This is a genomic window from Angelakisella massiliensis, assembly GCF_900104675.1.
GTDB lineage: Bacteria > Bacillota > Clostridia > Oscillospirales > Ruminococcaceae > Angelakisella > Angelakisella massiliensis.
In genome coordinates, this window is record NZ_LT629944.1 from 1 (window position 1) to 55,156 (window position 55,156).

General features: G+C 48.2%; 61 protein-coding genes and 1 tRNA gene (1 of these 62 cut by a window edge). 8 read left to right on the top strand and 54 right to left on the bottom strand.

Annotation, left to right across the window (positions count from 1 at the left end; translation table 11 throughout):
• Window positions 1-15: 15 nt before the first annotated feature.
• The 10 genes from BQ5383_RS00360 to BQ5383_RS00400 all read right to left on the bottom strand — a co-directional run bounded on the left by BQ5383_RS00360 (window position 16) and on the right by BQ5383_RS00400 (window position 13,622).
• A complete protein-coding gene (locus BQ5383_RS00360) occupies window positions 16-204 on the bottom strand; it encodes a transposon-encoded TnpW family protein (RefSeq protein ID WP_004452856.1) in 189 nt (62 codons plus the stop codon).
• 124 nt (window positions 205-328) lie between these two features.
• Window positions 329-1,594, bottom strand: a complete 1,266-nt coding sequence (locus tag BQ5383_RS00365) for a plasmid recombination protein (protein WP_071428837.1) — start codon at window positions 1,592-1,594, stop codon at window positions 329-331.
• A 181-nt stretch (window positions 1,595-1,775) separates the two neighbouring features.
• Window positions 1,776-2,798 (bottom strand): AAA family ATPase, encoded by a 1,023-nt coding sequence (locus BQ5383_RS00370; protein WP_207646796.1) that lies wholly within the window; start codon window positions 2,796-2,798, stop codon window positions 1,776-1,778.
• Window positions 2,779-2,970, bottom strand: a complete 192-nt coding sequence (locus BQ5383_RS21385) for a hypothetical protein (protein WP_054325471.1) — start codon at window positions 2,968-2,970, stop codon at window positions 2,779-2,781. The genes BQ5383_RS00370 and BQ5383_RS21385 overlap by 20 nt, the downstream gene beginning before the upstream one ends.
• A 388-nt stretch (window positions 2,971-3,358) precedes the next feature.
• Window positions 3,359-4,051 (bottom strand): hypothetical protein, encoded by a 693-nt coding sequence (locus BQ5383_RS00375; RefSeq protein WP_054690455.1) that lies wholly within the window; start codon window positions 4,049-4,051, stop codon window positions 3,359-3,361.
• Window positions 4,048-4,608, bottom strand: coding sequence for an RNA polymerase sigma factor (locus tag BQ5383_RS00380; protein WP_071428839.1), 561 nt, complete (start codon window positions 4,606-4,608; stop codon window positions 4,048-4,050). The genes BQ5383_RS00375 and BQ5383_RS00380 overlap by 4 nt, the downstream gene beginning before the upstream one ends.
• A gap of 340 nt (window positions 4,609-4,948) precedes the next feature.
• On the bottom strand, window positions 4,949-5,326 hold the full coding sequence (locus tag BQ5383_RS00385) for a TnpV protein (protein ID WP_054325472.1): 378 nt from the start codon (window positions 5,324-5,326) through the stop codon (window positions 4,949-4,951).
• On the bottom strand, window positions 5,251-7,371 hold the full coding sequence (locus BQ5383_RS00390; RefSeq protein ID WP_071428840.1) for a recombinase family protein: 2,121 nt from the start codon (window positions 7,369-7,371) through the stop codon (window positions 5,251-5,253). Before BQ5383_RS00390 ends, BQ5383_RS00385 begins: the two co-directional genes overlap by 76 nt.
• A gap of 174 nt (window positions 7,372-7,545) precedes the next feature.
• Entirely contained in the window at window positions 7,546-13,209 is a 5,664-nt protein-coding gene (locus BQ5383_RS00395) for a GNAT family N-acetyltransferase (RefSeq protein ID WP_235821903.1), read from the bottom strand.
• Window positions 13,210-13,253: 44 nt separating this feature from the next.
• Window positions 13,254-13,622, bottom strand: a complete 369-nt coding sequence (locus tag BQ5383_RS00400; RefSeq protein ID WP_025544199.1) for a TnpV protein — start codon at window positions 13,620-13,622, stop codon at window positions 13,254-13,256.
• 118 nt (window positions 13,623-13,740) lie between these two features.
• Between BQ5383_RS00400 and BQ5383_RS00405 the strand changes: the two genes are divergently transcribed.
• Together BQ5383_RS00405 and BQ5383_RS00410 are read left to right on the top strand one after the other, a co-directional pair.
• Window positions 13,741-14,400, top strand: coding sequence for a hypothetical protein (locus tag BQ5383_RS00405; RefSeq protein WP_071428854.1), 660 nt, complete (start codon window positions 13,741-13,743; stop codon window positions 14,398-14,400).
• A 285-nt stretch (window positions 14,401-14,685) separates the two neighbouring features.
• Window positions 14,686-15,861: an IS110 family RNA-guided transposase gene (locus BQ5383_RS00410; RefSeq protein WP_071429843.1), complete on the top strand. Its 1,176-nt coding sequence runs from the start codon at window positions 14,686-14,688 to the stop codon at window positions 15,859-15,861.
• 116 nt (window positions 15,862-15,977) lie between these two features.
• Here the strand turns inward: BQ5383_RS00410 and BQ5383_RS00415 are convergent, their stop codons facing one another.
• Genes BQ5383_RS00415 through BQ5383_RS00430 form a run of 4 tightly spaced genes read right to left on the bottom strand, consistent with a single transcriptional unit; the run spans window position 15,978 to window position 18,858 of the window.
• The gene (locus BQ5383_RS00415; RefSeq protein ID WP_071428855.1) at window positions 15,978-16,994 is read right to left on the bottom strand and encodes a ParB N-terminal domain-containing protein; all 1,017 of its coding nucleotides are present in this window, start codon (window positions 16,992-16,994) and stop codon (window positions 15,978-15,980) included.
• Window positions 16,987-17,769: a ParA family protein gene (locus tag BQ5383_RS00420; RefSeq protein ID WP_055180661.1), complete on the bottom strand. Its 783-nt coding sequence runs from the start codon at window positions 17,767-17,769 to the stop codon at window positions 16,987-16,989. The genes BQ5383_RS00415 and BQ5383_RS00420 overlap by 8 nt, the downstream gene beginning before the upstream one ends.
• Window positions 17,751-18,326, bottom strand: coding sequence for a helix-turn-helix domain-containing protein (locus BQ5383_RS00425; RefSeq protein WP_006354099.1), 576 nt, complete (start codon window positions 18,324-18,326; stop codon window positions 17,751-17,753). Before BQ5383_RS00425 ends, BQ5383_RS00420 begins: the two co-directional genes overlap by 19 nt.
• A 1-nt stretch (window position 18,327) precedes the next feature.
• Entirely contained in the window at window positions 18,328-18,858 is a 531-nt protein-coding gene (locus tag BQ5383_RS00430; protein WP_025544194.1) for a helix-turn-helix domain-containing protein, read from the bottom strand.
• Between the two features lie 350 nt (window positions 18,859-19,208).
• On the opposite strand from BQ5383_RS00430, the gene BQ5383_RS20935 reads away from it, so the two are divergent.
• Window positions 19,209-19,278 (top strand) — tRNA-Ser (locus BQ5383_RS20935).
• 40 nt (window positions 19,279-19,318) lie between these two features.
• Here the strand turns inward: BQ5383_RS20935 and BQ5383_RS00435 are convergent.
• The 12 genes from BQ5383_RS00435 to BQ5383_RS00500 all read right to left on the bottom strand — a co-directional run bounded on the left by BQ5383_RS00435 (window position 19,319) and on the right by BQ5383_RS00500 (window position 29,689).
• Window positions 19,319-20,605, bottom strand: coding sequence for a tyrosine-type recombinase/integrase (locus BQ5383_RS00435; protein WP_071428856.1), 1,287 nt, complete (start codon window positions 20,603-20,605; stop codon window positions 19,319-19,321).
• Window positions 20,606-20,752: 147 nt separating this feature from the next.
• The gene (locus BQ5383_RS00440) at window positions 20,753-20,995 is read right to left on the bottom strand and encodes a helix-turn-helix domain-containing protein (RefSeq protein WP_071428857.1); all 243 of its coding nucleotides are present in this window, start codon (window positions 20,993-20,995) and stop codon (window positions 20,753-20,755) included.
• Window positions 20,988-21,365: a type II toxin-antitoxin system PemK/MazF family toxin gene (locus BQ5383_RS00445; protein ID WP_071428858.1), complete on the bottom strand. Its 378-nt coding sequence runs from the start codon at window positions 21,363-21,365 to the stop codon at window positions 20,988-20,990. The genes BQ5383_RS00440 and BQ5383_RS00445 overlap by 8 nt, the downstream gene beginning before the upstream one ends.
• A gap of 526 nt (window positions 21,366-21,891) precedes the next feature.
• Window positions 21,892-22,716 carry a hypothetical protein gene (locus BQ5383_RS21390; RefSeq protein WP_235821904.1) on the bottom strand — a complete coding sequence of 275 codons (825 nt, stop codon included), beginning with the start codon at window positions 22,714-22,716 and terminating at the stop codon, window positions 21,892-21,894.
• 459 nt (window positions 22,717-23,175) lie between these two features.
• A complete protein-coding gene (locus tag BQ5383_RS19765; RefSeq protein ID WP_076944417.1) occupies window positions 23,176-24,747 on the bottom strand; it encodes a M56 family metallopeptidase in 1,572 nt (523 codons plus the stop codon).
• Between the two features lie 15 nt (window positions 24,748-24,762).
• Window positions 24,763-25,143, bottom strand: coding sequence for a BlaI/MecI/CopY family transcriptional regulator (locus BQ5383_RS00465; RefSeq protein ID WP_071428861.1), 381 nt, complete (start codon window positions 25,141-25,143; stop codon window positions 24,763-24,765).
• Window positions 25,144-25,256: 113 nt separating this feature from the next.
• Window positions 25,257-25,682 carry a winged helix-turn-helix domain-containing protein gene (locus tag BQ5383_RS00470; RefSeq protein WP_071428862.1) on the bottom strand — a complete coding sequence of 142 codons (426 nt, stop codon included), beginning with the start codon at window positions 25,680-25,682 and terminating at the stop codon, window positions 25,257-25,259.
• 154 nt (window positions 25,683-25,836) lie between these two features.
• Window positions 25,837-26,484, bottom strand: a complete 648-nt coding sequence (locus tag BQ5383_RS22045) for a plasmid recombination protein (RefSeq protein WP_076944442.1) — start codon at window positions 26,482-26,484, stop codon at window positions 25,837-25,839.
• A 456-nt stretch (window positions 26,485-26,940) separates the two neighbouring features.
• The gene (locus tag BQ5383_RS00485; RefSeq protein ID WP_071429847.1) at window positions 26,941-28,095 is read right to left on the bottom strand and encodes a helicase RepA family protein; all 1,155 of its coding nucleotides are present in this window, start codon (window positions 28,093-28,095) and stop codon (window positions 26,941-26,943) included.
• A 7-nt stretch (window positions 28,096-28,102) separates the two neighbouring features.
• On the bottom strand, window positions 28,103-28,423 hold the full coding sequence (locus BQ5383_RS00490) for a plasmid mobilization protein (RefSeq protein WP_071428864.1): 321 nt from the start codon (window positions 28,421-28,423) through the stop codon (window positions 28,103-28,105).
• Complete coding sequence (locus tag BQ5383_RS00495; RefSeq protein ID WP_071428865.1) at window positions 28,423-29,499, bottom strand: site-specific integrase; 1,077 nt, start codon at window positions 29,497-29,499, stop codon at window positions 28,423-28,425. The genes BQ5383_RS00490 and BQ5383_RS00495 overlap by 1 nt, the downstream gene beginning before the upstream one ends.
• Complete coding sequence (locus BQ5383_RS00500) at window positions 29,486-29,689, bottom strand: helix-turn-helix transcriptional regulator (protein WP_006571498.1); 204 nt, start codon at window positions 29,687-29,689, stop codon at window positions 29,486-29,488. Before BQ5383_RS00500 ends, BQ5383_RS00495 begins: the two co-directional genes overlap by 14 nt.
• A 190-nt stretch (window positions 29,690-29,879) precedes the next feature.
• Here BQ5383_RS00500 and BQ5383_RS00505 point away from each other — a divergent pair, with 190 nt between their 5' ends.
• The gene (locus BQ5383_RS00505) at window positions 29,880-30,410 is read left to right on the top strand and encodes a helix-turn-helix domain-containing protein (RefSeq protein WP_071428866.1); all 531 of its coding nucleotides are present in this window, start codon (window positions 29,880-29,882) and stop codon (window positions 30,408-30,410) included.
• Between the two features lie 206 nt (window positions 30,411-30,616).
• Here the strand turns inward: BQ5383_RS00505 and BQ5383_RS00510 are convergent, their stop codons facing one another.
• The 7 genes from BQ5383_RS00510 to BQ5383_RS00540 form a co-directional block, all read right to left on the bottom strand.
• Window positions 30,617-31,162 (bottom strand): DUF998 domain-containing protein, encoded by a 546-nt coding sequence (locus BQ5383_RS00510; RefSeq protein WP_235821905.1) that lies wholly within the window; start codon window positions 31,160-31,162, stop codon window positions 30,617-30,619.
• On the bottom strand, window positions 31,149-31,388 hold the full coding sequence (locus tag BQ5383_RS00515; RefSeq protein ID WP_071428867.1) for an AbrB/MazE/SpoVT family DNA-binding domain-containing protein: 240 nt from the start codon (window positions 31,386-31,388) through the stop codon (window positions 31,149-31,151). The genes BQ5383_RS00510 and BQ5383_RS00515 overlap by 14 nt, the downstream gene beginning before the upstream one ends.
• Before the next feature lie 105 nt (window positions 31,389-31,493).
• The gene (locus tag BQ5383_RS00520) at window positions 31,494-31,952 is read right to left on the bottom strand and encodes a GyrI-like domain-containing protein (protein ID WP_071428868.1); all 459 of its coding nucleotides are present in this window, start codon (window positions 31,950-31,952) and stop codon (window positions 31,494-31,496) included.
• A 521-nt stretch (window positions 31,953-32,473) separates the two neighbouring features.
• On the bottom strand, window positions 32,474-32,890 hold the full coding sequence (locus BQ5383_RS00525; protein WP_071428869.1) for a winged helix-turn-helix domain-containing protein: 417 nt from the start codon (window positions 32,888-32,890) through the stop codon (window positions 32,474-32,476).
• A 194-nt stretch (window positions 32,891-33,084) separates the two neighbouring features.
• A complete protein-coding gene (locus tag BQ5383_RS00530) occupies window positions 33,085-35,052 on the bottom strand; it encodes a M56 family metallopeptidase (RefSeq protein WP_071428870.1) in 1,968 nt (655 codons plus the stop codon).
• Between the two features lie 10 nt (window positions 35,053-35,062).
• Window positions 35,063-35,422, bottom strand: a complete 360-nt coding sequence (locus tag BQ5383_RS00535; protein WP_071428871.1) for a BlaI/MecI/CopY family transcriptional regulator — start codon at window positions 35,420-35,422, stop codon at window positions 35,063-35,065.
• 495 nt (window positions 35,423-35,917) lie between these two features.
• Entirely contained in the window at window positions 35,918-36,274 is a 357-nt protein-coding gene (locus BQ5383_RS00540; protein WP_071428872.1) for a helix-turn-helix domain-containing protein, read from the bottom strand.
• 171 nt (window positions 36,275-36,445) lie between these two features.
• Here BQ5383_RS00540 and BQ5383_RS00545 point away from each other — a divergent pair, with 171 nt between their 5' ends.
• Window positions 36,446-36,892 (top strand): hypothetical protein, encoded by a 447-nt coding sequence (locus BQ5383_RS00545; protein WP_071428873.1) that lies wholly within the window; start codon window positions 36,446-36,448, stop codon window positions 36,890-36,892.
• A 182-nt stretch (window positions 36,893-37,074) separates the two neighbouring features.
• Here BQ5383_RS00545 and BQ5383_RS00550 read toward each other — a convergent pair whose 3' ends face one another.
• From BQ5383_RS00550 to BQ5383_RS00570, 5 genes are all read right to left on the bottom strand, one after another.
• A complete protein-coding gene (locus BQ5383_RS00550; RefSeq protein ID WP_071429849.1) occupies window positions 37,075-37,584 on the bottom strand; it encodes an RNA polymerase sigma factor in 510 nt (169 codons plus the stop codon).
• Window positions 37,585-38,210: 626 nt separating this feature from the next.
• Window positions 38,211-39,620: a M56 family metallopeptidase gene (locus BQ5383_RS00555; protein WP_071428874.1), complete on the bottom strand. Its 1,410-nt coding sequence runs from the start codon at window positions 39,618-39,620 to the stop codon at window positions 38,211-38,213.
• 3 nt (window positions 39,621-39,623) lie between these two features.
• Entirely contained in the window at window positions 39,624-39,992 is a 369-nt protein-coding gene (locus BQ5383_RS00560) for a BlaI/MecI/CopY family transcriptional regulator (RefSeq protein WP_071428875.1), read from the bottom strand.
• A gap of 124 nt (window positions 39,993-40,116) precedes the next feature.
• Window positions 40,117-40,788: a M56 family metallopeptidase gene (locus BQ5383_RS00565; RefSeq protein WP_172724565.1), complete on the bottom strand. Its 672-nt coding sequence runs from the start codon at window positions 40,786-40,788 to the stop codon at window positions 40,117-40,119.
• 5 nt (window positions 40,789-40,793) lie between these two features.
• Entirely contained in the window at window positions 40,794-41,333 is a 540-nt protein-coding gene (locus tag BQ5383_RS00570) for an SLOG family protein (RefSeq protein WP_071428877.1), read from the bottom strand.
• A 156-nt stretch (window positions 41,334-41,489) separates the two neighbouring features.
• Between BQ5383_RS00570 and BQ5383_RS00575 the strand changes: the two genes are divergently transcribed.
• On the top strand, window positions 41,490-41,804 hold the full coding sequence (locus BQ5383_RS00575; protein ID WP_021632301.1) for a helix-turn-helix transcriptional regulator: 315 nt from the start codon (window positions 41,490-41,492) through the stop codon (window positions 41,802-41,804).
• A 150-nt stretch (window positions 41,805-41,954) separates the two neighbouring features.
• On the opposite strand, the gene BQ5383_RS00580 is transcribed toward BQ5383_RS00575, so the two are convergent.
• Genes BQ5383_RS00580 through BQ5383_RS21400 form a run of 8 tightly spaced genes read right to left on the bottom strand, consistent with a single transcriptional unit; the run spans window position 41,955 to window position 45,776 of the window.
• The gene (locus BQ5383_RS00580) at window positions 41,955-42,485 is read right to left on the bottom strand and encodes a helix-turn-helix domain-containing protein (protein WP_071428878.1); all 531 of its coding nucleotides are present in this window, start codon (window positions 42,483-42,485) and stop codon (window positions 41,955-41,957) included.
• Between the two features lie 29 nt (window positions 42,486-42,514).
• Window positions 42,515-43,546, bottom strand: a complete 1,032-nt coding sequence (locus BQ5383_RS00585; protein WP_071428879.1) for a hypothetical protein — start codon at window positions 43,544-43,546, stop codon at window positions 42,515-42,517.
• Window positions 43,524-43,673 (bottom strand): hypothetical protein, encoded by a 150-nt coding sequence (locus BQ5383_RS20940; protein ID WP_006354152.1) that lies wholly within the window; start codon window positions 43,671-43,673, stop codon window positions 43,524-43,526. Before BQ5383_RS20940 ends, BQ5383_RS00585 begins: the two co-directional genes overlap by 23 nt.
• 11 nt (window positions 43,674-43,684) lie before the next feature.
• Entirely contained in the window at window positions 43,685-44,221 is a 537-nt protein-coding gene (locus BQ5383_RS00590; protein ID WP_420835658.1) for a C39 family peptidase, read from the bottom strand.
• A complete protein-coding gene (locus tag BQ5383_RS00595; protein ID WP_235821907.1) occupies window positions 44,127-44,759 on the bottom strand; it encodes a hypothetical protein in 633 nt (210 codons plus the stop codon). The genes BQ5383_RS00590 and BQ5383_RS00595 overlap by 95 nt, the downstream gene beginning before the upstream one ends.
• Window positions 44,760-44,819: 60 nt before the next feature.
• Window positions 44,820-45,191: a hypothetical protein gene (locus BQ5383_RS00600; RefSeq protein WP_071428881.1), complete on the bottom strand. Its 372-nt coding sequence runs from the start codon at window positions 45,189-45,191 to the stop codon at window positions 44,820-44,822.
• Window positions 45,188-45,625 (bottom strand): DUF3846 domain-containing protein, encoded by a 438-nt coding sequence (locus BQ5383_RS00605; RefSeq protein ID WP_235821908.1) that lies wholly within the window; start codon window positions 45,623-45,625, stop codon window positions 45,188-45,190. Before BQ5383_RS00605 ends, BQ5383_RS00600 begins: the two co-directional genes overlap by 4 nt.
• The gene (locus tag BQ5383_RS21400; protein ID WP_071428883.1) at window positions 45,588-45,776 is read right to left on the bottom strand and encodes a hypothetical protein; all 189 of its coding nucleotides are present in this window, start codon (window positions 45,774-45,776) and stop codon (window positions 45,588-45,590) included. The genes BQ5383_RS00605 and BQ5383_RS21400 overlap by 38 nt, the downstream gene beginning before the upstream one ends.
• 102 nt (window positions 45,777-45,878) lie before the next feature.
• Between BQ5383_RS21400 and BQ5383_RS20950 the strand changes: the two genes are divergently transcribed.
• Window positions 45,879-46,667 carry an ankyrin repeat domain-containing protein gene (locus tag BQ5383_RS20950; RefSeq protein ID WP_235821942.1) on the top strand — a complete coding sequence of 263 codons (789 nt, stop codon included), beginning with the start codon at window positions 45,879-45,881 and terminating at the stop codon, window positions 46,665-46,667.
• Between the two features lie 545 nt (window positions 46,668-47,212).
• On the opposite strand, the gene murC is transcribed toward BQ5383_RS20950, so the two are convergent.
• Complete coding sequence (gene murC, locus BQ5383_RS00620; RefSeq protein ID WP_071428885.1) at window positions 47,213-48,613, bottom strand: UDP-N-acetylmuramate--L-alanine ligase; 1,401 nt, start codon at window positions 48,611-48,613, stop codon at window positions 47,213-47,215.
• A gap of 258 nt (window positions 48,614-48,871) precedes the next feature.
• On the opposite strand from murC, the gene spoVG reads away from it, so the two are divergent.
• Window positions 48,872-49,168, top strand: a complete 297-nt coding sequence (spoVG, locus tag BQ5383_RS00625) for a septation regulator SpoVG (RefSeq protein ID WP_071428886.1) — start codon at window positions 48,872-48,874, stop codon at window positions 49,166-49,168.
• A gap of 162 nt (window positions 49,169-49,330) precedes the next feature.
• On the opposite strand, the gene tnpA is transcribed toward spoVG, so the two are convergent.
• The 7 genes from tnpA to BQ5383_RS00660 form a co-directional block, all read right to left on the bottom strand.
• Entirely contained in the window at window positions 49,331-49,801 is a 471-nt protein-coding gene (gene tnpA, locus BQ5383_RS00630) for an IS200/IS605 family transposase (RefSeq protein WP_071428887.1), read from the bottom strand.
• Window positions 49,802-50,027: 226 nt separating this feature from the next.
• The gene (locus tag BQ5383_RS00635; protein WP_071428888.1) at window positions 50,028-50,705 is read right to left on the bottom strand and encodes a hypothetical protein; all 678 of its coding nucleotides are present in this window, start codon (window positions 50,703-50,705) and stop codon (window positions 50,028-50,030) included.
• Window positions 50,702-51,307, bottom strand: a complete 606-nt coding sequence (locus BQ5383_RS00640; protein WP_071428889.1) for a DUF3267 domain-containing protein — start codon at window positions 51,305-51,307, stop codon at window positions 50,702-50,704. The genes BQ5383_RS00635 and BQ5383_RS00640 overlap by 4 nt, the downstream gene beginning before the upstream one ends.
• Before the next feature lie 93 nt (window positions 51,308-51,400).
• Window positions 51,401-52,672: a chloride channel protein gene (locus BQ5383_RS00645; protein WP_071428890.1), complete on the bottom strand. Its 1,272-nt coding sequence runs from the start codon at window positions 52,670-52,672 to the stop codon at window positions 51,401-51,403.
• Between the two features lie 576 nt (window positions 52,673-53,248).
• Window positions 53,249-53,971, bottom strand: coding sequence for a 16S rRNA (uracil(1498)-N(3))-methyltransferase (locus BQ5383_RS00650; RefSeq protein WP_071428891.1), 723 nt, complete (start codon window positions 53,969-53,971; stop codon window positions 53,249-53,251).
• A gap of 13 nt (window positions 53,972-53,984) precedes the next feature.
• Entirely contained in the window at window positions 53,985-54,923 is a 939-nt protein-coding gene (gene prmA / locus BQ5383_RS00655) for a 50S ribosomal protein L11 methyltransferase (RefSeq protein ID WP_071428892.1), read from the bottom strand.
• 99 nt (window positions 54,924-55,022) lie between these two features.
• Window positions 55,023-55,156 carry the end of a methylated-DNA--[protein]-cysteine S-methyltransferase gene (locus BQ5383_RS00660; protein WP_235821909.1) on the bottom strand. It continues 421 nt past the right edge of the window, so the window shows 134 of its 555 coding nt (coding positions 422-555); the start codon falls outside the window, past its right edge; its stop codon occupies window positions 55,023-55,025.

Here is a 55,156-nt window from a genome sequence, read left to right on the forward strand (position 1 = left end):
TCGGGAACGAGTTTGTCAAGATGATTTTTGCAAGTTTTCTAAATTCAAATATTTATCCGCTGAAAAATCTCCCAACATCTCGTGTCTGCATATTTCTTGAAACACCGTATTCAAAGGCTTCTTCGCACTTTCCGATTGCTTCACATTGACAATAAAAGTTGTTTTGCCTATTCGTGTTGTATAAGATAAAGTGTTTTCTTTCATATAGTCCGTTTCTCCTTTTCATAAATTGACTGGTGGGGCATTCCGTTTGGAACACCCCACAAATACAGCCTGTTTCATCGGAACATATCAAGAAGTCATTAAGTCGTGAGTATAATGGAAATGGTTATCTCTCCATATCCCGCTTGTTTCTTCGTGCCTTGGTACGCTCTTGTCTTTCTTTTTCCCTTGCTTCTTTTTCGGCTCGTTCCTGTGCTTCCTTAAAAGAAAAAAGTTGCTTCACTTTTTCGGTAAAAAGTTTAGCAACTTCGGGGAAATGTTCCAACGCTTCAAGAAAAGGTCTGCACTTTTCTTTCAGTTCGTTGTATTTGGTTTTCATTCGTTCCAATGCGTTTGCACTGTCCATATACTTCTGTCGGTAAAAATTTGCACTCTGCTCAAATTTTTTGATTTCCGCACGACTGGTAATACCCTCTTTGGCAAGGGCTGTCAGTTGAGAATAATCCTCTTTGGAGATTGCCATTTTACCTGTGATTGTTTTCTGCCCCATACTGTCAATCTCGTTTAAGGTTTTGGAGATATGACGGGCAGGCTCATACTTGACCTGTTCCTTTTGAATACGCTTCTGCAACTTCTCCAATCGCTCTTTGTCCTGTTGGATTTGATATTGCAGGGAAGTCAAATGCTCTGCTGTACTTCCGTATTCGCCACGCTGAAAGCCTTTGAACCCTTGCTCCGTCATATAGTGAAACAATTCATCTTGCAGTATGCTGTACGAAGCTCTAAACATCGGCTTTCCGTTCTTCCTAAGAAGCGGCTTTCCTTTTTCATCGGTCAGCGGAATATCCGATTTCCATTTCTTTGAATGGCTTATCTGATTAACAACTTCCTTGACCGTTCCTCGCAGTTTTTCGTCTTTGCAACGCTTACTCCATAGGATTTCTTTCTCCACCACTGGCAGAACCATAGCGTGAAGATGATAATGGTAAACCTCTTTTCCCAGTTCCTCGGTTGCGGCTACATTGATTTCATCAGCGTGCATTACTGCCGATATAACATTGTCAGCACCGAATTTTTCCACGATGAAACGATAGGCTTCTTCATAAAACTGCTTTGCGTATTCATAGCCACCATTACGCTCGAAGTACATCGTATTCACATCAATCACTATCTCATTAAAGAGTGTTGCGTCTCTCCTCAACCCACGAAGCGACACCTGACCGTCTGCTTCCATCTGTTTTAACTGTTCCATATAGGTAGGGGCAGTCGGCTTTTTGAAATGCACATTAAAGGGTATTCGTTCCTCAATCACATTCATATTTTCGTAGGTTTCATTCTTGCGTTCGTTGTGCCTTTCCGCCTTGCTCACATCAGAAGCGGTGTACTGTTTTACCCTTGCACAACTCATATCCGCCTTGTCGATTTTTGCCATTTTGCTCTCCTTTCTCGGCAGGGGCGAAGCCATTACACAACATTCTTTGAATGTGTGTAACCCACTATGACACTTTCAGACTTCGTCTGCAAAGATGTCGTGGGCAAGGGAGTTCCCCCTTGACCTCCTTTTGATACCTCAATCATAAAAACAGACTGTCCTCCCATCAGACAGCCTGCTTTTATTCTCTCGGTATATCGCCCATCGGCAAAGACCAGTACCACAGAAAGCCTTTCTTTTGGGAGATAACTTCTGCTTTCTTCTTTGCCTTTTTGATGGTCGATTTTTTGAACCCAGCGGCTTCAAGTCTTTCTTCGCAATCCGAAGAAAGCATTTCTCCGTCTTTCAGCATTTCCAAAAGAAATTCTTTCGCCTTGGTTTCCTTTTCGTTCGGTCTGCCCATTTTAGGGGCAAGGGACTGGAACGCTTCTTCTGCTGTCATTTCCATTTCAGAAATAAAGTCCACTCCCTTTTCTGCAACCTCAAAGAGAATTGCAGAGCCTGTCGGGGCAAGGTTGGATTTCACTTGAACCATATATCTTTCCGCCGGTGCTTCTTTGTTCGGTGTGCGTGTGATTGCAAAAATACTTCTTGCAGCACCCGCAATATCAATCGAACCGTTGGTACGATAAAGAGGGTTGGTATCTCTCATCTTGTTCATATGAGCGATAATCACGATGGCACAGCCAGTATTTTTTGCAACTGCAATCAAGTGATTAAACTCTGCCCTTGTTTCGTTGGCATTGTTCATTGAACAGTTCTCTCCGATATAGGAACTCATCGGGTCAAGAATTAAAAGTTTTGCGTGATACTTTTCGATTGCTTCAGCAATACGGTTATCTCCAAAGGATAAAGACTTTTCATCTTCCTTGATGAAGATAAGGTTTTCTCCGTTCCCACCGGCAGAGTTAAATCGGGGTACTACCGTATCGTCTGCATCATCTTCCGTTGTCTGATAGATGATAGTCATAGGCTCATTTTCTTCCGTTTCAGTAAAAGGCAGAGGTTCGCCCTTAGAGAGCAGTGCGGCGATTGACAGCATTAACTTGCTTTTTCCATCGCCCGGATCGCCCTGCAACAGCGTAACCTTGCCGTACGGAATATACGGATACCACAGCCATTTCACTTCCTTCGGCTCAATCTCACTTGCCTTAATAACTTCGAGAGGGACATTTACATTCATTTCATTTTCCATTTGCTTCATTTTTCTTCGTTCTCCTTTTCGATAAATACTTAGGGCAAAGCACCACGATACAACGGAAACTCTGCTTGCAGTCATTACTGCATTTTCTGCAAAGTTCGTTGTAGGTAATGCGATTTCTTTCGTTCAGAAACAATGCCCAATCTTGTTTCCGTTTCTTACTCATTCTCGGCATATCAATCCTCCTTTCCGTCTGAAAATAAAAAAACCACAGGAAAGATACTCAGAGCCTTGTTTCTGTCATTTTTCGGGGCGAAAATCGGGCAAAATTGCCTTTCTAAGCCTTTCAAAAAAATCACGCAAGGTATTTGTACTAACCTGTGGTTATGTATGAAATTGTAGGGTTTGGGGCAACAAAAAACACCGTATTTCTACGATGTTTTCTGTCATTCAAGTAGCAAAAAACGTGACCACTAAAATTATAATCATAAGAACAGGCAAAAAGCGAAGATACCGTTCTAATAGAGCTTTTTAGACTTGTTTTTTGGGGCTTTATATTACTTTCCCTATTTTTTAAGGGTATAGGGTGTTACATCAAGTTCTTAGTATATGAAATTTGCAGATTATTCTTGGATTTGGCTCAAATCAAATGCACCGTTCTCAATCAACTTCAAAATTGTGTCTGCCAAGTTGTTTTTTACAGTTTCACTTTCATTTTCAACGCCAGAATACTCTACATAAATAGTGTTCTCTCCCATATCAAAGGTTGCATAATATATTACGGTTTTGACACCTTGACTATTTGACTTTGTTACGAAATATCCTGCGTTGATATCAACGCCGTCTACACTTGAAGTGATTGTATTTCCATCAATGATAGTATCTAATAGATTTACACCCTGTTTAGAAACTACCATTCTTGTATCATCAATTTTTCCCTCAAAACCCAGAATATTATGATTGTCAGCATCAAAATAAGCATCTGCGGTAACAGGCAAGTCTGCAAAAAGCATTTCAATTTCAGCATCGCTCAAAGGTCTTGTTGTTACATTTAAGTTAATTGAAGATTGTGATAAGTCATTTTTAACAAAAGTAATTGTTTCTCCATCATTCAGCGTGGCAATATCGTTTTTTGTACCAAACAGATTGCTTTGAAAAACTCCCACTCCAATCACAGCAACGAGTACGAAGCAAGCTGCAACAGACACCCATTTTTGCCGATTAGTTATTTTACTTGTTTTTTTCATAGGTTCAGCCTCCTTAATATACTGATTATCGACATTTCCCAATGCCCTTAAAAGTTTCTTTTCTTTCATACAGAGATACCTTCTTTCTCTAACAATTTTTTGAGTTCGTTCCTTGAACGAAATAATGACATCTTGATTTTGCTCTCGCTCATACCATATTCCGTTGCAATTTCTTTAATGGGCGATAAATACCAATATCTTCTCATAAAGATTTTTCGCTGTTCTAATGACAGGGAAGAAAGAAAGCGGTTGAGAATATCCGTTAGAGCGATTTCTTCAACAATGTTTTCTGTACTATCCAACGATGGTATGCACTCTTGTATTTCATCAAAAACCAATGGCATTTGCCCACCATTACGTTTCTTTGCATTAAGCAGTTCGTACCTGTCCAAAGATAGGTTGCGAGTAATCTTCCCTAAAAAAGTTTTTAGGACAGATGGACGGTTAGGCGGTATGCTGTTCCAAGCTCTTAAATAAGTATCATTTACACATTCCTCGCTATCTTCGTCATTGTGAAGAATATTAAAGGCTATGTATCTGCAATACTTTCCGTATTTTTTTGAAGTTTCGGATATAGCAGCTTCGGAGCGCTCCCAATATAAATCTAATATCTGCTTATCATCCATAGGCTTCTCCTCCTTTCCCTTGTATTAAGGCCTTTCACCCTAATAAACGGGAAAAATGTGTCAAGCGTCACTTAAATTCAAAAAATATTTATTCAAAGATTAGCTTTCATTTTTTGAAAGAATATAATAAAACAGCAAAAGGCTTACACCTACAAGTCTCTTAATATTCAATGCGGAAAATTACAATTCATCACTCTCATTTTAACACATCATACCATCTTTATGAACTTTCAATTTAACCACTTCCATTACACTCACGACTTAATGACTTCTTGAATACTTCCCGAAAAAGAAAACTGCCATCAGTAAAGACAGCAGTTCCTTTTCGGCTGGTATGCTATTAGGAATACACAATATCGTTCAATACAATCTCATCTGCACAGGCTCGGATATTATTCATCAATCCGACCCATCTCATCATATCCTCCGCTTTCAGTTGTTCCGTCACACCTTGTTTTCTTGCCATTTCCTTTATCAGATACTCCGCCATATTACACGCCGAAGTATCAATTTCAGCAAGGTGTTCATATAACTTTCCGCTTGTAAGCAGATTGCAATATAAGACTTTCCTATGCTCCCTCAAATATCTTTCCCTCATTCTTCCGTATTTTGTGAGCGTAGGCGGTTCTTCGTTTTCTATCGTCAAGCAGGGATAGTAATAATCTCCGATGAGTTCGTACTGGATACCAGTTCTTTCGTCTGTAATAAATCTTTGCATTCTGATTTCTCCTTTCGCTTCTTGTGATAAAATTCCAAAGATTTCTCGTTGTGATTTTGCTTTTGACATTCTTCGGAACAGAATTTCTGCTGACTGTGTGCAGGCCAGTAGGTACTGCCACACACAGCACATACACGCTGACGATAATAATGATTTCCTTTTTCTGCTTCTCTGTCGGCTTTTGTCTTATCCTGCCTTGCCTGATAGCAACAATCCTTTGAACAGAATATCTGTCGGTTACTTGTAGGCACAAACTCTTTTTGACAGTGAGGACATATCTTTGTCTTGACGATTTCTCCACCGTTTTCAGCGAGTTTTTTCGCCTTTCGCTTCTCTCGGTAGGCTTTTTCACGCTCACGCTGTTTTGCCAAGCGTTCCATCTCAATCTGTTCTTCCTGTGCCTTTATTTCAGCAAGTTCTTCTTCTGTATAGGCAATATCGACCTGCCCGACATAGTTGAAGTAAATATCAACCTTTTGTGTCCTTGCTTTTCCCACACCCTCTGCTTCATAAACCACAATCTTGTCAATGAGTTCAGCAAACATCAAATCGGAAATTTCTGTCGGCTCTTTGCACTTGCGAATTAAAGAAATGAAATGCTTAATATCAACAGCATTTACTTTTTCTTCGGTAAGTTCCTTTTCCATTTCCTCAATCTTCGTTTCCAGTTCAGCCTGTTCGTCATCGTACTGCTTCATCAGTTGCTTATACTGTCTTTCGGGCAGTAATCCCGAAACAAGATTTTCATACAAGCCACGAATAAGTTTAGACAATTCATCGTATCGCTTCTGAAAACGGTGCAATTCCGATTTATTGTGCTTTGGCTTTTCTGTCTGCTTTTCATTCCAAAGTGCTTGAAGTTCCTTTGCAAAGGCTTCTTCGTCATTCAGAACAAATCTTGATAATCGTTTGACAGCCGATAATATCAAGGCTTCAACATTATCAGCACTAATTGAATGGGCAGAGCAGGAGTTTACTCTGCTTGCATACCCACCGCAACGGTAAGAATACTGCACCGAACGGTCTTTTTTACTGTAATGCGTTTGCAGGGTCATTCTTCTGCCACAATCCGCACAGTACAGATAACCGCTTAAACGGTTGCTATGCGTACCTTTGGCTGCTGTCCTGTTCGCTCGTTTCTTTCGCTTCTGAACGCTGTCCCAAAGTTCCTGCGAGATGATAGGCTCGTGCGTATTATAAAATACATACTGTTCATCTTCATCGGTATTCTTTCTTTTGTGCAGTTTGAAATTGGTGCTGACCGATTTACGCAAAACAGTATGACCGAGATATTCCTGTCTGCTTAAAATCGCTCTTATGGTTGACATTCCCCAAAGATACGGGTCTGTAAACTTTATTCCATTATACTGTTCGGGGTGATATTCCTTTGCGTGTGCAGCCGGAATTAAAACCTTTTCTTCGGTAAGCAATTCAGCGATTGCTCTCGGACTTTTGCCCTCGTTGGCAAGCAGAAAGATACGCTTTACCACCTCAGAAGCCACAGGGTCAACGACAAGCGTTTGTTTGTCGGTTGCTAATCGGTTATATCCATAGGGAATTGAACCGCTACAACGCTTTCCGTCTTTCATACGAGCATCAAACACAGCCTTAATTTTATTGCTTGTGTCTTTGGCGTACCATTCGTTCATTATATTCAAAAATGGGGCAAAGTCATTATCAGAAGCATTATTACTGTCAATGCTGTTGTTTATTGCAAGAAAACGGACATCTTTCTGTGGGAACAGAACTTCCGTATAAAAGCCGACTTGCAGATAGTTTCGTCCTAATCGGCTCATATCCTTAACAATAATCGTTGCGACATTTCCTGCTTCTACTTCCTTAATCAACTCCTGAAAACTCGGACGATTGAAATTCACACCCGAAAAACCATCGTCAGTAAAATGACGGATATTCGTAAAGCCATTTCTTCGGGCGTAATCTTCCAAGTATTGCTTTTGGTTGGTGATTGAATTTGACTCACCATTGAGGTCATCATCTCTTGATAAACGCTCATAAATTGCTGTAATCTTTGAAGTCCTTGACATTCTCTTATCCTCCTTTCTTTATGTAATCTGATTTAGCATTACAGGGATTACTCCCTCTGCTAATAGGAGAAAATAGGGGTGCAAAGCGGAACTGTTTTTCAAGAAAATTAAAAGATTTTTTTGAAGTTCCAAAACCGATTTTGATAGCCTATTTTCAATTTAGGAACGCATTATTTATCGTCCTACTAAATTATATCCTTCCGGCTTCAATTCCAGCACAGAGGCTTTCTTTGCAAAATGGGCGATCCAGGTATCGAAGTAGGACCAGCCGAAGCGTTCCAACTCCTGCGGCTGCAAATACCGCTGCATGACGAACAGTTCGGAAATCGAGTTACTGATTGGCGTTCCGGTCGCAAATACTACACCGCGCCCCTGATTCGTTTCCTGTAAATACTGGCATTTGAGCAGCATATCAAAAGCGCGTTGACTGCTTGAGGTTGTAATACCAGCCACATTCCGCAGCTTCGTAAAGACAAAGCAGTTTTTGAAAAAGTGCGCCTCGTCCACCATCATCATATCTACGCCGAGCTGCTCAAAGGTCAGCAGATCGTCTTTCTTTTCCTCGGCAGACAGCTTTTTCAGCCGCTCATCCAGATTTTTGCGGAAAATGACCATCTGCTTGACAGACCAATTCTCGCCGTTTTCGCTCTTGATTTCATGGATTGCATTTTCAATATCGTTGATCTGCCGTTCCAGCATAGCAATCTGCCGCTCTGTGGAGATTGGGATTTTCTCAAATTGGCTGTGCGCCAGAATCACTGCGTCATATTCTCCGGTGGCGATTTTAGAAATGTAGCGGTTGCGGTTTTTGGGAGTAAAATCCTCTGCGGTGGATACCAAAAGGTTCGCATTGGGGAAAAAGCGGTAGAACTCTGTTGCCCACTGGCCCACCAGGGGATTGGGAACCACAAACACCGCCTTGTGGATCGCTCCCAGGTTCTTGAGGTACATCCCGGCGGCAATTAAAGCAGCGGTCTTTCCGGCGCCTACCTCATGTGCGGCAAGCCCCGTCCCGGTATAGATGACACGGGCAGCAAAATCAAGCTGGTGCTTCCGCAGTTTCATCTCCGTGTTCATGCCGGGAAATACGAGATGGCTCCCATCAAACTCACGGGGGCGAACTGTGTTGAAGGTTTCATTGTAGATACGCAGAAGCCTATCCCGGCGCTCCGGTTCTTTCCAAACCCAGGACGCAAATGCTTCCTGAATCTGTTGCTGCTTGGCACGGGCAATCATGGTTTCCTGTGCGTTGACTACATATTTAACCGACTTGTTGCCCTTTTCATTGATGTATTCCTGCCGGTCACGGACAGTAGTGGACTGCATATTAAGGCAATCCTCAAAAATCTCATAAGCATTTTTCCGCTTGGTTCCGAAAGTCTGGTTGACCATTACGGAATCCGGTTCCGCATTTTTATTGGTGACACGCCAGGTCGTGGTATAGGAGAAATACTCAATGTCAATGCGGTGCCGGTTGTCGCCGCCCTCGATGACCTTTTCATATCCGCTGGTCTGGAAGGTTTCATACATGAATTGGCGGTAATACTCAATGGGAACCCAGATGGCACCCATATTCACTTCGATGTCGGCAGGAGTCAGTGGCTCCGGCTGTACTTCCTCCAAAGCCTCTACATTCCGGGCAAAGAGTTCCGGTTCTTCCGCTGCCTTCTGACGTGCGTAGAGCAGTTTATCCCGCACATGACCACTGAGATATTCTTCTGCAAGTTCCCATCCTTCCAGCGGATTACCGTAGTATTTCTGGGGATTGAGATAGATGCGAGTATCCAGCTCTTGCACCAACTCCTGTGGGGCTTTTCCTGTCAGGAAGGACATATAGGGCAGATCCACCCGCAGCTTGTGATTCAGGCAGATTTGAAGGGCGTCCTCGGCGGTGTCTGCATGGTTGACCTGACGGAAAGGACGGATGGTGGCTTTGGTGAAGATCGCTGATTTATCCCAACCGGTCTTGTCTTTCCGCTCATCCTCGATAGAGCGCAGCAAGGGGAATTGGTCATCATCAGAAAAAGCGAGGATGTTTCCTTTGCTGTTGATGGCTCCATACTTTGCAACGAAGCGGTCATATACCTGATTGAGTGTGTCCTGTACTTTCTGGAGATCAACCGGGTCATACTCATGGGACTGGATGTTGATAACCTCCAGCAGCGCAGTACGGATTTCGCACAATCCCTTGATTCTTTCGGCCTTCATGCCGGTGTAAGGTTGCGGGATCAGCTTATCTTTTTCACAGAAGAAGATCTCGCCATTCCGCACAACATAGGTGAAGTTTTTGGTTCCGGCCGGAGCGTCCTCATACTCTGTATTGCTTTCTTCCGGTTCGTCTGCCTCAATTTCTTCATCTGGCTCTGCTGTGAAACGGGCGTACAGGGAGTCAACCGCTTGGGTAAGATGCTGGTTCAGGTCAAAATCTTCCGGGGCAACACAGGCCGTCCCATCTTCGTTGCCGTACATATTCCGGCTGCTCACCATCTCGCCCATGAGCATTTCGGGATTATCTTTGAAATAGCGGTTATAGGCGATCCATTTACTGCGGTCCAGGTCAGTTTCAATCCAGGACGGAAGATTCGCGCGATCAAGTTCTATGGGCTGCGTTCTCTTTTTCAAGAAAACAACATCCGCTGTTACATCGGTTCCCGCCAAAGCCTTGAACGCTGTGTTGGGTAGGCGAATGGCGCCGATGAACTCTGCCCGCCGTGCGATATATTCCCGAAGGCTCTCGTCCTTGCGATCCATAATTCCTTTGCTGGTGATAAAGGCAATGATACCGCCCGGTTTTGCAAGGTCCAGGGACTTGATGAAGAAATAGTCATGGATGTACGGGTTCAGGTCATTGTAGCGCCGGTCATAGATTTTCACGGAGTTGAACGGGATATTGCCCAGAATCACATCAAAGCTGTTGTCCTCAAATTTGGTGGCTTCATATCCCATGATGGAAATATCCGCATCAGGATAAAGCTGCTTTGCGATTCTGCCGGTGATGGAATCCAACTCTACGCCAAACAGCTTGCTCCCTTGAAACTGCTCCGGCAGCACAGAATAGAAGTTGCCGGTTCCCATACCGGGGTCCAGGATTTTTCGGTCAGGGCCGCCCTCGAAGCCAAACCGTTCCAGGGCGCGGTAAATGTGCCGGATCAGGTCAGGCTCGGTGTAGTAGGCTGTGATGGTGGAGTTCATGGCCGCTTTGTATTCCACATCAGTCAGCAGGGATTTCAATTCCTGATATTCGTTCTCCCAACCAGAGGCCGTACTGGAGAAAGCGTTGGCAAGCCCGCCCCATCCGACATAGCGGGCAAGGATGATTTGTTCTTCTGGTGTCGCTGTCCGCTTTTCCAGTTCAATCTGCTTGAGCAGCTTGATCGCCATGACATTGTTTTTATATTTGGTCTTTGCTCCACTTGGATACAGGTCATAGTCCTCGGAAAAACGGAAGTTGTGTGCGGCGACCTGCGGCGCCGCAGGCGGCTCACGAAGGGGCGCCAGATCAGTGGGGGTGGCTTCATCCATAACAGCGGGCGCCTCTGCTGCTGTACCATCGCCCATTCGTACAAAGGCGCGAATGGGGCGCAGTTCTTCCAGCTCTTTTTCCAGCCGGTATTGCGTGTCCTCCAGATCGTCCATGTCGGCAGCTTCTTGGGGGGAGAGAATAGCCCCACCGTCCAGGCGCCGCACATAAGCGTCAAATTCCCGCGTAATATCTTCAAGGTCATTTTGTACCCGGAGATAGTCGGGATTGGGCTGTTCATCCACCACGGCTTGGTACAGGGCCGAGCCATCCTCGGTCAAATACCCCCATACAATTTCCTCATTGGGATATTGCCCTTGCAGATAGCGGAGCATCTGGGTTGCGATACCTTGACGGCGGTAGTCCTCCAGAACTTCAATCATGCTGATATGGGGCCGCCCCTCAAAAATACTGTACCGGATGGTTCCAACCGTCAGCTCACCTCGGACCGCCTGCATCAGCATATCAATCTGCCCATGATGGGCGTCCAGGGCTTCGTCCAAAATCTGCGTTTCCTCCGGCAAGGCTTCCGCAGTATTTTCTACCGGCTCCGGGGCTGCCATGCGGCGGGCGTAGGCGTTGATTATATCCAGGGAAATCCAATCAGGTTTTTCCGGTAGTTGGGCATACAGTTCCCGCATTTTCTCAATCTGTGCATCCACGCTGCCTGCCCACAAATGCTTTTCTGCCCGCTGTCCCGCCCCCAGAAAATACTCGCAGTCAGCACACAGACGGTCTAACAGACGGTATTGGTCACTGAAAGGCTGCACTTCATCCTGCTGCTCCGGCTGGCTGACAACAGGGGTTTCCAGATAGCGGCCTTCATCCACCAGGCGTTGCACGACACCGGCAGCCCGTGCCCAGGACAGCTTTGTTTCCTGTGTTTCGCCCTGCTCATCCTGCCATTCGATAGTGACACCTTCACTATTGAACATGGCGTATTTCACGCCCATTTCATCACCGGAGAACCCTTCATATCCATATAGCTTTTTTAGGAAAGTAGTAAATTCTGATCCGGTGGGGTGGGTCTGAGCAAACTCGTAGATTTGTTCTTTTTTTCCTGCGGTAAGGGGACCTCTCTGCATGACACGCTCAACAAGCAGATCTTCCGTACTCTTTTCCAGGGATAGAAGGGAGAGCTGCTCCGGTTGTTCTTCTTCCATGACCGGAACAGTTTCGGCAGCAGGGCGCAAATCCACATCTACTTCTTCATCATTGACCATCATAGAGGCCCGCACCGGCTCATAGCCTTGGCTGCGGATATTGTTCAGCCAGGTGGCAAAGAAACTGTTGAACCCGTTGATTGCTTTCTCGTATGCGGGGTCGTCGGGATCAGCCTCGTTATATACACCAATGCCACTGTTCTCATAACTGAAAGCCCGAAGTGTCCCAGCCTCTTTGTCGATTTGGAAATCCATATAAGGGTCATACATCCGGTCGCCGTTCTGCATATAGTAATGCTCCATGCAGTAATGGGAACCGTATTTATGGTGAATGACCAGAGGATAGTAGGCTTCTCCGGCCTCCAGCCGCAGATACTCATATTGACCGGACACAATCTCCGGGAACAACTCTTGAAAGCGGCGGAAATTCTTGTGCGCCGTCGTGTTTCCTTTGACGGGCGGCGGTGTAGGCTGCTCCGCTGTATCTGTGGGGAGAGCCGTTTCAGGGGCCTCCACCACAACATGGGGATTTTCGCCAGGAACGGATGCAGGCTCGCCACCGGCTGCTGGTGTGTCGTTTTCCATTTGAACAATCGCCTCCGGCTTGACCGGTTCCACTACGGTTTCTCCGGCTTCATAAGCAACAGCATCCAGGACATAATTAAAATCCGCTTCTCCGATGGTCATTTGCCGGTGGGGACCGCCCATCTCATCAACTTCATCAGGGATGTTATAATCTCCGATGGGGTCAGGTAGCTCCTCTACAACAGGATTGGGATAGTCGCCGTCCTCGATCATGGCGTCCAGTAAAAACGCCAGCCCGTTCCAGGGAATGTAGGTATAGCCTTCATCAAAGAGAAATGAAATGCCATCTTCACCATGTAACCGGGTACGATAGAGAAGATCACCTTGATATTCACGGTCGCCATAAGGAGTAAAGAGAGCCGCAATCTGCCGCCCTTTGTCTGACCAGTCAGGATTGAGTGGCGGTTCTGACAATACGCTGCGAACCGCGCTGTGCAGCTCTGGGGGGTATAGATTGGTGCTGGTCAGGATGTACTCATAATTGCGCCGGACTTCTGCATCGGTAAAATGGCGTGTAGGTTGTTCCGCAGGAACAGAAAAAGAGCCGTCCTTTTCAGACGGCTCTCCCACAGGTGCGGCGCTTGGCGCCACTTCTGTATTTGGCTGTTCTTCGGTCAGCGGGGAATCAGGACTACGCTCTGGAGTACGGTTTCCTCCGCCATCAGTTTCAGACTGTTCAGGTGTCGCGTCCGCTCCATGATGTCCTCGGTCTGCGGAAGCGGCTCCTGCTGGAGCATTTGCTGCGTCAGGGCTTCGATCTTCTCGGTCGCCTCGTCCTGTACCCGGTGCATGATCTCCATCAGACTGCCATCCATTTTCAAAGTCGTAAATCGCTCCGGGTGATTCTCTCTGAGGTATTCCAGGGCCATCCGGCCGTACCTGCCCAGGGGTTGATCTGCTTCGCTGCTGTTGGAGATTTGCAGATCGGGAAGCATCATCCCGTCCTGCTCCCTGTATTTCAGATTGATATTCGGTTTGCTCATGTTGTGCCATCCTTTCACGATTGATAATCTTGATGTTCCGTTCTACTTCTAACAGGATACCTTTGGAAAGGGCGGTTACTGCCGTACCCAGATGTGCAACCAGCGGGAGTGTATTAAAATGGCTGACCGTCGCCATGCCGTCACTCAACTGGATTTCTTCATCCGGCAGGTGACACTTTTTGCCGATGAAATAAGAAATGCTGTCGGTCAAAAGCTGGATGTATTGGGCTTCAAAACCACCGGCCGGGATCTCGGTGAACAAATGGCCTTTGGTTTCCTGCTTGAGTTCCTGCAAAAAGTGGTTGTAATTCTCTGCGACAGATTCGCTTGCCATCGCATACAGCGCTTGGGAAAAATCCTGCTTGGGGAAACCGTGTGCATACGACAGGCGCTCGGTCAGGGCCTTTTTCATTTCATCGGAAAGCTGCCAGTCCGTAGGATGAATCTCTTTGCCAGTAGTTTGGCTTACATCAAAGAGATAGTCAAGAGTGAGTTTGGCATTCCGGTAGACGCAAACGGCAACGCCCTTTGCATGGGGAATCAAATTTCTGCCTATGGCTGCCCATTGCTTTCGTGTTGCCAGAATCGAAACATCCTCGTCCTGTGCGTACACAAGAAGTATGTTGTCAAAACTGTGCTTATGGAACTGCGATGCAAATGCCAGATAATCCCGCCAGTTGTGTTCATTTCGGACGATATAGGGAGCCATGACTTCATATATCGTCCGCAGGCGTTCATCATTTCTCAACGGTATCTGACCTCCTTCCTGTATTGGTGATTATGGCCGGTTATCCGGCCTCTTGCTCGGATTCCTGTCCTTGTATTATAGAGTAGTAGTTATTAAAGCCCCTCTCCAAGGGCTATATGCTACACTGTAAGGGATGCTGTGGATTGGTGTTCAAGTCCTACCACGAGATGGTTTCAGAAAGGTTCCAACCACAGCCCCTTACAATTTTGTTAATTAGTTAAATACCGCCAGACGGTTTATGTGGAACAAGGCTACAAAAGTAAGGTGCACTGTGGATGCAGCATCACATATTTATCGTTGGAGGTATCTGTTATGGTGGTTTCTGTTGGCATCGATGTTTCGAAAGATAAGCACGATTGCTTTATCGTCAGCTCCGATGGTGAAGTCCTGGCAGATGTGTTCACAATTTCCAATACGTTGGATGGATTCCACTACCTATTGCAGCGAATCCAGGATTGTACCACACCGAAGGACAAAATAAAAGTAGGGCTTGAGGCTACCGGTCATTACAGCTACAATCTGCTCGGGTTTCTCCTTGACAATGGTCTGACCACCTATGTCCTGAACCCCTTGCGCACAAATCTTTACCGAAAGAGCTTCAGCCTGCGAAAAACCAAGACTGACCGGGTGGATGCGCGCACGATTGCTTCTATGCTGTTGTCCGATGTAGGCCTCAAACCCTACACAGATACAGCATACCACAACGAGGAGTTAAAGTCACTGACCAGATACCGTTTTGACAAGGTGAAAGAGCGTGCCAAACTGAAAAGTTCCATTGCCCGGCTGGTCTGTATCCTGTTCCCGGAACTGGAAAAGCTTGTTCCTTCTCTGCATATTGCTTCTGTCTACGCCCTGCTGGAGGAGTTTCCCGGTGCTAAACAGATTGCCGCAGCCCATTTGACGAGGTTGAAAGCACTTCTTGAAACGGTATCCAAAGGCCGCTACAAACGGGATGTGACTCTTGAAATCCGTAATGCCGCCAGAAACTCTATTGGCTCCTGGATGCCCGCCAAGTCCCTTGAATTACAGCACACCATCCGGCTCGTCCATGAACTGGATTCCGAGATTGCAGAAATCGAAAAGCAGATTCAGTCCTTAATGGATGAACTCGATTCTCCCATTACCACGATCCCCGGATTGGGATTCCGTATGGCGGCCATGATCCTGGCCGAAGTTGGAGACTTCACCCGGTTTGACTCCCCGGACAAGCTGTTAGCTTATACCGGAATGTCACCTTCTACTTATCAGTCCGGGCAACTGAAGAATTGCTACCCGCACATGGAAAAGCGTGGCTCCCGATACTTACGCTACGCACTTTACAACGCGACCAAATACGTCTGTCACTGGGACCCGACTTTTGCCGCCTATCTCTCCAAGAAACGGGCGGAGGGCAAGCACTACAACATTGCACTTTCCCATGCTGCCAAGAAATTGGTGCGACTTATTTTCGCTATGGAGAAATCCAAGCAGCCATATTGCCCAGCGGCTTGAGTGCAACTACTTGAATAGCCAGCAGGGGTCTGTCAAGACCTCAGCTTTGCTATACCTTTTTTGAACTATCTCTTTTTTCATCATCACCATTCATTTTTGGGGTTGACTTTTAATAGTTAATCTTTCTGAGCAAAGTAGAGGGCAAGTGCCTCGTCCACAATGCTGTCGAACTCTTTCTGGCTGATGCTGGCGGTAAAGTATTTCTTGTAAATCGCCGGTTTGACCTTGAACGCCGTAGCCGTGGATTTCTTGGGTTTCCGGTTAAACTCGCCGGACAAAATCTGTTCGGTACGCTCCGGGGTCAGCTTTCCGGTATATTCCCGCAGCAGGACAACCTTTCCCTCATTGACCTTGTACTCGCTTCCCGAAAGCACATCGTCAACCATCTGCTGTTCCTGTTCGGTCAGATAAGAGAGCTGCACAGCTACCACAATCGGGAACTCGGCATCATCAATTCGCCTTTTCAGCGGAGTAATCAACTCATTGATGCGGAGATAGTTCGCAACGGCGCGGCCTTTTAAGTCGTATTCAGCACCTAAAATATCCCGGCTTTTCGTCCTGTGGCACTGAGTGCCACTTGTGGGATTTTCCCTGATTTCATCAGGGTTTTCCAGCCTTTTCAGTTCCTCGATAATATCGTTCCGGCGCCCCTGACAGATCATCTTGGAATAGCGCAGAGCCAGCACCGCCGCTTTTTCGGAGGGCAGCATTTCGGAGAAGGAGCGTTGCAGGACATTGGTTTCGATCACATAAATCCAGGCATCTTCATCGGAAAGATTTTCCTTGACGATACAGGGAAGTTCACGGTTTGCAATGGCTGCGGCGTTCTGCCGGTTATGACCGGCCAGCATTTCATACTCAAAGCCATCTTCATCCCGTTCAATCTTGCGGATGATGGCGGGATTCAGGACCCCATGTTCCGAAATGCTTTCTACCAGATCATTGAGCCGGTCGCCCTCATACAGCCGGAACGGATGGCCTCGGAAAGCACGAATGGCCTGCGGGGGAAGGGTGATGATGGTGTTCTTGGTCGGCAAGGATACGGAAGGGGTGGGTTCAATAGGTCTTTCTTCTGCGGCATCCAAGCCCAGAAGATCGTCAATGGACTTGATGCGCGGATTGATTTTAGGCATTTGCCAGCACCTCCTTTGCAAGTTCCAGATAGGCAAGAGAGGCGGGGTTTGCCTGCTCCAGTTCCATGACGCTCATTCCGTAGCTGTTTGCGTCCCCCACCTTGACCGTGTAGGGAATCTGACAGTTGAAGATGGGGAGCGATTGGAACGCCTTTGTGACCTGACCGTATGTACGGCGATACAGGTTCGTCCGCTTGTTGCATTTGGTGAACAGGATACCGCCGATCTCAATGCTGGGATTTAATTTCCGCTTGATTTTCTTGATAGTGTCCACCAACGCCTGTAAACCGGTCAGAGCGAATAGTTCTGGGTCAATCGGGATAATTACCTCGTCGGCAGCCGTTAAAGCGTTGATGGTCAACGAGCCGAGAGAGGGGTTGGTGTCCACGATAATGTAATCGTAGGACAGCCGCAGAGGATTCAGCAGAGCGGCCAGGTAGTCATTGCTGTCCGGCGTCATCAGCAGATTTGCCTCCGCAACGGTGAGAGATCGGCTGGAAGGGATCAAGTCCACAGAGCCGATTTTCTGGATGAACTCGTTGGTATCCGGCAGAGATTCGTCCAGAAGCAGGTTGGTGATAAGAGTCCCGGTATTATAGGGCGCCTGGGTCGGCAGGACACCGAAGCTGGTGGTGAGGTTATACTGGGGGTCAAAGTCAACTACCAAGACCTTCTTGCCCATCTCGGCCAGCGCATAGGACAGATTTCGGACCGTGCTGGTCTTGGCTACCCCACCTTTCTGGTTGGCTACAACAATTATTTTCCCGCTTTCCATGATAGAAAACCTCCTATATTTTCGTGGAATTTTTGTGATTTCAAGCGTTTGTTCAAGTATGCGTCACTGGCCATAAAGTCGATCAGATTGACCTTCGGGATGATAAATGCCGGACCATGTGAAAGAGCTTTTAGCTTTTTCGTTCTGATCCATTTTGCGACCGTAGATGCCGTGGCGCCTGTTAATTCCGCGGCCTCTCTCGTGGAAACTATGTCGGGAATGTCCCGGAAACTCTCTATGTAGTATTTTCGCAGTTCCTCCGTTGTCACAGATTCGGGAAGCAGGGGCTTGACTGCGTATGTCCCGCTATATGAGCCGGGGGGAAGTTTGTATTTTTCGGGGTGGATTTCCCTGCGCTCAAGGTAGCGAACTATGTCTTTCATCTTTATGGTGTAATTCCGGGTCTTTTTCCCACTCTGTACGCAGGGAACCAGACCGGATTGCAGCAGATAACGAGCTGTGCGTTTGCTGATATGACAGATAATGCGGAATTGCTCTTTTTGGACTGTTTCTGGGTACTGATTCAGCAAATAGCGATACTTGGATACCTGTGCCACATCACTCGCCTCCTTTTTCCTGCCACAGACGCTCAAATGTATCCATCAATTCCTTTTGGAGAGGGGTCTTTCGGCGGATACGGCGGTAATATGGGCTTATCAGAAAGTCCAGCATAAAATCCTTTGGGACGGTGTACTGCTTTCCAGGCTGGAAAGCCTTCAGAATCCCTGTGCTGATCCACCGCACGATTGCCGAGGACGAAAAGCCTGTGATCTGCTGAATATCCTTTACGGAAAGCAGGTCTGAGTAGGGAGAGAGGTGTTCGTCATAGAATGTTCTCATAGCACAGATATAGGGACTGTCTGCTTCCTGTCTGCACTCACGCCGATAGAGATAGGCAAGAATGTCCGTCAGCTTGATTTTGTGGCTACGGATAAGGTGGTTTTGCTCAATGGTGTAGGGAATCTCACCTTGTTGCTCCAAATTGTAGGCGGTCTTGGGACAGATGTGGCAGATCTCGCATAGTTCCCGTTTGGTTACATAGGCGGGATACTTTGCGACGATGTCGGGGTAATACTTAGTCAAATCCATGTGCAGCACTCACTTTCTTGTTCATCTGTCATTGGTAGGTGAGGTACTTCACTGGTGTGTAAAATGTTGGATTTTGAAGTGGGTTCAAATAAGATCAAGTTGTCTAATCAAAATGGTGATTTGCATTTTCGTGAAATGGTATGGGTGTGAATACCCCCAATCTGGCGTCCAGTTCTATCCTTGTTCTATCCTCCGGTCATAATTCGGGGCAAAAATGGGAAGAACTCGGAAAGCCCTGTGGGTTCAAATAAAAACGAAAAACGGAAGCCAAAATCCGCAGTATACCGCAGCTTTTGGGCTTCCGTTGTGTACTTCCATCTTCGCTTAATTTCCACCAAAAATCACAAGGGGGAAATGACTCGAAATGCGGTAGGTCGGCTCAAAACCGGCGCGAGAGTTCGAATCTCTCCATCTCCGCCATGAGGTCTGCCAGCGAAAAGCTGGTAGACCTCTTTCTTTTTTATGGAGAAACCGCCGATAGGTTTTGCAGCATGGGCGCCACAATGTCCTGCTCAATGGCTGCGGCGGATTGTTTTTTCGTGGCATATTGCAGATGCCCGTAAATATCCACCGTTGTTGAGATCTCACTGTGTCCCAGCCACTCCTTTACCTGTTCCATCGGAACACCGTTGGCCAGCAAAAGCGAGGCACAGGTATGGCGAAGATCGTGGAAACGAATGTGCCGTAAATTGTTCTTGGCAAGCAACTTCCCAAAGGTCGAGGACACATAGTTGGGTTTAATAAGATTGCCGATCACATCGACACAGACATATCCCAGATATTCTTTGTTGTAGGAACGCCCGCACAGCTTGCGATTTTCTTCCTGCTGTTTCTTGGCCTCCAGCAACCGCTCTTTCAAAAAAGGAATCAATGGATAAGTCCGCAGACTGGATTTGTTTTTTGCCTTGTCCTTCTTAATCGTGACCCGTTCTCCCTTTACATTGCAAGTTGTTACCGTATGCCGGATGGAGAAGCAGTTATGGTTGAAGTCAAAGGCACTCCATTTCAGACCGATAACCTCACTGCGGCGCAGGCCGTAAAAAGCAGTCAGAAGAACTACCAGTTCGATCTTATGCCCCTTGATGACTTCAAACAGATTCAGGACTTCCGAATCCAGGTAGTAGTCACCCTTGAAGGGTTCAGGCTTGGAAATGATAATCCGGTCAGCCGGATTGCTTGGAATCAGATTTTTGTCAACCGCATAATTCAACGCCCCATGAATCAGAGCGTGGTAATGCTTAACGGTGGTCGGCTTGACCCGTTCCAATTCTTTCTCATAAAAAGCGAGAATATCTTGTTTGGTAAGGTCACAAAGGGCGACAGGATGCTCTTGGAAATACGGGGCGATGGGGTTATTAAGCTGCTGTTCGTATCCCGAATAGGTCGAGAGTTCGATGGGCTTGCTGTCCATCACCCGTCCGGTAGCAGACTTGTACTTGTACTCAAGCCACTGGTACAGGAAATCCACAAAGGAAATCTCTGCGGATGACGGGCCAGACGGAGAAGCCGACTGCTGTGAGGCCGCAGCCTCCTGAAGCAGCTTTTCCGTCCATTCCTTTCGGATGGTGGGAAGCATATTGTTTGCCCAGGTCTTGTTACCCTTAACTTTCTTATGGGTGGGAATCCATTTGGGCTTTCTCTTACCGTTTTCATCGGTAAGGTTTAGAACCCAATAGAGATACCCTTTTTTCTCGGCCACATGGCCGGAGATTAGTTTGCTGTTTTCTTGCAGGTGTACCGCTGGCATACTGATCTGTTCCTCCTTTTGCGGTATTGAGTTCACCTACCAATGACACCTTTATTGTATCATCGGACAGAACAAAACTCCAGGTAAATCCGCGTCAGAATTGTTAACTTTCTGCGTCTATCCGGTGAAGATCGACACCATAGCCTGCTACTCTGCAAAAGTGGAGCAGGTGATTTTCAAATAACGAAGAATGTGGGCTTTGGGGATGCGATAAGCCCGTCCAATTTTCAGGTACTCAATTTTCCTGTCTTTAAGTAACTTGTACCCGGTTTTTGTACTGACGCCAAGCGCCTCACACATTTGACCAATGTCCATCACATCAGGGTAGTCTTTTAACATCAATCGGTAGGCATCTCTGGGAGAGAGTAGGCCGCCGTCATTTTCATACATTGTGAGTCCTCCTTTCGTTGGGGTATCCTATGCCGATGCTGATTGCCAGGGCTGCATCTATCTCCAGCATTTTTTCTTTGCTGATACGCCCAATGTAACCACGGAGCCGCTGCCGGTCTATTGTCCGCAGTTGTTCCAACAGAAGCAGAGAGGTAGGCGCAAGCCCCGGCACATTCTCAAGTAGGATATGGGTAGGCAGACTGTTCTTCGCTTTTCTGCTGGTGATGGCTGCCGCAACAACGGTAGGACTAAAGTGATTCCCCACATCATTTTGGATAACAAGGACAGGGCGGATGCCGCCTTGCTCGGAGCCGACCACCGGGTTCAGGTCTGCATAGAACAGATCGCCACGCCGGATAGCCTTTCGCATAAGCTGACCTCCTGAATATTAAGTAAGCCGGAAACAGGGCAGGCCATAAGACCTGCCCCATTTCCGGCGAAATATAAAATCCGATTTGTTTTCTTGCTATGTGCCATTTGTCCTTGACACCCCGCACATATTGGGAAGTCATCAGCGGCCAGCAGCGAACCGGCCCACGGGAATCTCACCCCTCCGAGGATCTCTCCGAGCTGCCCCCATTGCGTGATCTGTGGCTGGACAGGAGTACCATTATACCCCTTTCCGATCATGGCCGCGCCGGGTGCTGCCCGGTTTTTACAGGCTGCCGTTACTCGCTCATACGGGACAGGATTGTATGCAAGACCAATTATGATAATCAGGTGGGATCTGCTCATCATGTCCGTATATCATGGCGCGGCCCCTGAATCGGCTTTTGCTCCTCGCACTGGAAAGGGGGATGTTACTGATGAATGAGTATGTGGTTGTCAAGGTACAGGCGAAAGGAGAACACTCCGAAAGAATGCCTTTCACCTATCGTCCTGAAACCGCATGGGTGTCAACCCTGTGCCGCAAAATATTTTTTTAGTTTGGCAATCGCCAGGTTTATGGACTTGGCAACGGCTTGATGGCTTGTCCCTTCCATCCGACCGATCTGCCGGGTAGAGAGTCCCTGAAAAACGTGAAGCCGGAATCGCCGTTTCTGAACCTCGGTCAAAGCGCCCACTGTAAAAAGCTGCTCGAAGGCTTTCCAGGCATACTTGCGGTTCTGTATGTCAACAACTCGTTCTTCCCATTCTTCATCCAGCGCGCGAGTGGCACAATGCTCCGTTTCCTCCAAACCGTGGATTGAAACATCCTTGCGGGTCTGGGCGCTCTCTGCCCGATCCTGCTCATAGTAGATTTGATCGGACAGGGCTTTCAGCTCTGCAAAGTCATGTTCCGTTTTATCAGGGTTCTCCTTCAGATAATCCTCCAGTGTGATTTCTATGATTTCATTATGAAAGCGATAAACGATATTTGGGCTGTTTTTGTTTATCGCATAGTCGCTTTTGCGATAATTTTGCACCTCTGTTACCTCCAATTTGTTTTTTTGAGAAAAACAAATTGGAGGTGGCGGCCCCCTGATTCTTTGTTCAGGGAGCCTTAAATGAAAGCGGCTGACTTTGTATCGGGATACAAAATCAGCCGCTCTCTGGATATGCACATTGAGAAGTCCAATAGGGTAGGCAGCACGGGCAGGCGGGGGTTTGTCCCCACTTGGGGCAAACTCCCGCGCACAAAGACGCCGACCAACGCCTATTGAAATTTGTCCATTGAAAGCCGTGTGTCGTTTGAGTGGGACAAAAAGTAACTTCTCAATGCTGTGGACTTTTTGATCCATAGCACAGTTACTCCTTGTCCGCTGTTATGCGGACGGCACACAGGCGGCTGGCATCATCCCCCTTCTTCCATCAATGTGGCAGTTCTACGCTGTCGCCCTTGCTGATAATTTGTATTTGCAAATTTCAAAAATAGGGAATCTTGACGATTCTCCTCGAATTTTATCGATAATATAAAGAAAAGCGGCCTTTATCCATAAGACAAAGGCCGCTTTATGCGCTGACTATGTATGATTCTGTTTTTGCAGCTCCTCATTGGCCTCACCTCTTTTTATCTCAGGGGATGGGTAAACTGCCACAATAGAAGTTTATATGGTAGAATTCATTACGATTTCATCGAGAAATGTAAAATGTACTAAATGTGCAAAGGCGGGGAGAGATCTTCTTGAACTCACCCCGCCTTGCATTCTACTTAATGATTTTGGTTTCTCGACATAGTAGACCAGATGCAGAAGAAACCATCAGTTCACAATATAGGACACATCAAAGTGGATGCTGCTGGTAGACAGATTGCCAATAAAGATAGAGAAGTTGGCGTCGCCGGTAATTTCGAAGGATGCGGAACCGGAGCCATTGGAAACGGTTTTTACGAGTCCATAGCCAGTATTGTTATCGATCAGACCAATCTGAACATTGGCAGAAGTAGGAGTCCAGTTTGCATTTACGGTCACTTTTTGGCCCTTGGTCAGATCCTGAGAGTCAAAAGCATATCCCTTTCCGCCAGAAAGGTTGCCGGAAGCATAAGGTACCGCTTCGCCGGCCTTAGCCGACACAGTTCCCTGATAGAACATCATGTTGTCCGCAGCGTCAGTGGAGAGGTTGAACTGAGACAAATCTGCGAAACCTGTGGTGGTCTCAATGACCTTGGCAAAATCGCTGGAATCGGTAGACAGTTTCATCTGGGACAGATCAACAAAACCGTCGTCAGATTCAATGAAGCGGGCTTCGCCCATATCCCCCGTCTTCACATCAGAAACATTCATCAGTTCGGCATTGGGCACGTCGATGGTAGAGGGAACCTCAGCAGCTAACACAGACATTCCCAGACAGCTGGCGCACAGAGTGCAAGCCAAGGCGGCCACGACAGTCTTACGAGATTTCTTGTTGGAATTCAACATGGTTAAAATTCTCCTTTCAAGCCTTTTTCTCGTTGAAACAAATGCAATTCCAGATACTTTGTTTGGGTTACGAAATACAGTTGTGTAGGAAATCAGAAGATGCCCATACTTTTTACGCTCTGCCTGATTCATTCGGCAAACAACCTGCTCATCACAAGATGTTTCTGCCAAACGATCTAAATCCCGCTTTATGAGATACACTACAGGATTGAACCAATAGATTGTTTGGAGAATAACTGCTAAGAGCTTTCTCCATAAGGCACGGTGCTTAAAATGCACTAATTCATGGGCCAGTATCATCTGTGCTTCATCAAGCTGCAAATCAGCATTTGGGATTATAATAGTTGGGGTAAAAAAACCAACCAGCATTGGACTTTGTATTGCGGAGTGCAACTTTAAAGCTACTTTTTGCTTGATCCCAAGACCTGCAGCACAGTGACTTGCAATTTCTTGCAACAGCGCATTATGAACTGTCTGTGACTGCTGGAGCTGGTATCTGAAACGAAGGAGCCCCAAAACATTCCATAGAACCAGGGCACCAGCAACAACAATCCAAATAATCAATGCCCACTTCTGCCAATCCAAACTCATGTTAAGAGTAGTATCTTTGATGATATTGGGGCTTGCTTCTGTAATACTCGCCACAGAGTTTTCAGGGGGGAGTACATTTATTCCAGACACAACTTTGTTCCCAACCACTGATATTGGCTCGGCCTCGGCTAATGTTTTCGGGAATGCTGGCAGCAGCTTGTAAAATGGGATAACATACAGGAACATAATGACTGTGGTACAGTTGTAGCGCCATTTTTCACTGATATGTTTTCTGCCAGCAAAAGCCGATGCCTTAAACACAAGGTAGGACACACTTGCTACAAGGTTCAAGCACAAAATGGTACGAAGCAAGTATGAGGCCATACAATCAGCCTCCTCTCACGATTGCCCGTCGAGCCATTGTTTCAGCGCCTCTCGGTCTTCCTCCGACATCTGGGAGCCACCATAAAGTGCTGCAAAGAAATTCTTGATCGATCCACCATACAGTGTATCTAAGATTCGCTGTGCATTACTTTTATGATATTCCTCACACGTCTTGATCGGCCAATAATAAGGCACACGGCCCTCTCTTTTTGATGTGATTAAACCTTTTTGGGTTAAACGTGACAGAAATGTTGCTAATGTTTGAGCTTTCCAATCCTTATTGCGATATTCGGCAAAGTACGACAATATCTGTGAAGCAGACATGGGGGCTTCCGAGTTCCACAGCACCTCCATGATTTCGTATTCGGTTTCTGATAGTTTTTTGGACCGATCCATAAACATTTCCTCCTTATCCAAAGTACGTCTACCTTGGACAATTTAATATTACTACAACAGTGTAGAAATGTCAATGGTTTCTACTACAACATATTAGTAGAATTTTGTTTTTCTCATCCATGTGCAATTTCAATTTTATATCCCACCCGAAAAACGGTCTTGATATAGGTGGGATGCTTTGGGTTAGGCTCCAGTTTGTTCCGCAGGCGCCAGATCGTGTTGTCCACGGTATTGGTGCCTAATTCGTAGTCCTCGCCCCAGGCCGCATTATAGAGCTGCTCCCGGCTGAACACATGACCGGGGCGGCGGGCCATGCAGTAAAGGATAGAGAACTCTCCGTAGTTCAGGCAGATCTCCACACCGGCCTTTGTGACCCGCCGCTGCTCTGGGAATATCTCAATATCTCCCAGAGTCAGGGCAGAAGGCTCCGGGTCAGTTGCATGGAGAATCTGAATATCTTTTCCCTGTAAGGCTCCCAGGATGGAGCGAAAGATACTTCCGTCTGGGTCAGAAGTACGGATGACTATAATCTCTTTCATACGATTTCCTCCCTGGGCCGCCGATCATGTTATCCAGGCAAAGCAAAACGGCGGCCTTGATTGCTCAAAGCCGCCGCTGGATGTATGGGCGTGTTAAAGGGCTGCTGTACGACGGCTTTTTTTCTTTTGCCGTCGTGCGGCAGTTTAGTTTTTATTACAATTCATTGATAGTTTCTGTTACAGAAATACTCCTGATTCTCCTTGCCGGAGCATACGCAGCGACAACCGCCGCCAGAATAACAAACAGAATAATGACAATCAAAGAGGTTACGGGCAAACTCCATGTCGCATAAGGAAAGTGTTCTGTAATAAGGAAACCGTACAGGAGCTTGCTCAACGGCAGTCCGATTACACATCCGACAATACAGCCCCAAAAAGCATAGGTAAATGCTTCGGCCAAAATCATCTTTGTAGCCTCGTCCATGTGGAGGTGAGCGGAGAACACCCGAAGCTGGGGGTTGCGCTCCTGGAAACCTCTCATGTACTCGTCCAGCACCGCCGCCGCAAGCTGGCCGTCCTCACTCTCTGCGCTCATGTCGTCCTTGTTGCCCACTTGCAGGATGATTTCATGGAACGGCTTTTCCTGCTTGCTGGAACGTATCTTTTCATAGTAGTCCTCAATCTTGCGGTCTGCCCTGGTCTGTTTATCATTGTACCGCTTGAGGGCCTCATCGAAAAGCTCGTGGAAAACCGTCTTGATATTTTCGTGGCAGTAGGTTATATTCAAATGGGAGCGTTCCGGGTCGGTGTTCTTGGCGTTAAACGCCCTGCTGTTGTGGTTCACCGAACCCTGCCCCACCATCGCACTAATCGTCCTTTTCAAATCAACACTCCTTTCGCCGCGCCAGCGGCGGCCTTTGTTACTTTCTGCGAAAGTAACGCAAAAGCACTTTTGACGGCCTTGCGGCCATCAAAAGCGCATTTGCGCCCTACGGGGTGGAGTGGGGGCTTTGCCCCCGCCGTCTGCGGACGGCTCCCCCAGCAGGGCCGCCCTTTGAAAAGGGCACCCTGCACCCCGCCTAAACTTTGACACTCGCCGTTGGGCAGGGGGGAAAGGCACAGCCTTTCCCCCCGCCCGGCCAGTGTCCTCCGTGGGCCAAAAGTCAAGGGGTTCGGGTTGTATTGCCTTGCGGCAATCTCCACCCGCAGGTATGCCCCCTTGACTTTTGACCCCGCTCCCCGTGACAGCCGTGACGACCGTGACGATGTTTTACACACCGCCCCGCTCTCAAAAAAGCCGTCACAGCCGTCACGGTCGTCACGCCTGGGGCGGTTCCAGGGTGAGGGTGATACATCTCCCGGCATGGCTCCTGCTGTTCTCATAGCGGATATGGTACTCCGCCGCCAGCCTCCCGGCCCGGACATTCAGCCGCATTGCCAGGGCGTTGGGCTTCATGTCGGTCTGGATAGCCGCCGCCAGCTCCGTGGCGGTGCCGCCCCAGGCGGGCCTGTCCGCCGTTACAAGGGCGGCAACGGCCTCCAATACCGGGTCGGGCGGTTCCACCCACGGCTCCGTTTCCAGCCGTTCCAGCTCCCACACAAGGCGCTCCCTGTCCTTGGTGAGATACATCCGCTGGTCTTGCTGGTCACGCCCAGCCACGTCCAGGATGGCGCTGCCGTCCGTCCGCTTTTCCTTTTGAAGAAGAAAGGCCCCGTCCGCTGCTCCCAACAGGCCGTTGGTGCCGGAAATCATATCAAACTTATCATCGGCCTGTTGCTTTCGGGTATGGTGTACCAGCAGGAGACAGATACCGCAATCATCGGCAAGGCGTTTCAGCTTGCCCACCACCTCGTAATCGTTGGCATAGCTGTACTTGTCCCCGCCGACCTCCCGGACTTTCTGGAGGGTGTCAATGATAATCAGCTTGGTGTCGGGGTGCTGACGGACGAACTTCTTTAGCTGTTCCTCCAGGCCCAGGCCGAGCTGTTTGGCGTAGATCGCAAAGAGCAGGTCGTTGGTGCCGTCCATGCCGAACATCCGATACAGCCGCCCCTGCAAGCGGCGGTGGTCGTCCTCCAACGCCAGATAGAGGACGGTGCCCTTGTGGACGGGGTAGCCCCACAGGGGGAGGCCCATGCTCACATGATAGGCAAGCTGGGCCATCAGAAACGACTTGCCCACTTTGGGCGCTCCCGCAAAGAGGTACGTCCCAGGGTAGAGCAGACCGTCAATGATTGGCGGTCTGCTCTGGTAGACATTCTGGTAAAGTTCATTCATGGAAACGGTGTGGAGGTAGGCCGGGTCGCTTGTCCGCTGAAGCTCCCGAAGAATATCCTCCATACTTTCATCCTGGGGGTTGTTTTCGGTAGCCGCTTCTGATATACTCAGGACAGGTGTTTGAGAATTGGGCTGTTCCCCGTCTGTTGGCGCAGACGGAACCGGGACAGTCCTTTTCGTTTCTCTGGAATCCATCAATCTATCAATCCTCCCTCATGCCGTCCAGCGTCACGGTAATAAGGCGGATGGTGGCGAGAAGTTCATCATCCACCCCGCCCCCGGCCTCCATGCGCCGCAGCTCCCCCAGGACGGCGGCGAGCTGGTCACGCAGGGCCTTGTAGACCCTGGGATTGCCCTGCACCACAATGTCGCGGTTGAGTAGCCGCCGGGTGATGTAGTCCTGCTTGGTCAGCCCGGACAGGCGGACAGCAATCTCAAGCTGTTCGTTCTGCTCTGGCGATACCCGGAACGCCACGGTCTTGTTCCGCCAGCGGTTGTGATTGTCCAAATTCTTAGCTGACATTATGCTCCCGTCCTTTCAAAGTCCAGCCTGTCCGCCATCTCCGTCTGCTTGGACGGAAACAGGTGGGCGTAGCGGTAAGTGATCTCGATACTCTCATGGCCTACCCGGTCGGCAATCGCCACAGCGGAAAAGCCCATATCAATCAGAAGTGAAATGTGCGAATGTCTGAGGTCATGGATTCTGATACGCTTTACCCCCGCCTCTTTCGCCCCTCTGTCCATCTCATGGTGGAGATAGCTTTTTGTAACGGTGAAAATGCGGTCTTTCTTCTTGACCCCGTAGAGCATTCCCAGGTAGTCCCGCATTTCGTCACAGAGGAAATTGGGCATTTTGATGGTACGATTGCTTTTCTTGGTTTTTGGGGTGGTAATCACATCCTCGCCGTGGAGCCGCTGGTAGGACTTGCTGATTTTCACCGTCCCGGCCTCAAAGTCGAAGTCCGCCGGGGTGAGGGCCAGCAGCTCCCCCTCCCGGATACCGCACCAGTAGAGCATTTCAAAGGCGTAGTAGGAGAGGGGCTTGTCCATCATAGCCTCCGCAAACCGCTGATACTCCGCCTTTGTCCAGAACAGCATTTCCTTTCGTTCCTCCGTCCCCATGTTCCCGGCTTTGGCGGCGGGGTTGGAGCGCAGATCATAGAAGCGGACAGCGTGGTTGAAAATGGCACTGAGCTGGTTGTGCAGGGTTTTAAGATAGGTCTGGGAGTAGGGCTTGCGCTGTTCGTCCCGATAGGCCAGCAGTTCATTCTGCCATGCGATCACGTCCTTGGTGGTGATTTCGCTGATTTTCCGCTTACCGAAGTAGGGCAGAATCTTCTTCTGGATGATGTTCTCCTTTGTCAGCCAGGTGTTCTCTTTCAGCCGGGGCCGCACATCCTTGGTGTAAAGCTCCACAAAGGCTTCAAAGGTCATATCCATGTCAGCGGCGGTTTGCATTTGAAAGCTGCGCTCCCAATCCTGGGCCTCCCGCTTGGTGGGAAAGCCCCGCTTGCACTTCTGCTTGCGCTCCCCCATCCAGTCCCGATACCACGCCATGACGTACCATGTGCCTCGCTTTTCATCCTTAAATACCGGCATTTTCGTTCACTTCCTTTCTGGCCCCGTAGAGCCGTTCGTTGAAATACTGGCGGTTGACCCGCCCCGCAATGGTGATGAAGCCTTTTCCTTTCAATTCCTCGTTGAGCTGCCGAATGAGCTTGTAGGCGTAGGGCCTCGACACGCCCAGCTCGTCCGCTACCTCGTCCACCCGGATAAACTTGTTCTCCATGCTGGTTCCTCCTTTCTCGAATAATAACGCTATTTGTTTAACGTTGACTTCATTATACTAACTCTATTCCGTTATGTCAAGGCTTTCCAAGAAGAAAATATAAACAAATTTATTTATATTTCGCTTGACAGTTCTAAACATATCTGTTATACTCCAAGTGTCCCCATTACATAGATTGGAGTTGGCAGTTATGGCGATTGGTGAACGTATTCGCTTCTTCCGCAATAAGAAAGGTGTCACGCAGAAGTATCTTGGTCAGGTGGTGGGGTTCCCGGAACGCTCCGCCGATGTGCGTATGGCGCAGTATGAAACCGGGAGCCGCACCCCCAAGGCCGACCTGACCAGGACGCTGGCGGGCTTCTTTGAAGTCTCCACCGACGCCTTGACCGTTCCTGACATAGACAGCGACATTGGCCTCATGCACACCCTCTTTGCACTGGAGGACATACGGGGCCTTACCATCGGAGAGATTGACGGCGAAATCTGTCTGAAGCTGGACAAGTCCAAAGGCAAGACCTATGTTGATATGCTTGAAATGCTGTCCGCCTGGGCGGAGCAAGCCAAGAAGCTGGAGGCCGGGGAGATCACCAGGGAGGACTACGACCGTTGGCGCTACAACTACCCCAAGTACGACACCACCCGGAAATGGGTCAAAGTCCCCTCCAAGGAATTGAGCGACTTCCTTGTAGAAGCGTTCAAGGACAGGCTGGGAAAGGATTGACAGACGGCAAAAAGCCCTTACCGATGTTGCCATCGGTAAGGGCTTTGTAATATGGTTTTTGTCACCCACAAGCCGCAAAGGAACACTTTTCACCTGCAATCCACCGGGAATACAGAATGATACGGCCTATGGGGAGCGTTATCAAATTGTTATCAAAAGAGAGGCGCAAAACCGCCTATCCATTGTGCCGCAACGGGTTCAGAGTTTCAAAAACTCATTCCCCCTCTATAATTCGGCTTATCAGCCATTACAAATAGCGCAAAAAAAACTATTGCAAAGATAAAGCAAATTAAAGATAAAATTCCTAATAACCCATTAGACACTTTGAAAAAATATAATCCTACAAACAATGGCGCAAGTGTTAAAAGTAGAAACCCTATTACTGAACCATAACCATGTATCTTTGCGGAAAGAGTTTCAAGGCTTTTGGTTTCCCCAACTGAAAAAAAACCAGAAAGAATACAACCGCCTAAGGCGTAAATCACAATGACGGAAAAAAGCATTATGGATATAGAATTTGATACTTGTGCGACAGTAGGATAAAGCTGCAAGATACTGATTAAAATTGCAAACCCAAACACAACCAGCCAAATATTATAGAGTAAATGCCACGGTGCTTTTGAATTACCTAAAACACTCATTACTTGTGTCAAATGACTATAGCCTTTATAAGTAGGGGCCAATATAAACGGAATAATTAAATCAGCTGCTAAGAGAAAGGGCAAAACACTTGAAAGGTTATTTTTCATCATCGTAATCTCCCTTAAAATGACATAGTCCTTTCAAAATTTTTATAGCAACCTCTTTCATTACATCAGCCTTAACTATGGCTATTCCTTGTTCCTCATCTCCCAAAACGAGTAGAGAGTCTCCGGGATTTATGTCAAATATTTCTCGCGCTTCTTTCGGAATGACAATTTGCCCGCGCTCTCCAACCTTAACAGTCCCAAATATGTGCTTTCCTTTTGGCATAGACATTGTATCACATCTCCTGAATTCATACTTTTCATATTTACATGAAAAGTATGCGCCGATTTAAAGAAAATGTCAAGGGGAGGAAAGGACTAAATAACATCTCCTTCTTTATGAAGTTTCTCTGATCGGAAAATACAGATAGCCTTTTCCTGTTGCTGGATCAGTATAATCGTGAATTGCTCCGACCAGAGGAATCCCAACTTCCTTCATGTGTCCAATGGTTTCTTCAAAAGCTCCCCGATAGTTTTCAACAACAATATACTCATAACCTGGTATCGTCCATTTTGTCCATCCATCAGGTGCATCTGCATGATCTATACATTCCACTCCTGCCAGATACAGGCCCTTACTAAAACCTTCTTCCCACGGTTTAAATGAGTGGGAAATATCCGACATAGCACCCCATATTCCCACAATATTCCCGTTTGCGTCTCTCTTTGCTAAATGTGCTACTTCACTAAAATGGCTATTTGCATCTTCCCACAATTTCTGAATAAATCCTTCACCATCTAATGTTGCGCCCTCTTTTCCAATCACAACAAATTCTTTCTTGATTACCTTAACCATTATTCTACACCTTTTCCTATTCCAATCTGTCATTACTTGAATTTTATCAAAACACTACCGAAAAAACCACACCCGATTCTGTATTCTCCACCCGATACCGAACCCCGTGCAATTCCAGAATGCTCGTTCAAAATATCACCTCATAAACAATGTAACACACATTTATTTAGATTTGGTTTAATCCAATATAATTTCACCAAGCAATTTTGGAAAATACTTTGCCACTTCCTGATGAAAATTTAACACCATATCACTAACTTCTATTGTTGTTGAATTAAGATACCAACTCAATAGAATTTTGTTTTTCGGGGATCTGCTCCACTTTTTTTGCTGGTCTCTTTGACCGTCATATAATCCATATCCTCAACCTCCAATTAGCTCATTATAGTTCTCACAAAAGAGCAATACAAGGCGCAAAATACAAATTATTGTATAAGCACTTTTAGCTGAATGCCCAAGCTTATGGAAAAGGCACCGGGCGCAGGGCCAAACAGGCACCTGCGCCCGGCGTTTTTGATATGCTATTTTTCAATTTTATATCCTACCCGAAAAACGGTCTTGATATAGGTGGGGTGCTTAGGGTCAGGCTCCAGCTTGTTCCGCAGGCGCCAGATCGTGTTGTCCACGGTGTTCGTACCTAATTCATAGTCCTCGCCCCAGGCCGCATTATAGGGCTGCTCCCGGCTGAACACATGACCGGGGCGGCGGGCCATGCAGTAAAGGATAGAGAACTCTCCGTAGTTCAGGCAGATCTCCACACCTACCTTCATGACCCGCCGCTGCTCTGGAAATATCTCAATATCTCCCAGAGTCAGGGAAGAAAGCTCAAGGTCAGCAGCATGGAGAATCTGAACATCTTTTCCTTGTAAGGCTTCCAGGATGGAACGAAAGACACTTCCATCCGGGTCGGAAGTACGAATGACGATTATTTCTTCCATACTGCTTACCTCCAATTAGGTAGAAAAGAAGGGCGGCAGCACTCTTTGCTGTCGCCCCTTGTCTGCTCACCAGCAAAGACAGACGGGGCTGTCAACGGCGGGCGTATGCCCGTTTATCTTGACCGTTGACTGGCTCGGCTGGATTTGCTAACTGCATTTGCCTTATTCCCTTCAAAAGAAATATCGGGAGAAGTTCATTCAATTTCAACACCAGTTAAATTTCCCTTTTTATCATAGACCGTATGAACTACGATTTCTCCGCCATCTTCGGAAGATAAGGTGAACACATCGCCCTGTTTGTTTTTATCTATAAATGTTTTCACCAGTTGATTGTTATAATAGATATTCCCCAATCCGTCGCCACTCTCATACCGGATTCCAAATTCTGCGTATTTTTTCATCACTTCTGCAAAACTTGTTCCATCATTGGAGTTGGAAAAGCCCGAAGCCGTGGTGGTGGATGGTCCATCGGACAGATAGTCGTCCATATCCCGACGATCAAACACCTCCTGGCTATCCTTTTCAATTTTGATAAGTTTACCAAAAGGATCGACGCTACCGTCACCATTATCGATTACAGCACGGACGGTGTGGACATCTACCGTGCCCTTTTCGTTGTAATATTGGCAGAGGACAGAAGATGCACCGTCGCCAGCGTCTACACCATCCCAGAACAATCTGACCAAATCGCCTTGAAACAACATATTTCCGCTTTCATCAAATGAGATGCCATAATCTCCATATAAATCCAACATTTTTTTCTGTGTTAGCTCATCCGATTCCGTCGAATTAATATCCATTGAGACCTCAACGGTTGTGTCAATTGGGCCTGGATTCATAGCGATCAGAACGTCCTCTTGTCCATCCACCGTTTTGGAATACTTCACGCCATTCTTAATATCCTGCAGCATTTCCTCATACATGGCGATGGTTTCATCAATCTTTTCCTGTGTCCAAACAATTTTCTTACCGTTTGCAGTTCCTGTTGCTCCGAGTATGCTTTGGAGTTCTTTTTTCTCGTTTTCAAGCCATTCTTTGTATTCCTCATATGTCCACCATTCTACTTCCGGCACAGGATACTTTTTCAGATATTCAGATTCTTCCATCATGCTGCCATCTCCAAGGACATAGTAGGTTTTTCCATCTTTGGTATATGTGCTTTCAATTCCTGCAAGGAGAGTTGTGGAGTTATCCTTGCTGGCTTCTACCTTTGCGGAAGTCGCAAAAGCGGTAGTGGTTCCAACAACAATCAATGCTGCCAGAGCGATAGAGAAGATGGTTCTTTTTTTGGTTTTCATAATTGCTGTCATCCTTTCTTCAAGGGCATTTTTACTGAAATTATTGCATAAAGGGGTAATTCCGCTTTTTATTTCTTCCATACCAATCAAAGTTCGTGCATAAGAGGCTTTTGTGTTTTCTCCAAACAAGTGGAGAACGGTTTCATCGCAGGATAATTCAATATCTCGATTAGCAAGAACATACATTACCCACACAAAAGGGTTAAACCAATGCACACAAAGAGCAATCAGCAGAATTAGCTTTGTTATGGTATCGAATCTTCGTATATGCACGAACTCATGTGCTAAAACATATTGCAGTGTCTTTTCATCGTTCCAGTCTGTTGTTTTGGGCATCAAGATCACCGGCCGAAGGATACCAAAAGTGAGTGGCGCTGACACCAATTCGGATTGTCGAATTTGAATAGAACACTTAATGTGATGGCTGCTTAACCAATTACGTGTAAAATCATTGTCTATCGGCAAAGATGTTTGAAATTCTTTATAACATTTCCAGTAGGTTATCGAGAAAACAACCGCACATATTAGTGCTCCGATTGCCCAGATGATTGGCCAAATAGGAACAGCGACTTCAGAGTGGGAAATATAATTGGGGGCAGTAGTCATTTGTCCTTCTTGAATGGCTGGACCCAAAGTGGTAACTGCCGTATCTCCTACATTGCTTATGATCGGCTCTTTTTTCCCAAAAAACGTATATATGCTGAACGCAGAAGGGGCAGAAAATGGAATGAGTAATCGTGCAAGTGTAATTCCCCAAAGTACCATAAAAGTCTTTTTAGGCACTCGATAAATGACCAAGGCACGAATGACTGTAACTGCTAAAATCATTACTGCACCAGCAAAACTCATATGCAGCAGGCTCATACTCATCACCTCATTCCAAATCACCGACAATCTTTTTCAATTTGTTAATCTGCTCGGCAGACAGTTTTTTTCGGCTTAATAAAGCGGCAAACAGTTTATCAGCCGAACCGTCATAAATTTTGTTGATAAGTTCGTTTGTTTCTGCTTCTTGCACGTCCTCCTTTGGAATCAACGCATGGCACATAAAGTTGGGTTCGGTTCGTTCAATCGCTCCTTTTTTGATACACCGCTTAATCAGGGTGTAAGTTGTATTAACATTCCAGCCCAGTTCATCCGTCAATGTTTTCGCAACATACTTTGCAGGCTGATCGCCTTCTCTCCAAAGCACATCCATTACTTTCAATTCAGAATCGAACAGTTTGATTTCCATAAAATCATCCTCTTTCTATGTAAGTAATAAGACTGTAGTAGTATTGATGTTGACATTATAATACTACAGTCTTATGGAGAAGGCAAGAGCATTTTATTTTTACTTTGTGAATTTTTTGTAAAACAAAATAAAGAAGTTTCAAAAGCGGTTCGCAAAAGGTTTTACACCACTGCAATTAAGCATTGCAATGCACTGTTATTTTTCACAGTGTATTTGTTTGTGATTATGGTTACACTTCAGCCTGTTGTTATTGACAGTTTGTTTGGGCTGGGATGATGCGGTTTTCTTCACTGTTAGCCCTGCCGTATCTGACTTCTCCGGCTCGGTTGTCTGGATGGTTGAATGAATTTATTTAATCCAGGTAGGAACGGAAACCAAATGTGTAGAAATATCCCCGAAACAAAGCGCCGGACGCAGAGGCATACAGCCCGTGCGTCCGGCGCTTTGCATTGTAAGAAAAGAGTAGCGCAGTACGGTCAATCGTGACTGCCTGCGCTATTCCTGCTGTTTCAGCTTCATATCCCTGCGGATCGTGTCTTTGGCTGCTTTGAGCAGATCGGTGAGTATGCGTATCTCGTAGTCGTCGCAGTCCTCCAAAAGCATTTGAACCTCATGGGAGAAAACTTCCTTGGAGTGGATCACGCTGTCGCACAGAAATTCATCCACCGAAACAGACAGGACATTTGCCAGCGCAACCGCCATCGGCAAGCTCAACTTGGAATGGCCGTTTTCAATGTTGCTCATGTGGGTAATGGACAGCCCGGCTTTTTCTGCCAATGCTTCCTGCGTCAGATCGGCCCGTATTCTTGCGATCTTCACGCGCTTTCCAATCTCTTTGTAATCTAATTCCATCTATTTGCCCTCGCAGTACGTCGCCTAATATTTATTCCTCCTTTATTGTATAGTACCCGGCACAGATATATAATAAACTATGTAAATTCAAAATTTATGTACTTTAAGTTTTGCAAATTTTATGTGATGGGTTGGCTTATTAAATAAACTTTTTAAGGTGGGGAAATAGATATGGTGGTTTGTACTTTTGCGGGACACAGAGAAGTCTTTGGCCTCGGCCAGTCGCGGGTGGTGGAGATATTGGAAAGGCTGCTGGAAGCGGAGCAGGAAATGACCTGCTATGTGGGCGGCAAGGGAGAGTTTGACGCCCTTTGCGCCAGCGCGGTTCGTACTCTAAAACACCGGCACCCGGACAAGGCAATCTCTCTGGTTCTGGTGCTGCCCTACATGGAGCATCGGCTAAACACGGATAAGGAATACTTTGAAAGTAGCTTTGACGAAATCCTGATCCCCATTGAGCTTGCGGGCATCCATTACAAAAAGGCAATCACCGCCTGCAACCGCTGGATGGTAGACCGGGCGGACTGCCTGATTGCTATGGTGTGGAGGGATCACGGCGGAGCCTATCAAACACTGAAATATGCGGAACGCCTCTGCAAACAGATTTTCCGCTTATGATAATCAGGTGGGATCTGCTCACCATGTCCGTATATCATGGCGCGACCCCTGATTCGGCTTTTGCTCCTCGCACTGGAAAGGGGGATGTTACTGATGAATGAGTATGCGGTTGTCAAGGAACAGGCGAAAGGAAAACACTCGAAAGAATGCCTTTCACCTATCGTCCTGAAACCGCAGGGGTGTCAGCCCTGTGCCGCAAAATATTTTTTTAGTTTGGCAATTGCCAGGTTTATGGACTTGGCAACGGCTTGATGGCTTGTCCCTTCCATCCGGCCAATCTGCCGGGTAGACATTCCCTGAAAAACATGAAGCTGGAACCGCCGTTTCTGAATCTCGGTCAATGCGCCCACTGTAAAAAGCTGCTTCAGGGCTTTCCAGGCATACTTGCGGTTTTGTATGTCTGCAATTCGTTCTTCCCATTCTTCGTCCAGAGCGCGAGTGGCACAATGCTCCGTTTCCTCCAAACCGTGAATTGAAACATCCTTGCGGGTCTGGGCACTCTCTGCCCGATCCTGTTCATAGTAGATTTGATCGGACAGGGCTTTCAGCTCTGCAAAGTCGTGTTCCGTTTTGTCAGGGTTCTCCTTCAGATAATCCTCCAGTGTGATTTCTATGATTTCATTATGAAAGCGATAAACGATATTAGGGCTGTTTTTGTTTATCGCATAGTCGCTTTTGCGATAATTTTGCAAGTCTGTTACCTCCGATTTGTTTTTTGCGAAAAACAAATCGGAGGTGGCGGCTCCCTAATTCTTTGTTCAGGGAGCCTTAAATGAAAGCGGCCGACTTTGTATCGGGATACAAAATCAGCCGCTCTCTGGATATGCACATTGAGAAGTCCAATAGGGTAGGCAGCACGGGCAGGCGGGGGTTTGTCCCCACTTGGGGCAAACTCCCGCTCACAAAAACGCCGACCAACACCTATTGAAATTTGTCCATTGAAAGCCGTGTGTCGTTTGAGTGGGACAAAAAGTAACCTCCCAAAGCTGTGGGTGGCATTGTCCATAGCATCGCTACTCCTTGTCCGCTGCTACGCGGACGGCACACAGGCGGCTGGCATCATTCCCTTTTCTTAATATAGGAGCGGCCTTTATGCTGCCGCCTTGCTGATATTTATTTCATATATGATGTAGAAAGCCAATGTTGTAAAATAAAATAGGAGGTTCCCACAAGTGAGAACCTCCTATTTGTAGTTTGGCTTTGTACTACTTAGATACTCAGCCATATTTATATGCTTTACTGACGAATCGGGTTGAGCTTTATGTGCTTAGTTCATGGTGTAACTTGAAACGAAAGTCTTTACCAAACTTGCTTATCTTTAATAAGCGTAGCTGAGACTGATGTCTGCGCTCTTGGAGCTAGACGTATTGGCAACATAGATATAGAAATAACCACTCTTATTGATAGTTACCGTAACGCCGCCCTCGCCATTGCTGACAGTATCCGTATACTTGGAGCCAGTACTTGCCGAGTACACGCCGAGATCCAGATTAACGCTGGTAGGAGTCCAGTTCGCGTAGATGTCGATTTGAGTGCCTGCCTCAAAATAGGTCTTGTCATACTTAAAGGAGGTTCCGGGAGACAGAGAAATGTTCTTCTGGGGAGCAGGAATCTCCGCAAGATCCTCGGAAACATTGGCGGCCGCCTCATTCGAAGCAGCAGTCGTTTCCTTATTGGAAGCATTGAAGGCAGTAGAAGTGGTGGACACAGCGGCCAGATTATCAGTAGCCTGCATAACCATGGCATTAGGAGCAAAAGCGTCGCTCGGAGAGACATCCACTTCATCGGCAGCGGACGCGGCAAAGACAGAGGTAGAACCCAACATCAGGGTCAGAGCCAACGTGGTAGCCAGCAGAGAAGATTTTCTCATTTTCATAATCGCTTCAATCCTTTCTGTAATTGCATTTTTGCAAAAATGATTTAACACGGGATTAAACAAATTGTTTGAGTCTGCCAACTCAATGAGGGTCAATGCATAGGTGGATTTTAACTTTTCGCCAAGCGTTAGTACCACTCTTTCGTCACAAGAAAGCTCAATATCCCGATTCGCCAGTAGAAACATCATCCAAACTAAAGGATTAAACCAATGCACACAAACGCAAATAACTAGAAAGAACTTTATAATGCTATCATAATATCGGATATGCATATACTCATGTAGCAAAATAAAGTTTATTGCATTTGAGTTGTTGAAGTCCAAATTTGAAGGAAGTAAAATTGTCGGACATACAATGCCATATGTTAAAGGTGACGATATATTAGGTGTGGAGCGAATCCTAATCCTTCGCTTGAGAGAGTGTTCTTTTAACCAACACAATATCACCTCGTTTTCTATCTGAGAGGACTGAGAGAATTTATATCGGCAGATTAAGTAACTTATTCCAAAATATAAAGCACATATCCCAAATCCTACACTCCATAGTACCATTTGAAGCGGAATATGATCTGCTGCTTGCACATCAGGCAGATTATTAGTCAACGCAGTGGTTTCTGACATAGCCTTCTCTATGAAAGTCTCTGTACTCGGCACAGTCTCATGTATTGGGATGCTAACTGGAAGAGAAATAGAAAGCGGAACAAGTAACCTAATAATTATGATGCACCAAGAAACCACAAGGATTCTTTTGGGGACATAATGGATTCCAATAGCACGAAAAATAATAATTGCTATTATCATTATGCTGGCTAAAAAATCCATTTGGAGGAATGTTGTTCTAAAAAAATTCATTCCTCAATCGCCTCCCGATTTATCCTCTACCATCTTTTTCAAAGCTTCGATTTGTTCTTGAGATAATTTAGTTTGTCCAAGCAATGATACAAACAATTTATCTACTGAACCATCAAAAACTCTTTTGATCAATTTGGCAGTTTCTTGTTGTTGAACGCACGATTTGGAAACTAGCGCATGGCAAATAAAGTTTGGCTCTCTGCGTTCTACTACGCCTTTTTTGATACACCTCTTGAGCAAGGTATATGTGGTGTTAATATTCCAACCATATCGTTCATTCAATAAATCCGCAACATACTTAGCTGGTACATCCCCCTCTTTCCACAAAACATCCATAACTTTGATCTCACTATCGCCCAGTTTGACCTCCATGCAAATCACCTCTTTTCTTCACAAGACAGTTGTATTATGGGTTGCTTTTATAATACAACTGTCTTGCGCAAAAGTCAATACTACATTTGTCTTGTTCAAATTTATTTTACATTTAATGTATTCTTTATTTTCTATCATTCAAATCTGTTTTGTTGTAGGTATCCGACTTTTTAATTAAAGAAAGAGCATAACAATATTTACTTTCCTTACTTGAGCAAGTAGTGAGCATATCACAAAGTAGTGTCACATCACGATTGGATAGGATATACATAACCCAAACCAAAGGATTGAACCAATGAATGCTTAAAGTCACAAATATTAAGACTCTAAATATTTGAGTAAAATATCGAATATAAACATATTGCTGTGCAAGTTCATCCAAAAATCTAATTTTATCTTTTCTATCAAAATTTTTGGGGAACAAAACTATTGGGTGTAGATTACCAATAACTGTTGGATGGATAATCCGTTCTGCTACACGCACATCATATTTCCTTTTCGTATGAGCGGTTATCCAATTACATATAGCCGGTGTATGGTCTGGGATTGAGCGCTTAACCTTTTTCCTATTCTGAAGGTTGGAAATCAAGAAATAGACTACAATAATGCATATACTAAATCCCCAAATGTAAACTGGAGGAAAAGCAACAAATAATGATGCGCTGAACATAAATGCAAGAACAATCCATAATATACAAAAAAAGTATTTTGGCGCATGGTATATTGATATAGCACGGACTATTACTAACAGTAAAACTCCACACCCTAACAGACCACTTATTTCAAAAAAACTCATCATTTTCACTTCCTGTCATAACATCGGGCTGTATCTGGATGAATTAAAATTACTGGGACTTGCTTTTTCCTTGCATATCTGACACATTGCATGGTTCCCGACCGCATATTCCGATTATCGTCATAAACCGCCACCAGATAATCGGCCTGATCTACCATGTAGCAATTTCTCTTGACATAGCTTTCGCGGCAATTCTCGTTTCCGATGACCTCTTTTCTGTTGCAATGTCGTAGGATAAACTCCATACGGCTCTTGCTGCGCTGATCCCACTTGGCGTCATGGCCGACAAACGGCAGGGCCACAAACAATTCAATATCTTCGTATCCAGGCTGCTCCTTCAAACGAAGGATCTGTTCAGCCGCCCACATATCCACACCCAGGGCGCCGCCAACATAATACCGTCGAACTTCCTTTTCATCATGTAGCTTTCGGAACACCTCCAGCATATTGGCTTTAATCTTCTTGCAAAGGGCATAATCTTCACTGTATTTGAACTTGAACCGGCTTGGGCGGTGTCCAGTAATGGCACAAACGCATTCATTCATGCGGTTTCCTCCTGTTCTAATAGCGGTCAACACATATAAAACAAAAATAACTTATTTAATAAGGCGCAAACAAAATTATCAGCCAAATTATAACACAAATAATGTTCAATATCCAGGGAACCTTTCTGATATGCTAACAATCAGAGAGGTGAACTTATGGACGAAGAATTTATCCGCAATCGGATCACGGAGCTGCGGTTGAAAAAAGGCATTTCTGAATACCAGTTGAGCTTGGAACTGGGACAAAACCGTGGCTACATCCAGGCTATTTCCTCCGGCCGGGCATTGCCTTCCATGAAGCAATTCTTAAATATCTGCGAATATTTTGAAATAACGCCCCTGCAATTTTTTGACGCTACCGAAAACACCCCACAGCTTGTCAGAAAGGCGTTGGATGGAATCAGAACATTATCCGATGATGATTTAATTATATTGCTTGGTCTTATCGCACGGCTCAATCAAGGAAAATGACGGCAGGCGCCAAATGGCTCCTGCCGTTTATCTTTCCCAATATTGCCCTCATTTTCACACCTACAAATCCTTCTGACACCACCAGTGTATCTGAAACAGGACAGCCCTTACTTTTTTCTTCATCCGTAAGTATCTGTTCACCTGTACGGTTCAAGGGGGTATAAAAATGGACTGCCCCCCAGTCCACATACGAATCGGGCGGCAATTCTGCCGCCCGATTTTTGTTTCAAAGCCATCTGCAAAGGAGTAGGAATCCGCTGTCGGCAAAGTGGCAGACTGCTCCCCAGGTGTGGGATCAGGGGTGTTACAGGCATCCGCAGAGGCGCTTTCCGGCTGCACTGCCGGGGATTCATCAGACGCATCATCTTCCGAGACAGGGGCGTTTTCCGGCTCGTCAGGGCAGGGCAAGTCAGAGCATAAGGTATAGAGGTTGCTGGTCTGGCCGCCGTTCTTGCGCTCGTCAAACCGGGCCTGCTTGACGATATATCCCGCCTTCACCAGCTCATCCAGCGCCCGCTTTACGGTGGACACCCCATAGCCGCACTTGGCAGCTATGGTCTTGATAGAGGGAAAGCACTCGCCCTCTTTGTTGCAATGCAGAACCAGGACTTGCAGCACAAGCCGCGCTCTGGGCTTCAGTTCAGAAGAAAATGCCCGTTGCATATACTCAAACTTTGCCATATTCCAATCCTCCCAATCATGTCTTACTGTTACAGGCGCTTTTCTCCTGCAATATACTTCTCCACCAGCGGTCGGTAGATCTGTCCGTTGGCTCGTTTCGCAAACAGGTCGTGGGATGCCGCCGCAATCTGCACATCTTCCCCAAAGAGCTCCATACAGTATTCCTGAATTTCCTGCGGTACACAGATCGCTACCGGGCGTACTTCCAACGAACCGCACTCGGACAACGCCTTGTGGAACACCGGAATCTCATAGGGCAGAACACTCCCGCACAGGAGCCGGTGATCCGCGTCACGGAAAATAGAGGTGGGCGTCTGCATCACGCCGCAGTCATAGATGATAAACTGATACTCCTTATCCGGCTCGTTGGTCAGGTAGCAGTCGATCCCATCAATGGTGTAATGCTCCCCATCCGGTGCCGCTTCGTAGATGTTCAGCAGGAGCTGCAGGTGGCGGTTCTGATTGACTTCGATATACGCCACCTCCGCACCTCTGGCCGCCAGCCAAGAGGCCAGGTTAAAGGCCGTCACCGTCACGCCGCTTCTGCGCTGCGAACCGGCCACGGCAATACGGATATTCCGGGCGTTCCAGCGGTACGGAATAATTTCATCCGGCTCCGGGGCTTTCTCACGCTGAGTAACTGGCTGTTCGTAGACGGGAGCCTTTACCACATACCGCTGCATCCCATCTTCGGAAAGTGCCTCTGTCAGCTCGTCCAAGGCGTCCTCCATCGTTTCACCTGTAACCAGATTCACAACGCCGATGGACAGTAACCGCTGTACCTCGCCGTTCACATCCTCGCAACCGGAGAGGATGACGATGATCCGGGCGGAGAACATCATCTGAAAGGATTGCAGGGCAAGGGTGAAATCATTGCCGCTTTCCTCGATACACGCCGCATCCACCACAAAGAATTTGGCGTTGGCATAATTGCGCATATCTTTGGTAACGAAACTTTTCAGGCTGAACCGGCCGACCAGTTTCTTGGCGGGCAGAGTCATATTCCGCACAGCGGGGTCGATCAGGTTGCTTTTCTGGTTACTCGTCAAGTACAACAGCATAGGATTCACCTCCCATATTTTCAGCACTGGTTTTGTCATCCGCCCCACCGGTCAGCAAGAGGACGATGCCCACCACTACGATCACGATGTAGATAAACAGTTCAATCAGCTTGTTTCGGTTATTCATATCGCACCCCTTTAGTAGATCGCCCACAAGGGACCGCCTGCTGCGGCGCCCTTTCTGGCCTCATCCAGAATGATTGATATATCCCATTCCTGTTCGCTTCGTTTTTTACTGGCAGGATCGGCCACCAGGATTTTTCCTTCAGAGGTCACTCCACGCAGCACCATAAAGTGACCGCTGGATGTGAAGTGGCCTTTTGACATGAGTGCCACAATCAATTTCCCGGATGCCAAAGCATCCACCACGGCCTGCGGGTCATCGGTGCTGATGCTTTCCCATTGAAGCCCAAAGCCCTCCGCAGCCCCCGGTATCAACGAGTGATAGGACCCGTTGCCGGAACACCAATAGCCGTTCTGATACGCCCATTCTGCCATTGTGGGGGGATCAACGGTCTGGTCTGTCAGGCTGGATACCACAATCGCCATAGAGGTCGGGCCACATCCATAACCGCCGATATTAGGCGGGGTTGTTGACCAGGTTGCACAGCCGGACAATATCCTGCTGTTGCAGAATCTCGGTCTGAATGCCGCTGTCCGAAAAATATCCGCCAAGCAGCTTGAGCTTCTGAAGCAGATCGCGCTCAACGCCATCGCTTACCCTATCCCAAATCTTGATGTAGAATTGCCGCTCCACAACCTCGCCGGAAAGAGCAAAGGCGCCCATTTCCACGATTTCCTGCTTCAGCAGTTCCTTTTGCTTCACATCGGAAGAAGAAGTGAGTGTGGCAGACAGCTCCGACAACAGCGGAGAAATATCTACCGGGCGGGATACAGCAAGAAGCTGAAACGGGTACTGTGCGCTGGACAGGCTCACCGTAAGCTGCTTGGCAATCAGCCGCTTTTCGTTTTTGCTGAACAGTTCTGTGCTGATCGGGTAGATCTTCAGATATGCCAGAGCCAGATTGTCACGGGTATAGAGGAAGTTCCCCCGAATATCCTTCACATTCACAAACTCATTAGCGGTGATCTGGGCCAGTTCTTCCTTGTCCTTGTTCTTCGATTTCTTGTGTTTGGCCGACAACTTCAGAAAAATCAGCGTCCCACCGCCCAGCAGCGCACAGACGCAGATCATAATAATCGGCAAAAGCAATTTATCGACCTCGCTTTCTTTGCCACAAAAAAAGGCCCTGCTTTTCAGCAGAGCCGTGTCTTATAGTTCCAAATCATCCTCGTCCTCCCATTCCTCCTGTTCCTCGGCAAAGTCAAGAGAAAGGGTATCCAAGGGAAAGGAAAAGCTGTGGGCGCCAATCCGGTCAAGCTGACTGGCCTCTCGCAGTTCGTCAAAGCGGCGGCTGAGATCAGCCAAATCTTCCTCACTGGCCCGCACTGTTTCCCCTTCGCCATAGAGATAGGTTTCCACCTCTGCACGGATCGTGCTGTCTCTCGGCTGACTTGCCAGGTCATCCCGGATAACATCATCATCCAGAAGATCCTCCGCACAGTCAGGGCATCCGGCGGCAAAGTATTCCACCAGCAGCCCATATTCCGAGGATAGCGATACCAGCGAAAACATTTTGCTCATCGGCCTGCCTCCATATCCTCTCCGGCTCCGGTGTCCATGTCCCATCCCTTGCCGAACATGAGGTTCATAAACTCTTTCATGTCGGCGGCGGACCGTACTTCAAAGGATACCGCTGCGGGGACCGGCTGCGGAAAATACTCCTGATACATGGCGATCTGTTCATCGGTCAAAGAAACGCCCCTTCCTTCCGGGGTATCGCCATAGAGGAAAAAAGTTCCGTGCATGGTATCCGGCCCGTACTGTCGATTCTCCGGCAGACCTGCCAGTTTCCCGGACGCATTGCAGCAGAGAACCGTTTCGCAGGGCAGAGGAATACACTCAATATCCCCGCCCACAAGTTCCTGCCGGTGTTCCAGAGAATCCTCCAGCATGGTCGTATAAGGCGCCCGCCCAGGTTCAAACACCATAATCTGAATCATTCTGTTGTTGTTCATAGGCCCGCTTCATGTTGTCTGCCTTTTCAGGCAGCACCAGCGGCTCCCGTTCTTTTTTCTCATAGGGAACCACCTGCTTTACGGATGGAGAGAACTCCTTGCCGATCAGCTTGCCCACCGCTTCGGGGAAGGACAGGTTTTCTTCCCGCATGACAAAATCAATGGCGCCGCCTTTGACTCCATCATCAGGACCCGTCCATTGGAAAAAGCGATTGTTTTCGGGGAAGATGTAAAGCCCGCCGCTGTGCTTCATGTGGACAGCTTTGCGGCCTGCCTTTTCCGGCTCATATCCATAGCCACGGGCCAGGGACAGAATATCATCCGTCTGCTGTGCGACAATGGCGCAGATCTGAATGGGACAGACCGACAGGGGCAGACCCCGCTGATCTATGCCGCCAAGTACGGTAAAAGTGAGGCGTGCCGGTTTTTGCTGGAGCTTGGAGCAGATAAAACGCTGACAGATGAGGACGGACACAATGCGTTTGACTACGCCTCTTCAAACGGTATGCGGGACGTCATCGTTCTGCTGGAGGACCAGCAGAGACAGACGGATCACGCAGGAAATACTGCGCTGCATCAGGCCTGCCATCAGAATCAAAGCGAGGTGGCCGAAGCGCTGATCCGCGCAGGCCAGACAGATCTGGATGCTCCCAACGATTGGGGAGAAACTCCTCTGCTGATTGCGTGCGAGAATCAGAACGTTTATCTGGTGGAGATGCTGCTGAAGGCGGGAGCGGATCCCAACCGGAAACTGCGGGATGGTTTCTCTCCCTTGCACTATGCGGCATCTGGAGGGAACTATCCTATTGCCAAAGCGCTGCTGATGGGCGGCGCGGACAGCAATCTGCGAAATCTGGATGGCGAGACGCCGCTGATTCTGGCTGCCTGTGAGGGACACAATGACATGACCGCTCTGCTGATTGAAAACGGCGCGGATGTCAACCTGACGGATAACCTGCAGCATAGCGCGCTGTATTACGCTACTGAAAACGGCTTTACCGAGATTGTGGAGCAGCTTTTAATGGCTGGTGCGGAAGGGTAACATCAGAAAATTCCGCCATAATGGATTTATGGTTCCTTTGTAGATTGGGCCATATTGATACATCCCTGGCCAGAGCCGGAAAAATTTTCGCTTCAGTGTACAGACAAAGCGTCATGAGGAGAATAACCCCATGGCGCTTTGATTTTTTATGGTCTTTCCAAGCATTTTGCCCTGCTGATTGACTGCACTTCTCCAAGGGGAGTACATCTGCTGCCTCCCTTTTTCTGAGGCCATGGAGTGACAGACCATTATATCCAAATTCGCAGCCACCGGCACACCCAAACGAAAACAGGAGCGGCACCGCTGACGCTGTGCCGCTCCTGCTGAAATCCAATATTTCCGCACCACTGGCTTTTTATATTGTCTGCATAGCCTGGGGCAGCTCACAAATTCACTGCGCAGAGAATATTTATTTTCTCAAACGCAATTTTCATTCCTGTAACAGTCATTCAAGCGCAATCGCTGTTGGGGTAAACTTACTGCAACCATCAGCCGCCCAGTTATTCCGTGTCTGTTTTAATTTCCAAACAAAATCACTTTTGCCGTCAGCGAACCACTTCTGCCTGCTCCTGATCCTTCAGCCGCCCCATATGCAGCATCATCCTGGCACACTTATAAATGTCGCCGCAGCCCATAGTCAGTACCAAATCCCCCGGCTGGACCCGGCTCATGACATATTCGGCCACTTCCTCAAAGGTATCCCTCCAGGCGCAGCCAGGGATTTTTTCTCCCAAATCGCTGGAATGGATATTATAAGTGTTTACTTCCCGGCTGCCCATAATGCTGCTGAGCACTACATGATCCGCCAGAGACAGGGCTTTGACGAAATCATCCAGCAGCAAATAGGTGCGGGAAAAGGTGAAGGGCTGAAATACCGCCCACACCTGCCGGTACCCCAGATTCATAGCGGCTTTGAGGGTAGCGGTCAATTCAGCTGGATGGTGGCCGTAATCGTCGGCGATGGTCACCCCATCCACCCGGCCAACCAGCTCAAAACGACGTCCCGCGCCATGGAAGCTCTCCATCGCCCGGGCGATCTCATCCGGCGCCACTCCCTGCATCCAGGCTTCCGCTGCGGCAGCCACAGCGTTGAGAATGTTGTGATCTCCCGGAATATGAAGGGTCAGGCGGGTCAGCTTCTCTCCCCGATGCATCAGATCAAAGGAACAGGTAAATCCATCCTGACGGACCACATCGGCAGGATAAAAATCACGTTCCGGGCTCATGCCAAAGGTGTATTTCTCCTTTTCCACCGGCTCCATAGCGGTACAGGTGTTGGCGTCATCCCCATTATACAGCACCCGGCCAGCCATGTTGGCAAAAGCGGTGTAGCTTTTCATAGCGTTCTCCACCGTGCCGAAATACTCCATATGGTCGTTGTCAATATTCAGGATAATGGCCACGTCCGGGCAGGTACGGAGAAAATGATCCTGAAATTCACAGGCCTCATACACAAACAAATCTGTCTTTCCCGCTCTGCCGTAGCCGCCGATGGTGGACAGCTTGCCTCCGATAACCGCGGAAGGATCCTTCCCGGCCAAATACAGAATATGGGTAAGTATGGAGGTAACGGTGGTCTTTCCATGGGTACCGGTGATGCCCACAGCATTTTGATACCGGCTGGAGACCGCGCCCAATACCTCCGCCCGCTCCAGCATGGGGATTCCCATCTTACGGGCAGCCGCCAGCTCCGGATTATCCGCCAGGATGGCCGCTGTATACATCACCATATCCGCTCCGGCCAGATTCTCGGGGCTGTGCCCCAGATGGATCTGCAGCCCCATCTGACGTTCCAGATTGAGAATATCACTTTCGTTGTTATCACTGCCGGAGATCTCATATCCCTGGCTGTGAAGGATCTGCACCAGAGGAAACATACCGGAGCCTCCAATTCCAATGCAATGGATATGGCGAACTCCCTGAGGCAGCTTGATTTCTTTTTTCATCTCTCGCCCACACTCCCTGCCGGTCTCTCCCGGCCGTCGCTTTTCTATGTTCCGTCATCCCGCTTTTGACGGAGGAGACTGAGTTCCTCCCTTGGGATAGTATAAGAACGCTTTCGGGGATATTATACCCCGAAGCGGGGTTTTTGACAACGAAAAGGAAAGAACCGGAAAATATTTTTCTTCTCTCCAGTCTCCACCGGTATAAGAAACATTCCTTGGACCATACTTTTTGTGACAAAACAAGGGAGGCTTTTGAGTATGAATGTTACTGAAATCCGCATCCGAAAATTGTATGACGATCCCCGCCTCAAGGCTCTGGTATCGGTGACCATTGACCGGGATCTGGCTGTACATGATATCAAGGTGATCCAGGGCCCGGAACGCCTGTTTGTGGCCATGCCCAGCAGACGGGATGAAAACGGCGCCTTCCGGGATATCGCCCATCCCATTACCCCTGCCGCCCGAAAGATACTGGAGGGGGAAATACTGGCCGGCTACCAGCAGGCGCTGGAGGAAGCGGGAATAGCTCCATGCCAGCAGCAGTCTTCGGATTAAGACTGCCAGCGTTTCCGTCTGAAAGGCCCTTCACCTGTTTTCTGCACAAGCAGAATAAATATCCCCCCGCAAAGCGGGGGGTATTTCCGTTTCGGGCATAGCCCTAATACTACAGGCAACGCACAAGTGCGTTTTTTATTGGCCTGCCAGCCACGCATAGGATTACTTGCTACCCGTAAACGGGTCTCTGGGATCGTAAAGACTTATTTGATCACTTTCTCGATCCATCTTTAATTGGTTCTCGATATACTCTTTTATTGCTTTTGTATTCTTTCCTACTGTGTCCACGTAATATCCTTTGCACCAAAATTCACGGTTCCGATATGCAAACTTCATATTCCCAAACTTTTGAAATATCATTAAACTGCTTTTTCCCTTGAGGTATCCCATAAATCCCGATACACTCATTTTTGGGGGGATACTTAGAAGCAGATGGATGTGATCTGGACATACTTCTCCCTCTATAATCTCAACCCCCTTCCATTGACACAGTGTTCTGATGATATCTCTTATTGCTGCTCTTTTTTCGTTATAGAATACTTTTCTTCTATACTTTGGCGCAAATACCACATGATATTTACAATTCCACTTCGTATGTGCTAGACTGTTTGTGACGTTATTTTGCTCTGGCATTTTAATGTCCTCCTAATGTGTTTTTCAGCGTAACTGGCAGGTCACGTTTTTACTTTAACACATTAGGAGTTTTTTTATCTTTTTCACCGCTTAAGCTCTTTTGAACCACGCGACTATCGCGTGGTTTTCTTTACACAACAAAAGCTGAGCGTTCGCAGGCCAAAAGGTACGAGCGCTCAGCTTTTTTTGTGCCGGTGAAATCGTCCGGTGCGGGATACGATAGCGCTTAAAAGGAGAAGCTGATTGGTTTGAGCTCTTTGGCAAAGGCGTTTTTTCGTGGGTTCACAGTCACCCTGCGGCTGCTCAGGCGGATTTCCCCCAGGGAGGAAAGGTCCCTGGTTCCGGGCAGATTCTGACGCAGCAGCTCCCGGCCCTCCAAATCTGTCACCATCAGCAGCGGCCAATAGCTTCCGTTGTCCAGGTACCGCAGAAAAAGGGTCGCCTGGGCTTTCGTTCCCTTTTTGACCTTGAAGCGCATAAGCATTTCCGGCCCTTTCACCGCTGCTTCCTCTGCAGCCTTTTGGACCATAGCGGCAAGGGCTTCCCCGGGAGCGAAAAAGGTGATCAGCACCTCCGTCAGCGCTGCGGACAAAAATACTGCTGTCTCCTCCTCTTCCAGGCGGCAAAACAGTCCTTGGTCAACCCCCACATCATAATAGCGGTACCAGCTTCTCTCGTTCGTCTTTCGTTCAGCTGGAGCCGATGTTCCCGCCATCAGACAGGGGGTGAAGTTCAGATAAAGATGATCAAAATCCCCCAGAGAAAACCCCTGTTCCCGCAGCTTCATCGCGGTGCGATGGGCCATGAGGCTGGCTTTACGGTTGTCCAGGTGCCAGGGCAGGCTGTTGCCGTCTTTGTTGGGTACATCGCTTTTATAAAGACGGATATCACTGATTTTTTTCATCCGTTGCCTCCGCTTTCCGGCATAAACCAATAGGAATGGAACCCCGACAGCTGCACCATCGCCCCCGGCGGAACCTGCGTGAAGGTATGGTGAATGTTCAGCAGATCGCCGCAGCCCAATTGCAGCGACATTCCTCCCAAAGTATACAGCAGCTCCCACCTTCCCGGCGGCAGCAGCATCCACACTCCCAGAGGCAGTAAGCCAAACAACAGCGTCGGAGCGGCAGACAGCCATAAAAAGCGCCGGCGGGAAACGGGACAGGTGGAAATCACAAAAAACATTCCCTGACGAATGGCCTGAAAGCACTCCACCTCCGCCTTCCGCGGAAAGAAAAGACCGTGAATCAGTTCATGGGGGATCGCCAGCGCCAGCGACAACAGTATTCCCAAAAGGGAACAGGAAAAGGCCCATTGCCGCCACAGCAGGCATTTCAGCGCCCCCAACGCCAGCCACAGCACCAGCATCCAAAGACTATCGGGCACAGCGGCTTTTGCCAGCTGCTCCGGTGTATCCGGCTCCTGATACTGCACCGCCCCTTCCGGCAGCACTCCCAAAGGCAGCTGATGGGGACCGGTATATTTTCCTCGCCAGATGAATTTCATTCCCGCTTCCCCTTTCAGCCGTATGCGCTCATATGAACCATTCACTGCTGCTTATCAATGGGCATCCATCCGCAGCTGCCCTTTTTTCTGCGCTCAATCAGCCTTGACGTTAATATACTCCGCCTTCAGTTTGGAATAAACAATGATCTGCTCTCCATAAAGGCTGAAGTTACCGGAAAGCATATAGCTGATCGCGCAGGCCAACAGGAAGAACAAAAAGGAGCTGTTGCCCACATAGGATACGCTGCCCGCAAACAATTCCAGCCCCAGCAGCAGGGAGGTGACAGGACAGTTGGTTACACCGCAGAACAGCGCGGTCAGGCCGATGGCCGCCCCGAAAGCCGGGTCCAGTCCCAGCAGGGGAGCGACGGCACAGCCAAAAGTAGCCCCCACAAAAAAGGTGGGAACGATCTCTCCACCCTTAAAGCCGCTGCTCAAGGTGATGGCTGTAAAAATCAGCTTGAGAACAAAAGCCCAGGGGACCACAGTGCCCGAGGCCGCCTGAATAATGACATTCATTCCCGCGCCGTTGTAATCTCTTGTACCGCACAGCAGCGTCAGCAGTATGATCATGCAGCCGCCGGCGGCCGCCCGAACCATCGTATTGGGAAAAAACCGCTTCATCCATCCGGCGGTATGGTGCATGGTGGAACAGAACAAAATAGAGAGCAAACCGCACAATAACCCCAAGACTCCCACTTGAAGCATTGTCACCAGGGATATTTCCGGTGCGCCTGCATAGGGCAAGGCCGTGGGCTCCACACCCAGCACCCCCGCCAGAAGATAGCCGGTCAAGGCCGCTATGGTGCAGGGCACAATGGCAGCGTAATACATCACCCCGACGCTTACCATCTCCAGGGAAAAGAAAGCCGCAGCGGCAGGGGTTCCAAACAGCGCCGCAAACGCCGCGCTCATGCCACACATCACCAATACCCGCTGGTCCTTTTCATCCAGTTTCAGCAGCCCGCCCCCCACACTGGCGATACATCCTCCCAGCTGGAGAGCGGCGCCCTCCCGTCCGGCAGAGCCGCCAAACAGGTGGGTCAAAGCAGTTGAAACAAAAATCAGCGGACCTGTGGCGGGGGGAACCGGCTCATTGCTCCGCACAGCGGTAATAACCATATTGGTACCACGGTCCCGGTCTTTACCGATAACATGGTACAGCCAGGCGATCAGAACTCCCGCAAAAGGCAGCCCCCACAACACAGCCGGATGACTTTCCCTGAATTCTCCACACCACTCCAGCAGGCTGTGGAATACGACCCCTACTCCTCCGGCTACCAGGCCGGTGAGAACGGCCAGCAGCAGCCATTTTAAAAAAATCAAAAAAGCATGATACCATTTTTTTGCATTTTGCAGGATCATTGTCTTTCTCCCACCACAACTCTCTTTGTGATTTGTTTGTAAGGGACCTTTTCTGCCAGACGGTTTTCACAATCTCATCCGCTATTGAAATTTTGCCGGGGCAGGCAGCGTTTTTCCCTTTTGACAGTCTCTTCTCCGTTTTCAGGTAATGCTTGCATTTGGATATAAACGGTGCATCCGCCAAACAATAACGATGCTTTGAGAACAAACCTGAACATATGATTTGAACGGATTCATCCTTTCCAGAATGAAAATCGGTTCCCCGAACACATTATCCTGAACAAAAGTATCTGGGATGTCCGTCTTTTCACCATTATACCATATTCTTGTCTCCGAAGGATGCCCCTGCCGCCTTTTTTCCCAAAAAATTGTCACTCCTTTTGGGCAGTCTTTCTCAAAACTCCCCTTTGATGGAAAATTTCTTTCAGCCTTTTATAAAGCGGATCCTGCAAGCCTTTTGGGGAACGGCTATTGTCACCATTTCTGTTCCAGACGGGAAACTTCCCCTGTGGGTCAGACCATGTTATAAAAAGACCGGAAAGAGGCCCTTATTTTACCCCTCTCCGGTCGGTCCGCTTATTGATTTTCATAAAAGAAGCCCACTGCAGACAGCGCATACATGGGAGCGGTTTCACACCGCAGAATACGGGGACCCATGGTACAAACCGCCAAACCCGCCTGCCGCGCCGCCTCAACCTCCTGGGGGTCAAAGCCGCCCTCGGCGCCGATCAGCACCGAAAGGGACCGGGGATGATCCGCCAGCACCTGTCCAAAGGGTTCTGTGGCCTGCTCATAAAACAGCACGCTCCTCTGGTCCCGGGACATTTCCTCCAAAGCTTGGTCCAGGGTCAGCAGAGGACGAACCGGCGGCACCACTCCCCGCCCGGACTGCTTGGCGGCCTCCAGGGAAATGCGGGACAACCGTTCCAGCTTCTTTTCCATGGAACGGCTGTCAGGCCGGGAAACACAGCGGCTGGTAAGGACCGGCACAATGGCCGCCGCCCCCAGCTCCACCGCCTTTTGAATGATCAGTTCCAGCTTGTCGCTTTTGGGCAACGCCTGATACAGGGTGACCCGAACGGGAAGCTCACTGCGGCAGGGCAGGCGCTCCATGACCCGAAGCACCGCCATTTCTCCGGAAAGCTCTGTAATGGTACAGCGGAAATCCGTCCCCTGTCCGTCGCAGAGCCACAGCTCCTCCCCTATCCGGCAGCGGAGGGACTTGACGATATGCCGTCCATCCTCTCCGCCCACCTGCACCATTTCCCCATCAAAGGGGGGAACAAAAAATCTGGGCATATCCCTTCTCCCCTTACAGTGTGCAGTGGATGGCGCACCATCCATCCTGTTCCTTCACCGAAACCACTGTCAGGCCCTGCGCTGTCAGCGCCTCCAGCACCTCTTCCTGCCGGGGAAGAATGACGCCGGAAGCCACCACCGAACCGCCCTTGCGGAGATGGCGGCGAATGGCGGGAGAAAGGGCGATTATGACATCTGCCACAATGTTGGCGGCAATCACGTCATACTCTCCGCCGATTTCCTCCGCCAGCTTTTTGTCATGGACCAGATCCCCGCACAGAGGCACAAAGCGGTCAGGACCAAAGCCGTTTTCCGCCGCGTTCTCTCCGGCGGTGCGCACTGCCACAGGATCAATATCCACTCCCACAGCCCGGGAAGCGCCCAGCATCAGCGCTGCAATGGAGAGAATACCGCTGCCGGTGCCCATATCCAGCACTGTATCCCCGGGGCGAATCACCTGCTCCAGCAGCTCCGCGCACAGACGGGTGGTGTGATGGGTGCCGGTGCCAAAGGCCATGCCGGGGTCCAGGGTGATGACCAGCTCCTCGGGAGCCTTGTCATAATGCTCCCAGCTGGGGCAGACCACCAGACGGCTGCCCAGATGAGTGGGGTGGTAATACTCCTTCCAGGCAGTGGCCCACTCCTCTTCCCGGACGGCGCTGGTGCGGACGGTGTAAGGAACCTTTTCCTGCTCCAGCTGATGGGTGAGATAGGAGACCGCTTCAGCAGGACTTTGCTCGGGGCTGATATAAATATGGACAATACCGGTGTTCCGGTCCCGGGCCAGCAGCTCTTCATCGATCAGGTCGATATGGGCGATCTCCGGCACCAGCTCCAGCATATCCGAATAATCCTCCACATAAATGCCATAAGGCACCGCCATCTGGGCGATGGCTTCCGCCGTTTCCAGATGCTCCACGGGGATGATGATTTGTACGTCAGTCCAATCCATAGGGACAACTTCCTTCCTGTGTTTGAATCTGCTCTCTATTATACACGATGAAAATTACCGGTACAACCCTTGCAGGGCAGGCAGGCATTCTTTCTGTCGTTATCTGTATGCCGGGACTTCTCCCCGCTCCAGGGCCAAAAGGGCCTGTTTCCGCTCCAGCCCGCCTGCGTAACCGGTGAGGCTGCCGTCTGTTCCCACCACACGGTGGCACGGGATGAGGATGGAAATGGGAT

Excerpts from the sequence above, each read along its gene's own strand:
- BQ5383_RS00370 (WP_207646796.1), bottom strand. The coding sequence starts at position 2,798 with ATGAAGCAAATGGAAAATGAAATGAATGTAAATGTCCCTCTCGAAGTT.
- BQ5383_RS00385 (WP_054325472.1), bottom strand. The coding sequence starts at position 5,326 with ATGCAAAGATTTATTACAGACGAAAGAACTGGTATCCAGTACGAACTC.
- BQ5383_RS00520 (WP_071428868.1), bottom strand. The coding sequence starts at position 31,952 with ATGGTTAAGGTAATCAAGAAAGAATTTGTTGTGATTGGAAAAGAGGGC.
- BQ5383_RS00490 (WP_071428864.1), bottom strand. The coding sequence starts at position 28,423 with ATGTCAGCTAAGAATTTGGACAATCACAACCGCTGGCGGAACAAGACC.
- BQ5383_RS20940 (WP_006354152.1), bottom strand. The coding sequence starts at position 43,673 with ATGAATAACCGAAACAAGCTGATTGAACTGTTTATCTACATCGTGATC.
- BQ5383_RS00405 (WP_071428854.1), top strand. The coding sequence starts at position 13,741 with ATGGCTGACCGTCGCCATGCCGTCACTCAACTGGATTTCTTCATCCGG.
- BQ5383_RS22045 (WP_076944442.1), bottom strand. The coding sequence starts at position 26,484 with ATGGTGGGGCAGGGTTCGGTGAACCACAACAGCAGGGCGTTTAACGCC.
- BQ5383_RS00470 (WP_071428862.1), bottom strand. The coding sequence starts at position 25,682 with ATGAAAGAGATTATAGTCATCCGTACTTCTGACCCAGACGGAAGTATC.
- BQ5383_RS00570 (WP_071428877.1), bottom strand. The coding sequence starts at position 41,333 with ATGAATGAATGCGTTTGTGCCATTACTGGACACCGCCCAAGCCGGTTC.
- BQ5383_RS00445 (WP_071428858.1), bottom strand. The coding sequence starts at position 21,365 with ATGCGAAAGGCTATCCGGCGTGGCGATCTGTTCTATGCAGACCTGAAC.
- BQ5383_RS00400 (WP_025544199.1), bottom strand. The coding sequence starts at position 13,622 with ATGAGCAAACCGAATATCAATCTGAAATACAGGGAGCAGGACGGGATG.
- BQ5383_RS00510 (WP_235821905.1), bottom strand. The coding sequence starts at position 31,162 with ATGATGAAAAATAACCTTTCAAGTGTTTTGCCCTTTCTCTTAGCAGCT.
- BQ5383_RS00565 (WP_172724565.1), bottom strand. The coding sequence starts at position 40,788 with ATGAGTTTTTTTGAAATAAGTGGTCTGTTAGGGTGTGGAGTTTTACTG.
- BQ5383_RS00545 (WP_071428873.1), top strand. The coding sequence starts at position 36,446 with ATGGTGGTTTGTACTTTTGCGGGACACAGAGAAGTCTTTGGCCTCGGC.
- BQ5383_RS21400 (WP_071428883.1), bottom strand. The coding sequence starts at position 45,776 with ATGCGGGAAGAAAACCTGTCCTTCCCCGAAGCGGTGGGCAAGCTGATC.
- BQ5383_RS00485 (WP_071429847.1), bottom strand. The coding sequence starts at position 28,095 with ATGGATTCCAGAGAAACGAAAAGGACTGTCCCGGTTCCGTCTGCGCCA.
- BQ5383_RS21390 (WP_235821904.1), bottom strand. The coding sequence starts at position 22,716 with ATGGATCAAAAAGTCCACAGCATTGAGAAGTTACTTTTTGTCCCACTC.
- BQ5383_RS00515 (WP_071428867.1), bottom strand. The coding sequence starts at position 31,388 with ATGTCTATGCCAAAAGGAAAGCACATATTTGGGACTGTTAAGGTTGGA.
- BQ5383_RS00575 (WP_021632301.1), top strand. The coding sequence starts at position 41,490 with ATGGACGAAGAATTTATCCGCAATCGGATCACGGAGCTGCGGTTGAAA.
- BQ5383_RS00465 (WP_071428861.1), bottom strand. The coding sequence starts at position 25,143 with ATGGATCGGTCCAAAAAACTATCAGAAACCGAATACGAAATCATGGAG.
- BQ5383_RS00430 (WP_025544194.1), bottom strand. The coding sequence starts at position 18,858 with ATGGATTTGACTAAGTATTACCCCGACATCGTCGCAAAGTATCCCGCC.
- BQ5383_RS00650 (WP_071428891.1), bottom strand. The coding sequence starts at position 53,971 with ATGCCCAGATTTTTTGTTCCCCCCTTTGATGGGGAAATGGTGCAGGTG.
- BQ5383_RS00525 (WP_071428869.1), bottom strand. The coding sequence starts at position 32,890 with ATGGAAGAAATAATCGTCATTCGTACTTCCGACCCGGATGGAAGTGTC.
- BQ5383_RS00555 (WP_071428874.1), bottom strand. The coding sequence starts at position 39,620 with ATGAATTTTTTTAGAACAACATTCCTCCAAATGGATTTTTTAGCCAGC.
- tnpA (WP_071428887.1), bottom strand. The coding sequence starts at position 49,801 with ATGCCAGAGCAAAATAACGTCACAAACAGTCTAGCACATACGAAGTGG.
- BQ5383_RS00530 (WP_071428870.1), bottom strand. The coding sequence starts at position 35,052 with ATGAGCCTGCTGCATATGAGTTTTGCTGGTGCAGTAATGATTTTAGCA.
- BQ5383_RS00495 (WP_071428865.1), bottom strand. The coding sequence starts at position 29,499 with ATGCCGGTATTTAAGGATGAAAAGCGAGGCACATGGTACGTCATGGCG.
- BQ5383_RS21385 (WP_054325471.1), bottom strand. The coding sequence starts at position 2,970 with ATGCCGAGAATGAGTAAGAAACGGAAACAAGATTGGGCATTGTTTCTG.
- BQ5383_RS00440 (WP_071428857.1), bottom strand. The coding sequence starts at position 20,995 with ATGTATGAAAATGACGGCGGCCTACTCTCTCCCAGAGATGCCTACCGA.
- spoVG (WP_071428886.1), top strand. The coding sequence starts at position 48,872 with ATGAATGTTACTGAAATCCGCATCCGAAAATTGTATGACGATCCCCGC.
- murC (WP_071428885.1), bottom strand. The coding sequence starts at position 48,613 with ATGAAAAAAGAAATCAAGCTGCCTCAGGGAGTTCGCCATATCCATTGC.
- BQ5383_RS00435 (WP_071428856.1), bottom strand. The coding sequence starts at position 20,605 with ATGCCAGCGGTACACCTGCAAGAAAACAGCAAACTAATCTCCGGCCAT.
- BQ5383_RS00500 (WP_006571498.1), bottom strand. The coding sequence starts at position 29,689 with ATGGAGAACAAGTTTATCCGGGTGGACGAGGTAGCGGACGAGCTGGGC.
- BQ5383_RS00365 (WP_071428837.1), bottom strand. The coding sequence starts at position 1,594 with ATGGCAAAAATCGACAAGGCGGATATGAGTTGTGCAAGGGTAAAACAG.
- BQ5383_RS00415 (WP_071428855.1), bottom strand. The coding sequence starts at position 16,994 with ATGCCTAAAATCAATCCGCGCATCAAGTCCATTGACGATCTTCTGGGC.
- BQ5383_RS00380 (WP_071428839.1), bottom strand. The coding sequence starts at position 4,608 with ATGGATGATAAGCAGATATTAGATTTATATTGGGAGCGCTCCGAAGCT.
- BQ5383_RS00645 (WP_071428890.1), bottom strand. The coding sequence starts at position 52,672 with ATGATCCTGCAAAATGCAAAAAAATGGTATCATGCTTTTTTGATTTTT.
- BQ5383_RS00585 (WP_071428879.1), bottom strand. The coding sequence starts at position 43,546 with ATGCTGTTGTACTTGACGAGTAACCAGAAAAGCAACCTGATCGACCCC.
- BQ5383_RS00605 (WP_235821908.1), bottom strand. The coding sequence starts at position 45,625 with ATGAACAACAACAGAATGATTCAGATTATGGTGTTTGAACCTGGGCGG.
- BQ5383_RS00505 (WP_071428866.1), top strand. The coding sequence starts at position 29,880 with ATGGCGATTGGTGAACGTATTCGCTTCTTCCGCAATAAGAAAGGTGTC.
- BQ5383_RS00535 (WP_071428871.1), bottom strand. The coding sequence starts at position 35,422 with ATGGAAATCAAACTGTTCGATTCTGAATTGAAAGTAATGGATGTGCTT.
- BQ5383_RS00640 (WP_071428889.1), bottom strand. The coding sequence starts at position 51,307 with ATGAAATTCATCTGGCGAGGAAAATATACCGGTCCCCATCAGCTGCCT.
- BQ5383_RS00390 (WP_071428840.1), bottom strand. The coding sequence starts at position 7,371 with ATGTCAAGGACTTCAAAGATTACAGCAATTTATGAGCGTTTATCAAGA.
- BQ5383_RS00580 (WP_071428878.1), bottom strand. The coding sequence starts at position 42,485 with ATGGCAAAGTTTGAGTATATGCAACGGGCATTTTCTTCTGAACTGAAG.
- BQ5383_RS00540 (WP_071428872.1), bottom strand. The coding sequence starts at position 36,274 with ATGGAATTAGATTACAAAGAGATTGGAAAGCGCGTGAAGATCGCAAGA.
- BQ5383_RS00635 (WP_071428888.1), bottom strand. The coding sequence starts at position 50,705 with ATGAAAAAAATCAGTGATATCCGTCTTTATAAAAGCGATGTACCCAAC.
- BQ5383_RS00420 (WP_055180661.1), bottom strand. The coding sequence starts at position 17,769 with ATGGAAAGCGGGAAAATAATTGTTGTAGCCAACCAGAAAGGTGGGGTA.
- BQ5383_RS00600 (WP_071428881.1), bottom strand. The coding sequence starts at position 45,191 with ATGAGCAAAATGTTTTCGCTGGTATCGCTATCCTCGGAATATGGGCTG.
- BQ5383_RS00560 (WP_071428875.1), bottom strand. The coding sequence starts at position 39,992 with ATGGAGGTCAAACTGGGCGATAGTGAGATCAAAGTTATGGATGTTTTG.
- BQ5383_RS00360 (WP_004452856.1), bottom strand. The coding sequence starts at position 204 with ATGAAAGAAAACACTTTATCTTATACAACACGAATAGGCAAAACAACT.
- BQ5383_RS19765 (WP_076944417.1), bottom strand. The coding sequence starts at position 24,747 with ATGGCCTCATACTTGCTTCGTACCATTTTGTGCTTGAACCTTGTAGCA.
- prmA (WP_071428892.1), bottom strand. The coding sequence starts at position 54,923 with ATGGATTGGACTGACGTACAAATCATCATCCCCGTGGAGCATCTGGAA.
- BQ5383_RS00375 (WP_054690455.1), bottom strand. The coding sequence starts at position 4,051 with ATGAAAGAAAAGAAACTTTTAAGGGCATTGGGAAATGTCGATAATCAG.